This window comes from Hyphomonas sp. UBA4505, from assembly GCF_002388685.1.
Lineage (GTDB): Bacteria > Pseudomonadota > Alphaproteobacteria > Caulobacterales > Hyphomonadaceae > Hyphomonas.
Window position 1 is genome coordinate 1 of the sequence record NZ_DGMZ01000002.1, and the last position, 56,563, is coordinate 56,563.

Sequence of the window (56,563 nt, forward strand, 5' to 3'; positions counted from 1 at the left end):
TCATGGTCGCTGACGGGGAACAGCTTCAGAAGCAACCTTGGCCACAATGTAAAAGGCGCACGATCCATTCAGACCGCGCGCCTTTTTAATCTCGCTTGAAAGCGGCGGCCAAATGCTAACCGACGGTCGCGTCCGCAGGCTTGCGCGTGTCGAACTTTGACCACACGCCATCATCGCCGTGCCAGTCACCGCTGGTCGCACCTTTGGAATATTCGGTTGCACGCTGCTCAAAGAAGTTTGCGTGCTCTACCCCGTTCAGGATTTCCGTCAGCCATGGGATCGGGTGCTTGGTCACACCGAACACCGGCTCAAGCTTCAGCTGGCCGAGACGCCAGTCCGCGATGTAGCGAATGTACTGCTTGATATCGTCGGCGGTCATGCCTTCGACCGGACCCATTTCGAATGCGAGTTCGATAAATTTGTCTTCCAGCGTCACGACGGTGCGACAGCACTCGCGAATCCGCTCGCGCAGCGCGTCATTCATGACGCCGGTCTCAGCACAGAACGTGTGGAACAGCTTGATCATGCCTTCGCAGTGCAGCGACTCATCCCGTACAGACCAGGACACGATCTGGCCCATGCCCTTCATCTTGTTGAAGCGCGGGAAGTTCATCAGCATCGCGAAACTGGCGAACAGCTGAAGGCCTTCCGTGAAGCCGCCAAAGACCGCCATGGAAACAGCAATGTCTTCATTCGTTTCTGTGCCAAACTGGCCGAGATAGTCGTGCTTGGCGGCCATCTCCTCATATTCCATGAAGGCCGAGAATTCCGAGTCGGGCATGCCGATGGTTTCGAGCAGCAAAGCATACGCCGCAATATGGATCGTCTCCATATTGGAGAACGAGGCCAGCATCATCGACACTTCAGTCGGTTTGAACAGGGGCATGTAATGCTCCATATAGTTCGCACCGACTTCGACGTCAGACTGGGTGAAGAAGCGGAAGATCTGGGTCAGCAGATTGCGCTCGGAATCATTGAGCTTCACCGCCCAATCCTTGCAATCCTCGCCGAGGGGCACTTCTTCCGGCATCCAGTGCACCTGCTGCTGGACCTTCCAGAAGTCATACGCCCACGGGTAACGGAAGGGCTTGTACGCCCGGCTCGGGGTCAGCAGTCCGGGCACATTGGAATTTCCGTCAGCCATCAGGGCCTCCTACGTCATTTACTGCGTTTTCTGGGACAATCTACACCATATATAGTGCCTCATTGAGGCCATTGCCGCAAGATGTTTGACTGCGGCAAACCGCACTTGTTCACAGGCTTGCCCACAGTTTTGGCATATTTCCCTCGTAGGGGTGGCGCCATGCGGTTTAGTGCAGAATGATCGGCACCAAACCGATACCCATGCGTTCCATTCCCGCCTTACGAGACAAGATATTCATGCGTTTCTTCAGTGCCATTCTTCTTGCCCTGATTTCGGCTTTCGCGTTTGCCCCACCAGCAAATGCTAAAGTGGTGAGGGATGTAATATATGCAGATGCGCCCGGTCTTGATCCCGGCGACGTACGGGCTGATGTCTACATTCCTGATGATGCGGACAATGCGCCGGTGATTCTCATGATGCATGGCGGCGCTTGGACCTTTGGCAACAAGCTGAGCGCATTGGGCATGTTTCAGGCGCGTTATTTCAACGATCAGGGCTTTGTCTTCATTGCCGTAAATTACCGCCTGTCGCCCGCACATCCCTTCCCCGCCCAACAGCAGGATACGGCCGCCGCGATCGCATACTTCCATGAGCACGCAACAGAGTTCGGGGGCGACCCGAACAGTATCTTCCTGATGGGTCACTCTGCCGGGGCTCATATGGCAGCGCTCACTGCGATCGATCCGGACTATCTGGACGCATTTGATCTGACGCCAGGCGTGATCAAAGGCGTCGTCGCCATGGATAGCGCCGCCTACAATATGGCTCGCACCGGCAGTGATGGCGATATCCCCGAATTCTACCACTCCACCTTTACCAGCGATGACCCAGACGTCTGGACGGCTGCCTCCCCGACCCTACTGGTAGAAGAAACAACCGACATCCCACCTTTCCTCCTGCTCTATGTGAACCGAGCTGTCGCGCCGAGCCGCGCCAAGGAATTGGCGGAAGTGCTGAACAGCGCCGGACACAAGGCCGAAGCGCGGCTCGTCAAGAACCGCGATCACAAGAGCTTGAATGATCGTCTGGGCGCCAAAGGTGACAAGGTCGCGCCGATGATCGCAGACTTTTTCCGTGACCAGTTGGAAGACTGACGCCGCCTAAGGCTCCACGACGTTGAACCAGAAGTCCGGAGTCTCCAGCGCCGAGAACCAGGCGAGCAGTGCGGTGGGGTCACCCTCGATTGACGCCTCCCCGGCAGCGGCGATCTCGCGAAAGCTGCGGGTTTGCAGAATCAGGTCATTGAAGGCATCGCGCGACAGGGTAAGCGTTGCCACGGCATCATCGGACTGGACACCGGGGCGTGGGAAGGCCGTGGCATTCCCTACATCAATGACGAATTCCTCCTCGATGTCCGTAAACTGGAAGTTCAGTTCGAACGGCTCCCTGCTGAGCTTTTCGGGCGCATAGCGAACGGCTAGCGCATTGAATAGTTCAATCGTGGGCACCCCCTCGACGAACTCACGGCTTCGGGTGCGCACCGCTCCGGCATCGGCAAGGCCGTTACGAAGCTCCTGCGCTCCCGTTAGATAGAAATCGCGCCACGCGCCGCTTTCTGCCTGAAAGCCCATCTGCTCATAGCTCGCAGCCAGCCAGTCTCGCGCAACCTGATTCTGAGGATTGGCAAAGACCGCATAGTTCAAAACTTCGGCAGCCCAACGATAGTCGCCTTCCTCGAAGGCTTCCTGCCCAATGACGATGGCCGCCTCTTCGCCGCCAACGGCCTTGATGAACCGACTGGCCTTCGCTTCCAGTGGGTGTGCATTGAACGTCGCCGGCACACCATCCCACCACCCGAAATACCCTTGATAGACGGCTTTCGCATTATGGTTCAGCGTGCCGTAGTAACCACGCGTATCGAAATTCTCTGATTGCACCGCAGGTTCAGCGAGTTCTTCGGCAATTTCGAACTGGGTTTCACCGCGATTTGCCCGGCGAACAGTCTGGTCATGCGTATACCGATAAATATCGCGCTGACCCCGCAGGAAGGTCTCGACATTCTCCTGCCCGAATGTCGGCCAATGGTGCGATGCGAAAACGACGTCCGACCGCCCGCCATATTCAGTCAAAACATAGTCGATCACGCGGCTCCATTCGAGCAGGTCGCGAACCTTTGCGCCTCGCAAGGTGAGTGCATTGTGGAACGTTGCTGTCGCGACTTCGGCCGTGCAGAGCGCGTTGAAGTCCGGTAGATAGAACATGAATTCCGCAGGCGCTTCGGTACCCGCCGCATCGACGAACTCAAACGTAACTCCGTCTACCACGCGAACGGTTCCACGGCCTGGTACCTCCTCTGTCGGCGCGATCAGACCGATCGTGCCTTGGGAAAGCGCTGGCCCCAGCCCCACGCCTACCTGCCCTGTCGGGCCGCTGGGTAACGTATTGCCAAACATCAGCACAGCTCGTCGGCTCATATAGTTCCCGGCCAGCAAATTCTCGGCGACGGCGGATTCCGTAAAGCCAACTGGTGCGAGCACGGGTACACCGCGCGCTTCGATGTCGGCTTCGTCGATCACACCGCGCACACCGCCGAAATGGTCACCATGGGAATGGGTATAGATCACGCCCGTGACGGGGCGATTCCCCAGCGTGTCATTGACCAGTCCCAAAGCAGCCGCAGCTGTCTCCTGACTGAGCAGCGGGTCTACAATGATCCAGCCAGTATCGCCCCGGATGACCGACATGACCGCGAGGTCATACCCGCGAACCTGATAGATCCCATCCATGACTTCAAACAGGCCATGTTCGGAGTTCAGACGCTCCTGCCTCCAAAGCGATGGATTCACTGTGTCGGGGCTGTCCCCGTCAATGAAGTCCCGACGGCTGACCTGCCAAACGACATTACCATCGACGTCGGTGATCGTGTCCTGTTTCAGCTGCGCCAGCAGACCGCGCGTTGCGTCAACAAAATCGGAAGTGTCTTCCAGAGGCAGGCGGTCAGCCACAGCCGCATTTGCTGCGCGGGTCGTATCCGTCGCCTCGCCCTTCGGCGGAGCCTTGGCCATGGATTCAGGAATATTCGTCTGTATGCCCGGAGAACAGGCCACCAGCAGGATGGCTGCAGCCACACCAAATAGAACTCGCATATCTTCCTCCCATAGCGACGCGTTCACGCACCGTTTTCTCGCACTGTGCGACGAGGCCAAAAGGCACGCAAGACAGCCGCGAGGGAAACGGGAATTTAGCGGGAGATACTGATCGACAAGGCGCCAAACCGTTGCGGGCCGTCTTGGCGGACAAACTCTTCAGTTCGGTTCACGAAAGTGAAGGCCACTTGCACGCTGCGGTAATGGACCGCCACGCCCGCCTGAATATCGCCCACTACCGTCCGACGATCTTCAACGCGTGGCCCATCCCGCCACAAATTCCCGTCCAGAAACATGTCACGGGCCACGGCCCGCCCGTCCACGCCCACGAAGAAATAGCCACCAAGCGGATCTTCCGGCGTTCCGGGCACGAACTCTCCTGCCCCTGAGAGGGCTGGACGGATGCGCGGGGGACCGAAGCTCGAATTCAGGTCCCATCCGATTCGCGCCGTCAGGCCTGCAGATCCATATGTGCGCACATTGCCGAGCGCGACTCCGACGTGCGCTCCAAAATCAGTCTCCAGCCCGAGTGGCAAGTTTGGGCCGTCAAACATCTGCATTCGCTGGGCAATGACTTCGACTCCCGGCTCATCCTTCAGCTGGTGATCCCACCCTTTCGCAGTCGCAACTCCAATGATCTCGTGCCACGTGTTTTGCACAAATTCGCCGGCCGCCGATGGTCCGACGACACCAAGATTGACCTGCAGAGTGTCCTGAGTGTTTTCGCTGCTGGCAGCCACGGTCGATGACAGGGCGAGCCACGCTGCATACGGCCGGTCGGTCGGGTCGGGTGTAAACGTCTGAATGTCTTCGGGAGTGAATATGGCATGTGAAATGGCAAAGCCTTGCCGGAGTTCGGTACGATCCAGATCAATCCACGGCAGACGATCGGCGACCCATTCGAGACCAGGATGAACATTGTCTGCGCCGGACACGCGCTCTATGCGAAGTCCGTTGGAATAATTGCGATCCGTGCCACCGCCGAAGAAATCATTCTCCGTCGAGAAAGACACAACCGCAGGTTTGCGCGGAACAGTCGGTTCACCCTCCTGCGCGTACGTCGACGGAGCATACAGAAAAGCTGCGACCAGGGCCGCAGCTTGGATGAGAGGGAATCGAGCCTGCATGGGCGTCGATTAGCAGCTAACGACGCATCGTGAAACTAACACCTGCGAAATCTTCAGTCTCGCTGATGCTGACATTCCGGTCTGAATACTTCACTTCACGGCGAATATAACTGAGCGACAGTTCGCCCCCGCCGCGCTGCACGGATACACCTGCTTGAAGATCACCGACGGTGACCTGGTCCGTGAGCGACATGTCGCCCAGGCTTGGGCGGAACCCGTTGGCATCGGCATCCCATACAAGCGCCTCCCCGTCAGCACCCGCGAAGACGTACCAGCCCTGAGGCTGTCCGTTGCGGTCAAGCAGGTCGAAATCCTGACCAATTCGAACTTCACCGCCAACCCGGCGCGTAAGGACTTCGCCCTCTTCCCGGACCGCAATACGTGGCGCAAGGCCGACATCAAAACTGAGGCCAGTCACCTCCTTCGGCGCGGAAATAGCTATCTCGGCGGCGATATTCTTTTCCAGCTGGCCCGGACGCGAGAGTGCAGCCCGGCTGCGCTCGGCGGCCACTGCGACGAGCGTCTCACTGGTCCCCCAGTCGACGCGCGTATTGTTTGGGACTCCAAACTCGGCATTGGGGTGAGAGCGGTAGTCAATGGGCTGGTCGGCGATCATCTGCGCCGCGACTGTATTCGTCGCTTCAAGCGGTACGCCACTAAACCGGGCCGAGGGTGCGCTAAATACGTGGACGGAAGCTGCATTGGGGACGGAGTTGGGCGCATAATTGGCTGGCGCGGCCATCTGCATACCAAGTGTTGGAGGCGCAACAGGTTCGGAGCGTACTTGCTCATGTGGAGACGTCGATACGCATCCCTGGCACGCCATCGTGATGACTGCGGAAGAAATTGCAAATGCCATCTGCCTTATACCTCTCATGCCTTCATCCCTGAGCACTCGTCTATTCAAGGATTAGACCGTTTGACGATTAACTTAACATAAAGAACTCGTCCGTCTCAAACGCCAATGGGCCGAATTCCATTAATTCTTCTCGTCATAACTCGCCTGTGTAGTGTTTGTTCCAGAACCCGGTAAAATTGTGTTTTTTCGGTGTCATTTGACTGATTTTCGGGTCATCGGCGCCGTTAACCAGCTGTAAAATTTCATGAAATTGTTCGGCTTATTCGATCACAAATGCCTCAATCTCTGCCTTCAGCCAGTTCCATGCAAAAAAGGCCGGGGCCCCACGAGGCACCGGCCTTTTGTTATATGCCTATTTCCAGTCGCAGCCTTATTGGCAGGCAAGACACTCGTCATAATCGGTATTGGGGGTGTCCATTTTCTGGACTTCAGACTTCTCCGACCCGGCAAATGCCGCGCGCTGTACCGATTTGGAGCGGCAATAATAAAGCGATTTGAGCCCGCGCTCCCACGCTGTCCAGTGCAGCATGTGAAGGTCCCATTTGGCGATGTCGCCCGGAAGGAACAGGTTCAGGGACTGCGACTGGCAGATATAAGGCGTGCGGTCGGCCGCCAGTTCGATGATCCAGCGCTGGTCGATTTCGAACGCCGTCTTGAACACAGATTTCTCGTGTTCGTCCAGGCATTCGAGATGCTGGATGGAGCCTTCATGCTCGAGAATTGAGGTCCAGACCTCGTCCGTGTCCATATCCTTGCTGGCCAGAAGACGCTGGAGCTGTTGGTTCTTCACGGTGAAGGAACCTGACAGCGTCTTGTGGGTGTAGACGTTTGCCGGGATTGGCTCAATGCCAGCCGACGTTCCACCACAGATGATCGAGATCGATGCTGTTGGGGCCACGGCCATCTTGTGGCTGAAACGGGCCATCATGCCGACGTCACGGGCATCCTCACAAGGCCCCCGTTCTTTGGCGAGCTTGACAGAAGCCGCATCGGCACCCTGCCGGATGTGCTTGAACATCTTCTCGTTCCAGACTTTCGACATGGCGCTTTCCAGCGGCACATTCATTGTCTGCAGGAAGGAGTGGAAACCCATCAGGCCGAGACCGACCGAACGCTCACGCTTCGCGGAGTAGACAGCGCGGGCCATTTCCGGCGGCGCGCGCTCGATGAAGTCTTCAAGCACATTGTCGAGGAAGCGGAAGATGTCTTCGATGAAGGTCTCATCCTTGGACCATTCGAGATACTTCTCGGCATTGACCGAAGACAGGCAGCACACAGCGGTGCGATCCTGGCCGGCATGGTCGACACCGGTTGGCAAGGTAATTTCGGAGCAGAGATTGGACTGTGTGACCTTCAGGCCAAGCTTGCGCTGGTGAGCAGGCATGGCGTTGTTCACGGTGTCGGTGAACAACAGGTATGGCTCACCAGTCTGCATGCGCAGCTCAAGAATTTTCTGCCACAATTTACGAGCATTGATCGTCCGGATAACTTCCTTCGACTTCGGACTGATCAGGCCGTAATCCTCGTCATTTTTCACCGCTTCCATGAAGTCGTCGGTGATGTTGATACCGTGATGCAGATTCAGGGATTTCCGGTTGAAGTCGCCGGACGCCTTGCGGATTTCGAGAAACTCTTCGATTTCCGGGTGGTGGACATCAATGTAACACGCGGCCGAGCCACGGCGCAGCGAACCTTGGCTGATCGCCAGCGTCAACGAATCCATGACACGAATGAACGGGATGATTCCGGAGGTCTGACCGTTCTGACCAACCTTCTCGCCAATCGAGCGGACATTGCCCCAATAGGTTCCGATGCCGCCGCCATTTGATGCGAGCCAGACATTCTCGGTCCAGGTCTCAACGATATCGTCTAGCGAGTCGCCAACCTGGTTCAGGAAGCAGGAAATGGGGAGGCCGCGTGCCGCGCCACCGTTCGAAAGAACAGGCGTCGCAGGCATGAACCAGAGCTTGGACATATAATCGTACAGGCGCTGAGCGTGCTCGGTGTCATCGGCGAAGGCCAGCGAAACGCGGGCGAACATGTCCTGATAGGACTCACCGGGCAGCAAATAGCGATCCTGGAGCGTCTTCTTGCCGAATTCGGTCAGAAGGGAATCACGCGACGGATCCATCACGATCGGGCTGCCTTCAACAACGCGCAGCAGGCCTTCCACTCCAGCCTTGGGCTTACCCTTGCGGAGCGCAGATTTAGACACAGTTTTTGCCTCGGTTGCAGACATAAGAGCAGCCCTTCAGAATCGATAGATACATATAGGTCCGGAAGCCCCTGAAAGCCAGATATTGCTCTCAACCCCGTTCCTGACACAAGATATAGTGTCTGAAGGTTAATATCGGGTCAACGGGCCTTGTCTCTAAAACGTCAAATTTGCCGTGGAATTCTGGTTAATCAATGATTAACACACCCATCGATGGCCCGCCAGTATTGGCCTTTCAGAGACTGCACAAATCTGCATCACAAATCTCTTTTCAGATTGGTCCGATTTTACCTCTTGGAAGATCAATCGACAGGGATTCAGTTAACGCAGAGTGACGATTCCTCAACCGATTGGTCCGACCTGTTGAGACAATCACTAACGTCCACCGTGCATTATGGTCTCATTGGTCCAATTCTGACCTGCAAGAGGATACTATGCTGAACTGGCTAAAGAATCAGACCCTGGAGAACTGGGCCAACGCGCCCATCGTGAATGACGGCGAAACGGTCATCGACGCCCCCGCCGCCGAGATCTTTGAACGACTGGACCTTGCCTCCCCAAGCAATGCCCTGCGCCAGCGCGGCTTTACCTTCGGTGCCGGCAACCCTGCCTACGACATTTTCGAGGCCAGCGACCCAGACCAGCCCGATGTCACGCTCGTCTTCGAAGTCACCGAATCCCGCCCGCGCAAACGCTATTGCTATCGCACGACTGCGCGGTCGACGGACAAGCACTGTGCGGTGACCGAATCATCTTGCGAGTTCACAATCGTCCCGCAAAAGGATGGTCGGCATCTGTTGCACCTTCAGGAGACCAGCACACTGACCCCGGGGCTCGACCGCAATCAATACATTCTGGAGCGCGCGAAGCTGAACTTCTCTGTGTTCCGGACATTGGCGCGCCTGAGGCTGCACCTCGAGCTGGGCACAGACCTGCGCAACATCAATTGATTGAATTTCATGGGTAAGGCGGAGACAGACGAGCGACCCGGGCGAAAAAACTCGTTGGGGCTGCTTCGTTCCCGACCTGACCCGATTGGCGAGCGACCCGTCCGCCGCCTGCCTCCTGCCGGTTATATGCGCCGAGCGGCCGCTCGGTGCAAGGGCCAGCGTCCACCCCGAAACACTTAACCCCTCCTCCAATACCGTGTTAGCCTTTCGGCACAGGGTTCTTGGAGGGATACTCAATGAAACTTCACCAAATTTGCGCCGCTGCAGGCCTGACGGCGGCTTTGGCCGTCACTTCGGCAATTGCTCAGGAAGAAACGGCTGAAGACAGCAAGCGCTTCACCGCAGAGCGCGTCTTCGACATCGAGTATGCGACCAACCCGCAGATCTCGCCAGACGGCAAGACCATTATCTATGTCCGCCACAGCATGGACCGGATGACCGACCGCGACACGGGTCATCTATGGATTATTGATATTGAGAGTGGTGCCCAGCGTCCCCTGCTCGGTGTGGGCGGCAGTGCAGGCGCGCCAAGCTGGTCGCCCGATGGCTCCCGCGTCCTCTACACGAGCACAGCGAGCGGAAAGCCCGAGTTGAAACTCGTCTATATGGACACCGGCTTGTCCTATTCGCTTGCACAGTTCACGGAGAGCCCATCAGGCGCCACTTGGTCTCCCGATGGCCGCAACATCGCCTTCTCCATGTTCGTACCAGGCGACAAGCCGGGCTTCGCGACGCCGCCGAAACAGCCCGAGGGCGCGAAATGGGCTGATCCGGTAAAGGTGATTGACGATCTGACCTTCCGGTTTGACGGTGCCGGCTATCTTGAAGATGGCGCGGACCAAGTCTTCGTACTGCCTGCAGAGGGCGGAACACCGCGGCAAGTCACGACAGGCGAAGCCGACATGGGCGGGCAAGCCTGGCTCGACAATGATACGCTGCTCGTCACGGGCAATCTCGCCGACGACCGCGACATGGACCCCATTGAGAGCGAGATATATTCGGTCGAACTGTCCAACCTCCAGATCACGCCCCTCACCTCACGCGACGGGCCGGACTTCGCCGCCACGCCCGCACCGGACGGACGCTCAATTGCCTTTCTCGGCTACGATGACGAGCTGAAATCCTACCAGCAGAACCACCTTTATGTGATGGGCCCGGATGGCTCGGGCGTTCGTGAGCTCCTGTCAGGCTTTCCCGGATCGCCTGGCCAGATCGAATGGGCACCGGATGGCAAAAGCCTCTTCATGCTGTTTGAGGACCATGGCGTCCTTACGCTGAACGAGCTGGATCTTCAGGGTCGCCTTACCCAGGTGGTCACGGGGATCGGCGGCACATCCATCGGCCGCCCCTATGCAGGTGGCAGTTTTTCGGTGGCAAAATCGGGTCGGCGCGAACAGATTGCTTATACAGCAGGATTTACAGATCGGCCCGCTGAAGTCGCCACGATCCGGTCGGATGGAAAGAATGGACGCATCCTGACGGAATTGAATTCCGATGTGCTGCCTTATCTCGACATGGCACCCATTGAAGAACTGAAAGTTGCGTCCAGCCATGACGGCCTCGAGATCGAGGCCTGGGTTGCCCTGCCCCCGAATTTCACGGCGGATGGCAGCTTCCCGCTTATCCTCGAAATCCATGGCGGACCGTTCTCCATGTACGGCCCCTTCTTCGCCAGCGAGATTCAGCGCTATGCTGCCGAGGGATATGTCACCGTCTATGTGAACCCACGCGGGTCGACCGGATACGGAGAAGAATTCGCCCAGGCCATCGACCAAGCCTATCCGGGTTATGACTATGATGACCTCATGAGCGTGGTCGACGAACTCGTCGCACGTAAATATGCGGATCCTGATCGTCTGTTTGTAACCGGTGGTTCTGGAGGCGGCATCCTGACGGCGTGGATCGTCACCAAGACGGACCGGTTTGCTGCGGCTGCCTCCATCAAACCGGTGATCAACTGGATGACGATGGCGCTTGCCGGCGACATTGCACAATTTGTCCGGCGTCACTGGATACGTGAAGATCCGTGGTCCAATCCGGACGCCTTCCTGAAGCTTTCTCCAATCTCGTATGTCGATCAAGTCGTCACGCCGACTCTGGTCATGGTTGGCGAAGAAGACTGGCGAACCCCGACCTGGGAAGCAGAGCAGTTCTACACCGCCCTCAAGATGAATGACGTAGACACCGCGCTCATCCGCGTGCCCGGGTCCTCGCACTATATTGCAGGTCGACCGAGCCGCCTGATTGCAAAAACCGACAATATCATGGGGTGGTTCGCCAAATATGATCCGGCCAAAATCGATGAGGATTCGGAGGGAAAATAGTCCCGAACCGGAATACCGTTCACGTTAAATCGTGAACGGTATTCTGGTGCTATAACCCCTTCAAATTGAGAGAAATTTGCGACTTCCCGCCCCGACCGACCGTGCGGGAAGTCCGATGGCACCCCTTTTGCATTGCCTCGCGTGTCTAACGGGACGAAAGCAGGTCAGGGGGCTTGGACATGCTGCACAGTATCAATTTGCTCAGGACATTGTCCTGCTACGCTATTGCGATCTTCCATATACGGGCGTTCGTGCATTCTCATTCGGACACTGTGCACCTGACCTTTTCTGCTGCGCCCGGATTTCACCTGTTCCTTGCGATCAGTGGCTTTATCCTTGTCTACATAACGCGCCCGGATGACACGCCCCTGAACTTCATGATGAAGCGCACCGTGCGAATTGTGCCCCTCTACTGGGCGGCAACGGCATTGACCCTGCTCCTCGCTTTGGCGCGCCCGTGGCTCTTCCACGAGGCTGATACGTCCCTGTCCTCTATCGTGAGCAGCTATCTGTTCCTTCCACACTATGATCTTGGTGGCGATATCCAGCCGATCCTGTTCGTGGGCTGGACGCTTGGCTATATCATGCTGTTCTACTTGCTTTTCTCACTGTCGCTATTCGTGCCGGAGCGCGTGCAAGTTCCCGCTGCCATCCTCATGACCATTGGCGTGATTGCGGGAGCGCAGCTATTGCCCGCAGGTCCCTATCGCGAATTCTACGGAAACCCGATCCTCCTGGAATTCGCCATGGGCTGCATCATGGGGCTCGCTTTGCGACAGAAGGCCGTTCAGGAATTTGTGAAGCGCACGTCGATGTGGCCCATTGGCCTGATCGGCATCGCGGGCTTTGCCATCGCCATGAACACCACTTTGCCATCTTGGGGACGGATGGGTGTCTATGCTGTCTCCAGCGCGCTCGTCGTGTTTGCCTGCGCCGGACAAGATCTGTTCCGCAAACCGCTGAATAATGACTTCCTGTCGATGGGCGGCAAGATCAGCTATGGGATCTTCCTGATCCACCCCTTGCTGATGACAGCATTCGGGGTCACGCTGTTCCGCCTCACCAGCAATGACTGGGTCGCAACCATTCTCTTGTTCGCAACCGTGCTGCCGCTCACTTCGTTTCTTGCCTATCTCAGCTTCCGCTATTTCGAGACGCCGACAAATACATGGCTGCGCAAGGCGTTCCACCTGTCAAAGCTTCCGCCAAAATCGGTGCAGGGCAAGGCGGCGACCATGCGGCCGACTGTCGTATAGGATTGGCTCCTACTCGCTTGTCGCGGTCTCATCCCGACGACGAGTCTTGGCAACGCCGGTAATGATACCGAAGCCAATCAGCACGATGGCACCAGTGCCGATCCAGACCGGCGGCGCACCAAGCAGAAAGGCTGCATAGGCAAGCCCTGATACGAGGACCAGGAAACCGATCAGGTAAATTCCGAAAGACGACATTGCGCGCTCCAGTGCTTCTAAAACATCTGGAGACACAACGTAGCCAATGCAGACCGGTTCCCCGGCCCGCATCAGCAATCTGACTTAGTCGCCCTTCTTGGCCGCACGCTTGCGCTCATGCGGGTCAAGATAGACCTTGCGCAGCCGGATGTTCTCCGGTGTGACCTCAACCAGTTCGTCATCGGCGATATAAGCCAGCGACTTTTCCAGCGTCATCTGCAGTGGCGGCGTCAAACGCACAGCCTCATCAGTACCGGACGCGCGGACGTTGGACAGCTTCTTGCCCTTCAGCACGTTCACTTCGAGATCATTGTCGCGATTGTGCTCGCCAACAATCATCCCGCCATACACCTTGTTGCCCGGATGGATCATCATCGGACCACGATCTTCCAGGTTCCAAAGCGCGAAGGCGACTGCTTCACCCTGCTCCATGGCGATCAGAACGCCCGTATGGCGCCCCTGGATCTTGCCCTTGTGCGGGGCGTATTCGTGGAAGACGCGGTTCATGATCGCGGTGCCGCGCGTGTCGGACAGCAACTCGCCCTGATAACCGATCAGGCCGCGTGTCGGCGCATGGAAAATCATGCGCGTACGACCGACACCCGACGGGCGCATGTCCAGCATGTCGGCCTTGCGCTCGGACAGTTTCTGCACGACCACGCCGGAATGCTCGTCATCCACATCGATGACCACTTCCTCGATTGGCTCAAGCTTCTCGCCGTTCGGGCCTTCCTGCATCACGACTTGCGGACGTGAGACGCCCAGTTCAAAGCCTTCGCGGCGCATCGTTTCGATCAAGACGGCCAGTTGGAGCTCGCCGCGCCCGGAGACGGTGAACGCCTCGGCGTCGGTCGCACGCTCGACCTTGAGGGCGACATTGCCTTCGGCCTCTTTCAGCAGGCGGTCCCAGATCATCCGGCTGGTGACTTTCGTACCTTCGGTACCGGCCAGCGGAGAATCATTGACGCGGAATGTCATGGAGATGGTTGGCGGATCGATCGGTTGCGCTTCGATCGGCTCGCTGACGGAAGGATCACAGAATGTGTCGGCTACGTTTGCCTTCGTCGTACCCGCAAGGGACACAATATCGCCAGCCTGGGCTTCGTCGACCGGCACGCGGTCCAGGCCGCGGAACGCCAGCACTTTGGAGACGCGGGTCTGCTCGACCAGTTCGCCGTCACGGTTCAGCACCTTGATGGACTGGTTCGGTTTGATCGTGCCGGACGAGACGCGGCCCGTCAGGATGCGGCCGAGAAACGGATCGGAAGAAATCGTTGTGGCGAGGAAGCGGAACGGTCCCTCTTCCACTTTTGGTACGGGCACATGATCAACAACCATCTGGAACAGGGAATCCATGTTCTCGGTCTGGTTCTCATATTCGATATTCATCCAGCCCTGCTTGGCCGAGCCGTAGAGGATCGGGAAGTCGAGCTGGTCGTCTGAGGCGTCGAGATTGGCAAAGAGGTCAAACACTTCGTTGATCACTTCATCGGGCCGACGCTCAGGCTTGTCGATCTTGTTCACGGCCACAATCGGGCGAAGGCCGACTTTCAGGGCCTTGGAAACGACGAATTTGGTCTGTGGCATTGGGCCTTCAGCCGCATCGACCAGCACGATGGCGCCATCCACCATCTGAAGGATACGCTCCACTTCACCACCGAAATCGGCGTGTCCGGGCGTGTCGACGATGTTGATGCGATAGTCTTTCCATTCCACCGACGTCGTCTTGGCGAGAATGGTAATGCCCCGCTCTTTCTCCAGATCGTTGGAATCCATCATCCGTTCGGCGGTCTTTTCGTTCTCGCGGAACGTGCCGGATTGTTTCAGCAATTCATCGACGAGCGTGGTCTTGCCGTGGTCAACGTGGGCAATGATCGCGATGTTGCGCATTTTCTCGATAGGCGTGGACATGGAGGGTATGCTTTCGGGAGGGAGGCTGATTTGCCGCGCACATACACGTGCCCGCCGCGATTGGCTATGCTTTGTTGTCAGGCAGGCCCCTGCCGCGGCGAACCTCATTTACAAACCCGCCTTCAGGCGGCAAGTCAGCCGGGCAAAGTGAGGATCGCCATATGACCAATTCCAATGACATGCCGCTTGCTGCCAAGCCGATTGATCGTGCCGCGCATCACCGCAAGGACGATGCCTGGCTGGATGCAGCTTTTGCGCGCGACGATGTGCTGGTCCTGATGCTGCGCAATGGCGATCCATTCGCTGCGACAGATGGCGGCCTTGTCTGGATGGGGCCGGAAATCGAGAAAGTCTCGCCGGGTTCTCCCCGCATTTTCCTCGGTCAGGATACGAGCGGCGCACCCGTCTTCGCGGTCAATCTGCCGCCCAAATTTGATCTTGAAACCTCTCTCATCGCAGGCGTCGGCGAGTTCATTGAGTTTCGCGCGGCGGCCGGGCGCATGAGCGCGCTGGAGGCCAATTGCACCTCGACCGCACGCAGCATCTTCCTTTGGCACGCCTCGCATGGCTTCTGCGCAAAGTGCGGCGCAGGTACCGCGATTGTCGAAGCGGGCTGGAAACGCGAATGCCCCGCGTGCGGCACCGAGCATTTTCCGCGCACGGACCCCGTGGCCATCATGCTCGCGGTCAAGGGCGACAAATGCCTTGTTGGCCGACAAGCAAATTGGCCTGCCGGATTTGTCTCCTCCCTCGCAGGCTTCTGCGAGCCAGGCGAAACAATCGAGCAAGCCGCCGCACGCGAACTGGAAGAGGAAGCCGGCATTGTCTGCGACCCCGCCAGCGCCGAATACATCGCTTGTCAGCCCTGGCCCTTCCCGTCTTCGCTGATGGTCGGCCTGATCCTGGAAGCTCAGACAGACGAAATCACGGTCGACACCGACGAGTTGGAATCGGCTGAGTGGCTTACGCGCGACGATGTCAAACGCATGCTGGCTGGCACGCACGACCGCTTCTTCTGCCCCCCGCCCATGGCCATCGCGCACCATCTGTTGAAAGTGTGGGCCGAACGGGGCTGATCGGGCGGTCTGACCTCAGACTATCCCTTTGCGGAGTTACGCAAAAATGGAGTTGATTTTGTTCGAATCATTCTAGGCTGAATGTTGCCATTTACAGGAGACCCGACATGGCAACAGCAACTCTGAAAAAGCCGGCCAAGAAGGCCGCCACCAAAAAACCCGCGGCCAAGAAAACCGTGGCAAAAACGGCCTCAAAGCCAGCCAAGAAAGTAGCGGCGAAACCCGCTGCGAAAAAAGCTGCGGCAAAGCCGGCAGCCAAGAAGGCTGCCGCTCCGAAAGCGGCCGCATCGGCGAAGAAGCCTGCAGCAAAGGCCACCAAGCCCGCTGCAAAGAAACCTGCTGCAAAGAAGCCGGCCGCAAAGAAGAAGTAAGCTTGCGGACATGCTTGTCGGAAACGGGCGGGCCTCCCGCCCGTTTTTTTGTGCCGATATTGGGGGCCGGACCGAAAACCCCCACGCCCATAGGACGCGGGGGACTCTGACAGGTCAGTGGCAAACGGCATCGAGTGCCCTCTGGCCCGTTCAGACCGGACTGATCTTCGCGGATGGGGTACCCGCTTGATCCTCCGCCAATCATACCGGCCCATTGTGGCGATTCTTTTTGCCCGCCGTTTACGCGGGGAATTTTTCGACTTGTGCAGCACCGGAACGCCTGGCCGGACGAAACAGTTGATTCAACACGCTTTTGCAGGACGCGCCGGAGAAAGATGCACTCCAATTTTCTGAAAACGCCCTTTAACCAATTGGGCCGCTTGCCCTAGTCATTAATGCTGGCCCAGACTGTATCCGCGCGATCGATGAATGCTGGAACGTCCGAATCCCACTTCTTCTGGATGCTCTTGCTGTAATTGAGATAGAGCTTTCCATCGACGATCTTCCAGTATCTCGCATCGCCCTTTGCATGCTTGCCGTCCGCCATCGCCCAAGCGCAATAGCCGCCATATTGAGGCGCATATTTTTCCGGGGCTTCTATGAAGGCGTCACGATTGACCGCAGAAGCGAATTTGAACTTTGCGCCCATATAGTCAGCCGTGAACGCATCATCGCCCTTCACCGGCGCTCCCGATGTGAAATAGGCGACAGGGTCATACCCCTGCAAGGCCGTGTCAGAGAACACGCCCGTATAGATTGGTGGCTCCGCATGCGCGATCGGTGCGACCGCCACAATGGGCAGTCCAGCAAGCCCAGCGGCAAAAATCATCGAACGTAGCTTCATTTCGAAAACTCCGGTTGGGTTCAGGATTGGACTGATGCCAGTTTGGCAGGTGCAGAGGTACGGTCCACCACAGTGCGCGCATGTCCAGGCAGGAGGGCACGGCCTACTCCGGTGAGAATGGAAAGGAGCGTACTCCGATGAAACAAGAGATACGCAATCGACGCCAGCCAAACCGCAACCGCCATGGCGAAAAGGCCGCCTCCATCATTGTTCGGATCAATGCCCAGCGGCGTGAACAGATGGAAACTTACCGCTCCGGTCATGACAGCGGTCGCGATCAATGCGCCCAGTGTCTGCAACCGGCGCAGGGCTGGAACAAGGCCTATGAGCAATAGTGTTGAGGCTACCAACTCAGCTGATCCGATGACGTACTGGCTGAACAGGCCGGTCTGATCGAACAATCCCCCCGCCCCGAAGCCGGCAGCCCACGCATCAAGCTTTCCGAAAATCACCTGCGTTTCGGGCGCATTGGTAAACTTGAACCGCAAACTGTCCAAAAAGACTGCGGCGGCGATCAGCGCATAGGCTACTGGGGCATATTTCTTGACGTGTGACAGCATGTTTTACGTCCTCCCTTGCGCAGGCTTGTCTCACGAAATTCGCTCGCCCTCAAAACAAGGACGTGTGAGCCCCACCCACTTTTGTGTGAGCCGAGGGGCTAAATTTCGTGAATTGCTGTTTCGCACTCGCGAAACGCGTTTATCGTCCCTAAATTAGCGTTCGAAATGCAGGGAGGGGTCAGATGGACCGTATCGACGCAATGCGCCTGTTCGTTCGCGTGGCTGAAGCGGGCAACTTCTCCAAGGCCGCCGCGGCGCTCGGAGTGGGCCAGCCCACCGTGTCCCGCCGCATTCAGGATCTCGAAGCCCAACTAGACGTTACGCTCTTCCAGCGGACAACACGTGCGCTCAGCCTTACCGAAGCTGGCGAACGCTTCTACCGACGCGCAGTCGACCTGATCGCGGATTATGAATCTGCGGAGGCTGAAGCGCGCGGCCTGCAACATGAGCCGGTCGGCCTGCTACGCATATCGTGCTCGAATTCCTTCGCCCGGAGGATCATTGTCCCGGCCATTCCACCCTTCCTGGAGAAATATCCACGCATTCGGTTCGATGTGATTTCGGATGACGCGCTGACCGACCTTGTCGAGGAAGCCATCGACCTGGCATTCCGCTTTGGCCATCTCAGCGATTCCCGGCTGATGACTCGGAAGCTCGCAGATTCTCCACGTACGCTCTGGGCAGCGCCCGAATACCTTGCGCGCAAGGGCACGCCGCAAACCCCGACAGACCTGGAACACCATGATGCCGTCCTGTTCAGGAAAGGGCTCTACTCTGACTGGACTCTGACACGCGGCGACGAGAAGATAACTGTGAGGGTGGACGGCCCATTCGCAGCGTCTGGTGGCGATAATCTCGTCCAGGCCGGACTTGCCGGACTCGGTATCCTCATGGCGCCGAACTGGCTGGTTTCAGGCTGCGTATCAGATGGTCAACTGGTCCGCATCCTTCCCGACTGGGAAATGGAGAGCCTGCCCGTGAATTGCGTCTGGACCGCCGGCCGCCTACGCGGAAAGACAAAGCTCTTTGCCGACCATGTGACCGAAGCTCTGAAAGAGGCGATGTCTCACTGCTAGTCCGGCGCGTGTTCAGTGCTTGGGAACACGCCGAGAATTTTCAGGGATTGCGAGAAAAAGCCCAGCTCTTCCAAGGCCAGCTGAACGTGTCGTTCATCCGGGTGACCGTCAATTTCGGCATAGAAGAGCGTCGCAGTGAACGACCCGCCGACCATATAGCTTTCCAGCTTGGTCATGTTGATGCCATTGGTCGCAAATCCGCCCATCACCTTGTAGAGCGCGGCAGGAATGTTGCGCACCTCGAACATGAACGCCGTTTTGGCGGGGCCATCCTTGGCTTCAACGTCTGAATGGTCCTTCGACATGATTATGAACCGCGTCGTATTGTGGGCGGCGTCTTCGATGTCTTCAGCGAGGATTTCCAGACCGTAGACCTCCGCAGCCAATCGCGGCGCAATTGCCGCCACGGATGGATCGCCGAGTTCGGCCACTTCGCGTGCCGCGCCTGCCGTGTCCGCCGCTGTGACCGAATCAATGCCGTGCGTACGCAGGAAATTGCGGCATTGTCCGAGGCCCATGATATGAGAGCGCGCTTTTTTTATATCTGCCAGGCGCGTGCCCGCCAGCGCCATCAACTGGAACCGAATCGGCAGATAATACTCAGCAACGATCTGAAGCTCGGTGTTCGGCAACAGATAGTGAATGTCCCCCACCCGGCCGGCGATCGTGTTTTCCACGGGAATCATGGCCAAATCGGCATCTCCCCGCTCCACAGCCGCGAAACAGTCCTCAAACGTGCGGCACGGCATCGGCTCAAGGGCAGGATACGCTTCGTTGCAGGCGATATGAGAGTTTGCGCCAGGTTCACCCTGATACGCGATTTTGCCGGTCATGGGTTTGATGTCCCCTTTTTCGTGGAATCATGTGCGTCGGATCGCCGCGACGAAAGGGGGAAGCCCTATAACGCACAGCCTTTATATTGTCTGCACTCCGTTAGCGTGCCAAAAGGCGCGCGCCAAGACGTATGACCAGACAGATTCGAAGGAATGCCTCCATGGGAGAACTCGGTCTCAACAAGATTTTCGGTGCGCTGCTCGCTACAGCCCTCGGAGTCTTCGCCCTGCAGACACTATCCGGCATCGTGTTCAGCGGTGGAAGCGAAGGCGCCCATCATGGCGACGAGCACGCTGAAGCGGCCTCCATGACGGAACAGATGTGCGAGAAATTCGCCTACTGCGTCGAAGTTGCTGACGCAGGTGGCACCGGCGGCGAAGCCGAAGAAGTCTTCGACCTCGGCCTTTTGCTGGCCAGCGCAGATATCGCTCGTGGCGAGCGCACTTTCAAAGGCAAATGCGCCACGTGCCACACGATTGATCAGGGCGGCGCGAACGGCACCGGCCCGAACCTCCATGATGTGGTCGGCGCCGACAAGGCTGCCCATGCCGGATTTGCCTATTCTGCCGTGCTTGAGGGCATGGACGGTGAATGGAACTACGCAAACCTGAATGACTGGCTCTACAACCCGTCTTCCTACGCTCGCGGCACGACCATGTCCTTTGCTGGACTGCGCCGCGATGATGATCGTGTAAACGTGATTGCCTATCTCGCAGCAAATACCACCAACCCACCGGCCTTCCCGGAACCACTCGCTGCTTCTGCTGAAGAAGGCGCCGAGGGCGAAGAGGGTGCGGAAGCTGCCGAAGGCGACGCCGTCGAAGCAACCCTTCCAGCCGATGGCGTGGACGACATGGAAAACCCGACCCTGGCCACCGGCGAAGTCAAAACCATCGATTCAGTTGATGCGACCGGCCGGGATGATGGTGGCACCGGTGAGACCGTAACCGTTCCGGCAGAAGCCGTCGAAGCAGTTGAAGACGCTGCAGGCGAAGCTGAAGAGGCCGTGACTGAAGCCACGGACGATAACTAGGCGCTTACGCTTAGCCAGTCGGGGGTGCGCCCCCGTTTCGACGAAATATCTATGCGCCGGGCCCCTATGGGCTCGGCGTAATAGTTTGCGATCCTTGTAATGGCAGACTCCAGCGGTTCGACCGCCACAGCCATGTGCCACGCATTCGCATGCAGCAAATGGTCGGCATCGGTCATGATGCCGACATGCCCTTTCCAGAAGACGAGATCGCCTCGGCGCAAAGCGTTCGGCGCGCGCCAGTCCGGAATGTCATCTCCGGTCCAGGCAAACTGCATGTCACTGTCGCGCGGCAGTATCACACCCACCGCCTCGAAGGCCTGCTGGGTCAGCCCGGTGCAATCGAGCCCGAGGCTCTCCCGTCCGCCCCACAGATATGGCGTGCCGAGAAAACGCTCTGCCACCACGACCGGGTCATCTTCCAGAAACTTCATCGGAACGACATGGCGCGTGTGCACCCATCCGCCGCGATCCGAATAAAGCCAGTCACCTTCCCGCCCGCTGACCGACAAACGCGCGCCATGGCTCAACAGGAAGCGCGGGGCAGATTTGAGATCAGGTTCGCTGTAACAATGTGTCTTGGATGACGAAACCTTATGCGTTGGCTGTAGTAGCGGCGCAGATAGCGCCTCCATGGTTACCCAACCGCAATACCGGTCACGGCGACACTGCACCAGGCCGAACTCGCCCTGCTCTCTGAGCACGTCCACAATCTCGCCATGCAGGGCCTGCGTAGCGAGGCGACCATCAGGCGCCGGTGTCTCGCGTACAGCCGCCACACCGGCGGTCACCTGATAGGCAAAGGCCTCGCCAACGGGTCGCTGAAGTCTCTTGTCGTAAAATGTTGGCATGCCTGTTCCCGTATTCGGGCGCTTCAGGCGGCGGCGTTGGTCTTCCCGCTGCGCTTGGGCGCCAATTGGCTATCATCCTTGCCAGAAGCTGCGGCAAGAACAAGGCCGGAGAATGTCCGCAGATATGCCATACCGGCTGGTGTGCGCTCGATGAAGATATTGCGCAGATCCGTGTCGTCCTTGATCCGGCGGATGAAATCGAGCCGGGCGAGCGCATCCAATGCCCGCGTGACCGCTGGCTTGGCGATATTCAGGTGCTCGGCCAAGCCGCGTACCGTATGGGGTCCAGGTGTCAGCGCGATCGTCATCAGAATGGCCTGCTGGCGCGCGGTCAAATCGGGCGCGTCCGAACGCACAGACGCCGTTACGGCACGTCGCCACAATTCTAGACCTTCGCGCTCAGACAGTGCCATCTCTCTACCCTTATTGTTCGCCTTATCGGAGAATCTCAGCTGATTTGCGGACTCCGTCTAGGGGGCTTGTCCTGTAAAGCTGGGGACAGGGGCCTTCACATTCCGGCCGAAACGCACGACATTGCAGGCATGGCCCAATCACATAGTCACATTCACGCAAACACCCCGTGCAGCCCCCAGGACGTGGATGCTTTCCTCAATGAGGCGGAAACCCTCGTCATGCGGCGCGGACAGCGGATGACGCGCATTCGCCGCAAGGTATTGCGCCTCCTGCTTGAGAGCACAGCGCCCGCCAAGGCGTATGATTTGCTGGCCAATCTCGACGGCGAAGGCTCTGCCAAGCCCCCTACCATCTATCGCGCGCTCGATTTCCTCCAGGAGACCGGCCTCGCCCACAAGATCGAAAGCCTGAACGCCTATGTCGCTTGCGGCCATGCCAGCCACAATCACTCTGCGGTGTTCCTCATCTGCGACACCTGCCATGGCGCAGAGGAATTGCACGCAACAGCAACGAATGAAGCGCTCGACGCTGAAACAACCGCCGCAGGCTTCCAGATGAGCCGTGCCGTCGTGGAAGTGCGCGGCAAATGCCGGGACTGCGCCGCATGATCACATTGTGGAGGGGGAGCTGCAATCAGTGGGATTGCGACGAGATGGGGCACATGAATGTGCGCGTCTATGTCGAGAAGCAATTGGAAGGCCTCGCCGCCTTTGCGCCGGACCTCGGCATGCCACACGCTTTCAAGGCGTCGTCGCCATCGACGATCATTCCAGTCGATCAGCATATCCGCTTCGTACGCGAAGTTTTGCCCGGCCGGCCGCTCACCATGAATGGTTGCGTGCTGGAAACGGACGAAGACAGCGCCCTGATCTATCAGGAACTACGCCACGCAGACGGATCGCTCGCCGCCGCCATGCGCACGCGCGTGCTACATGTCGACACCACCATGCGCAAACCTTTCCCCTGGAGTTCTCGAACCCGCGCGGCCTTCCCGAATTTCACAGACACCGCGCCCGAGGAATCCGCGCCACGCTCCATCGACATGTCGGCGCCCGGCCTGCCGCTGTCAGACATCACGCTCGACCGGATAAAGAAGGTCGGCGCTCCCCTCGCCGGACGCGGCGCCATTCCGCCCCAACATCTCGACGTGCATGGGCGCATGCAGCCCTATTGGATGATCGGGCGCACCTCGGATTCAGTGCCAAATATTCTCTACAATTGGCGCAAGCGAGTGGCCGACACGGCAGGCGATCTGCGCATGGGTGCTGCAGTATTGGAATACAGGCTCCGCTACCATGCGATGCCCGTCGCCGGTGATTTGTATGAGCTCTACACCTCATTTGGCGGCGCCTCTGGAAAGACGCACAATCTGATTCACTGGATGATGGATCCGGCCAAAGGTACGCCTTGGGCCACCATGCAGGCGACCGCTATCACGCTGGATCTCGATGCGCGCAAGGCCATCCCAGCGCCGCCCGAAATGATAAGTGAGCTGACCGAAATGGCGGCGCCCGGCCTTGAAATCTAGGCTTCCTTGGCGATGATATCTGCCACAGCCGGAATATCCTTCAGGTTTAGTCCGGCGATATTGATGCGTCCCGAATTTGGCATGTAAAGACCACTCTTCTCACGCATCGCCGTGATGCCGTCCTTCGACAGCGGCAGCTGGCTGAACATGCCATTCTGCATCGCCACCGCGCCGAGCCGGTTGGAACCGGTCTTCTCGACCAACGTCTCGGCCAGCGCCTTGCGCAGCGAGGTCATCCGTTCACGCATCTGCGTCAGTTCGGCCTCCCATTCGGCGCGCAGGTCTGCATTGTTCAGGATGGTGGCAACAATCGCTGCGCCATGCGCTGGCGGCATGGAATAGCTCGCTCGCGCCAGCGCTGCGACATGTGTTGACGCCGCCGCGATGCCCTCAGCCGACTCGCCCACGGCAAGGAAACAGCCTGCGCGCTCGCGGTACAGGCCGAAATTCTTTGAGCAGGAATAGGAGACCAGCGCTTCGCCCGCTGCCTCGATGAACGCGCGCACGCCTTTGACGTCTTCGTCCAGCCCCTTCGCAAAGCCATGATAGGCAACGTCCAGCATCGCGATCAGGCCCTTGCTTTTCACTAGCGCTCCGACTTTTTTCCAGTCCTCGATGGTCAGGTCGATGCCGGTTGGGTTGTGGCAAGGTCCCTGGATGATGATGCCATCCCCGCGTTCGGCCTTTTCGATGCCCGCCAGCATGGCAGCAAGATCAAGCTCACCCGTCTCCGGATCAGCATAAGGATACTCGGCAACGTCCAGTCCCATGAAGCGCACGACGTTCGGATGGTTGGGCCAGGTCGGGTTCGACACCCAGACCGTCTTGACGCCCATCCGGCTCATAAGGCCGGTGCCAAGGAACAGTGCGCCACATCCGCCCGGTGCGGTGAACGACAGCGTACGCCCTTCTTGGGTAGCGGCCGCCCCTTCCCCGAACACGAAGCCTTCGATGGCGGCGCAATAGTCGGTATTGCCGCGCGGCCCTTCATATACCTTTGTGGTCTGGGATTTCAGGATCAGCGCCTCGGCTTTGGCCACGGCCGACATCACCGGGGTTTCGCCCTTGTCATTCTTGTAGACGCCGACACCCAGGTCGAATTTTTCATCGCGTGGATCTTCGCGATAAGCCGTCATCAGGCCGAGAAGTGCATCCGCCGGCATGGGTGTCAGGGTCGAGAATTGGGACATATTGGAAATCCGTTTGTTCTGGGAAGTCGCGCCGGACCCTATGCAGTTGTGGATGCCACGGCAACCGCCACGTACGGAACCGATTGTCGCGTCGGGGCTTTACTCCTCAGATACAGAAAGGCCCCTGATGACCCACCACGCCAATACCGCCCTCGAATGGCTCATGCGGGCCGGATATGGGGCGCGAGGCATGGTTTACCTGATCGTAGGCGGGCTCGCTTTTTTTGCAGCCCTGAATGGCGGTGAGGCCGAAGGCACCTCCGGCGCGCTGAACTTCCTGATCCGCCAGCCTTTTGGTGCCGTGCTGCTGGCCATCACGGCCGCCGGCCTTTTCGCCTACACACTCTGGCGACTAGTGGACGGCATCATGGACCTCGAAAATGAAGGCGATGATGCCGAAGGCTACGCCAATCGCGCAGGTCAGATCATGTCAGGCCTGACCCATGCTGCCCTCGGCGTCTCGGCCATCCTCATCCTGATGAAGGGCGCGCAGGCCAGCGGCAACGATTCCTCCGCCGAGAATTGGAGCGCATCCCTGATGCAGCACCCGGGAGGTCGACTGGTCGTTATCACTGCTGGAATCACGACGCTAAGCGTTGCCATCTACCTGTTCGTGAAATCGTGGAAGGCGGCTCACCGCAAAGATATCGTCCGCAAGGAAATGGCGGAGAAGCTCGAGCCCGTCGTCCGCTTCGGTCTTGCCGCACATGGCTTCGTCCTGCTGATTGTTGGTGGTCTGATCCTGACCGCTGGCATAACCGCCAACCCGGAACATGCCGCCGGCCTTGGCGAAGCACTGCGCATTCTGGAGACACAGACGTTCGGACGCATCCTGCTCGCGCTCGCAGGGGCTGGCCTTGCAGGCTTCGCGGTCTATTGCTTCGTGATGGCGCGCTATCGCATCGTGCCCAAACTGTCAGGCGACGCACTCTAGGCGCGCGCCGACTGTCAGTTCATTGTGATTAGTCGACCAGTGTGGCCTCGGTTTTCGACTTCACCTCGTCCAGCGTTACGTCCGGCGCGAGTTCGACGATTTTCAGGCCGCCCTCGACCACGTCCATCACGCAAAGATCGGTGATGATCCGGTCGACCACTTTCAGGCCGGTCAGGGGCAGCGTGCATTCCTTCAGAATCTTGGACTCGCCGCGCTTGTTCGCATGATCGGAGATCACCACGACACGACCGACACCAGCCACAAGGTCCATCGCACCGCCCATGCCCTTGACCAGCTTGCCGGGGATCATCCAGTTCGCCAGGTCGCCATTCTCAGCCACTTCCATCGCGCCCAGGATCGCCATGGCGATCTTGCCACCCCGGATCATGCCGAAGCTGGTAGCGCTGTCGAAGTAGGCTGTCTGGGGAAGCTCGGTAATCGTCTGCTTGCCAGCATTGATCAGGTCCGCGTCTTCTTCGCCCTCATAGGGAAACGGTCCCATGCCCAGCATGCCGTTTTCCGATTGCAGCGTGACGTTGACGCCGTCCGGAATATGGTTCGCCACCAGCGTCGGAATGCCGATGCCGAGGTTCACATACATGCCGTCTTCAAGTTCCTGCGCGGCCCGCGCCGCCATCTGGTTACGATCCCAAGGCATCAGGCACTCTCCTTCTTGCGGACAGTCCGCTGTTCAATCCGCTTTTCGAATTCGCCCTGCACAAGACGGTGCACATAAATGCCCGGCAGATGGATCGCGTCGGGGTCCAGTTCGCCCGGCTCGACGATTTCCTCGACTTCCATGACGCAGATCTTGCCACAGGTCGCGGCGGGCAGGTTGAAGTTGCGCGCAGTCTTGCGGAAGATCGCATTGCCGGTCGTATCGGCCTTCCAGGCTTTCACGATGGCCAGGTCTGCGAAGATCCCCTCTTCCAGGATATAGGTCTCGCCATTGAAGACCTTCTCTTCCTTGCCTTCGGCCACCAGCGTGCCGACGCCCGTCTTGGTGTAGAAGCCCGGAATGCCTGCGCCGCCAGCGCGCATGCGCTCGGCCAGCGTGCCTTGCGGGTTGAATTCCAGCTCCAACTCGCCGGAGAGGTATTGCCGCATGAATTCTGCATTCTCGCCGACATAGGACGAGCACATCTTCTTGACCTGCTTGGTCTGTAGCAACACGCCGAGCCCAAACTCATCAACGCCCGCATTGTTGGAATAGACGGTGAGGTCCTTGGTGCCGGCCTCGCGGATCGCCGCGATGGACAGTTCCGGAATGCCGCAAAGGCCGAATCCGCCTGCGGCAATCGTCATGCCGTCGAACAGCACGCCATCCAGCGCGTCTGCGGCCGTCTTGTATATCTTGCTCGCCATGAAGTGCGGGCCTCCCCTTGGGTAATGCTGCGGTGCAGCAGGGGTTCTAGACCTGCTCGACCGTTTGTTCAATTGCCCCAAATATCGAATGCCCGGATTTGTCGAGCATTTCCATCCGCACAACGTCGCCCGGTGACATGAAGGGGGTCTTGAATTCGCCGGTCGCAATCTTCTCGATCATGCGGATTTCGGCGATGCAGGAATAGCCGAGACCACCCTCGCTGACAGGTTTTCCGGGGCCACCATCGGCGCCCTTGTTGGAGACCGTGCCAGAGCCGATCACCGTGCCTGCTGACAGGGGCCGCGTCTTGGCCGCGTGGGAAACGAGCCGTGCAAGGCTGAACGTGGCGTCTTCGGCGGCCTCGGCGCGGCCGAATGGTTGGCCATTATAGTCCACATGCAGCGGCAGATGGACAAGGCTACCCTGCCACGCCTCGCCCAGCTCGTCCGGCGTGACCGCGACCGGCGAGAACGCGCTTGGCGGCTTGGACTGGAAGAAGCCGAACCCCTTGGCCAGTTCGCCGGGGATCAGGCCACGCAGCGAGACGTCATTGCACAACATGACCAGCTTGATGTGATCAGCGGCCTCCGCCTCGCTCGCACCCATCGGCACATCATCGGTGATAACGGCGATCTCCCCTTCCATGTCACAGCCCCATGCCATGTCACCCAGCGGAATTGCATCGCGCGGGCCCAGAAAGGCATCGGAGCCGCCCTGATACATCAGCGGATCATCATAAAAGCTTTCCGGCACTTCCGCGCCGCGTGCCTTCCGCACCAGTTCGACGTGATTGATATAGGCCGACCCGTCCGCCCACTGATAGGCACGCGGCAGCGGGCTTTCGCAATCATGCTCGTGGAAACGTGCGGTCGGCACGCTGCCCAGTTCCACCTGCTCGGCCAGCTGCTGCAGCTTCGGGGCATAGACATCCCATTTGTCGAGCGCCGCCTGCAGCGTCGGCGCGATGCCTGCCGCATCCGTGTAGCGGGTCAAATCCTTCGAGACGACAACAAGGCGGCCATCGCGGGCACCATTCTTCAGTGTGGCGAGTTTCATTCAGTATCTCCGCTGCGTTTCAGGAAAAAGAGTGTGTTGGACGCGTCCGAATTGGCAAAGCCGATATCCGGCAGGCCGTCGCCGTTCATGTCACCCACCGCGAGATCGTACGTGTCTTCATCGCCCGGCAACAGGGTCCGTTGCGGCAGGCCTTCAATGTTCATCACAACCGCGTTCGGGCCTTCATTGGCGAAGATGGCATCCGGGCGGCCATCGGCGTTGAGATCAATCACGCGCAAGCCCTGTGATACCTCGTCCTCCGGGCCGATCAGCGCGGCGCGGGGAAACCTGTCCCCCTCATTCAGGAACACACGGTTCGCACCTGACAATATGGCCGTAACAAGATCAAGGTCGCCGTCCCCATCCCAGTCTCCCAGCGCCACGGAGCGGGATTCCCATTCTGCGTTGCCGACGAGCACCGGCGCGGCATACCCGTCACCATTGCTCAGGAAAACCGCGAGTGTCGCATCGCCGCGCAGGGCGAGAACCATGTCCACCTCACCGTCATCATTCAGGTCGCCGGTTGTGACCCCAACTGCAGGCAGGTCGGACAATTGAACCGTTCTTGCGTCGGGCCCGAGCGGCCCCAGAGCGATGAAGGAGCCGCCCTTTCGGTCTGCGATGATGAGATCCGCCGCGCCGTCCTTGTTGATGTCCGCCATTGCGCAGTCGCGCGCCGCGCTGGCCTCGCCAATCTCCCCAGCCTCCGTCAAATGCCCTGCCCCGTCATTGCGGAACACGGCGACAGGCAGCCAGTCCCGCGGGACGAGCAGGTCCATGTCACCATCATCGTCGATATCCGCCGGGCAACCGCCATAACCAGTTGTACGCCATTCCCCGATCTCTGCTGCCATCGGGAAGTGGCCTTTGCCATCATTCAACAGCAACACATCGGCAACGGGCCAGTGGCGGCCATTCACCGAGACAATATCGAGATCCCCATCGCCATCGAAATCCGCGAAGCTGATCCCGGCGCTGAAATCATTCTCGCCGCCAAACCAGTTGAACTCTTCAAAATGAGTCAGGCTCTCAGTGTCTGTCAGCGGGATCACCAGCCGGTCAGCATGGGCAGGCAGTAACGCACACGCGGCGAGTAGAACTGATACCACCGACACGGTCCCAGTCTTCAGTGTGGCGAGTTTCATGGTTCAGCTTTCGTCTGCGATTTTCTCGTGCAACCAAGCGGCATGGCGCGGCGCCTTCTTGGTCGCGCTCCATTCCTCGATCATCGGCTGGGCAACGTCTTTCAGCTGCGCCATCTGCTCCGGCGTGCCGATGTCGGCGGCCAGTTCGATGCGGTGGCCATTCGGATCAAAGAAATAGATCGACTTGAAGATGCCGTGATGCGTCGGGCCGAGCACGTCGAGGCCCATGCCTTCGAGGTGGGCCTTGGTCGCCATCAACTCATCCATGGAGCCGACACGGAAGGCGATATGCTGCACCCATTGCGGCGTATTCCGGTCACGGTCCATGTCCGGCTGGGTCGGTAGTTCGAAGAAGGCCAGAACATTGCCGTTCCCGGCATCCAGGAAGACATGCATGTACGGATCATGCGCGCCCGTCGACGGCACCTTGTCCTCGGCAATGGCCAGCTGGAAATCCATGCCCAGCGCATCGCGATAGAACTCCACCGTCTCCTTCGCATCCTTACAGCGATAGGCAACATGGTGAACGCCTTTCAGGGGAGCGGGAGCCGTCATTACGCGTCCTCCTCTACCTTGAGCGCGCCTCGCTCAATCTGGTCACGTTCCATGCTTTCGAACAAGGCCTTGAAATTGCCCTCGCCGAAGCCGTCCTTGTAGTCGCCCTTGCGCTGGATGAACTCGAAGAAGACCGGGCCGATCTGCGCCTGCGCAAAAATCTGCATCAACAGGCGCGGCTCCCCGCCCTCGGTCGTGCCGTCCAGCAACAGGCCGCGGGCCTTCAGGCCCTCAACGTCTTCGCCATGGCCCGGCAGGCGCCCGTCCAGCATCTCGTAATAGGCGGCCGGCGGCGCGGTCATGAAGGGCACGCCGCGTTCTTTCAGGCGGTCATAGCACGCATAGAGATCGTCACAGATCAGCGCGATATGCTGGATGCCTTCGCCATTGTATTCGCGCAGGAATTCCTCGATCTGGCCCTTGCCGCCCTCGCCTTCCTCGTTCAGCGGGATGCGGATCTTGCCGTCCGGCGCCGTCAGCGCCTTGGAGGTCAGGCCGGTATATTCGCCCTTGATGTCAAAATAGCGGATTTCCTGGAAGTTGAAGAGCTTCTCATAGAAATCTGCCCAATATTTCATCCGGCCACCATAAACATTGTGCGTCAGGTGATCGATCAGCTTGAAGCCGGCGCCAACAGGATTCTTGTCCACACCCGGCAGGTATTCAAAGTCGATGTCATAGATATCGAGATCGTCGCCATAGCGGTCGATCAGGTAGATGATGGAATTGCCGATGCCGCGGATGCCTGGAATGTGCAGCTCGCTCGGGCCGGTATTCACGTTCACCGGCTCGGCGCCTTGAGCCAGAAGGTGCTGGTAGGCCTTGCGGGCATCGCGCACGCGAAAGCCCATGCCGCAGGCGGATGGGCCATGCTCACGGGCGAAATACCATGCCGCGGATTTGGGCTCGTAATTGGTGATGAGGTTGATACCGCCCTGGCGCCACAGCTCGACATCCTTGGTCCGGTGGCGGGCAATCTTTGTGAAGCCGATCAGCTCGAACACCGCTTCCAGATGGCCTTTTTCAGGCGCGGAAAATTCGATGAACTCGAAACCGTCGAGGCCGGCGGGATTTTCAAAAAGGTCTGCCATGGTGCGCTCCAGTCGTAATTCCGGGGGGTCAAAACTATTAGTTTCATATGTAACTATTTGACAGGCGGAACGCAACCCTGAATCAGTAATCCATGCCTGATATTGAAAACGTTTCTTTGCTTCGCCTGCGCGAATTCCTGCCCTACCGCCTGTCGGTCCTGTCGAACACGATCTCGACGCGGATCGCGAGCCTGTATGACCGCGAATTCGGTCTCTCGATCTGGCAGTGGCGGGTCATGGCCGTGACCGGCGACCGGCCCGGCATCAGTGCCACCGAAATCGGCCAGCTGACCGCCATGGACAAGGTCGCGGTCAGCCGCGCCATCGCTGCCATGATCCAGATGGGCTATCTGGAGCGCAAGACGTCAGAGACCGATGGTCGGCGCTCCCAGCTCTTCCTGACGCCGGCTGGCCGCGATGTGTACGAACTCATCGTACCGATGGCGCTCGGCGCGGAACAGGAATTGGCCAGCAGCCTGACGGAAGACGAGCAGAAACAGCTCGAACGCCTGATGGGCAAACTCGCCGATGCCGCCTCCCCTGACCGCCCGCTCTGGTAATGCTCAGGCCAACGGCCAGAACATCGGGATGACGATCATGGACGCCGCGAACATGACGAGGTTCAGCGGCACTCCGATCTTCAGGAAGTCCGAGAATTTGTACCCGCCCGCACTGTAGACCAGTGTATTGGTCTGGTAGCCGATGGGGGTCGCAAAGCTCGCACTGGCCGCAAACATCACGGCCACGACAAAAGGGCGTGGATCAATGCCCAGCTGACTTCCCAACCCAATGGCGATGGGCGTCAGCAGGATCGCGGCAGCATTATTGCTCATGATTTCGGTCAGGAAGGATGTGACGAGGTAGAGCACCGCCAACACGGCCAGCGGCCCCATCCGGCCCGTCAGTCCGGCAAGATGCCCGACCAGCAGGCTGGCCGCACCGGTTTTCTCCATTGCCGTGCCAAGTGCCAGCATGCCGAAGATCAGCATCAGGATGTCCCAGCGGATCGCGCGATAGGCTTCCTGATGGTCCAGGCATCCGAGCGCAACGACGGATGTTGCCGCAATCAGCGCGAGCGCCGAAATCGGCAGCACGCCCAGCGCAGCCAGCCCCATCACCGACACCAGCGCGACAATCGCGATGGGTGCCTTGCCCCGTCTCATGGCGCGCTCGGTCGTCTCGGTAAGATTGTTGAGAATGCCATCATCAAACAATTGACGCATGCCCCGTGCCGGACCCTCCAACAGGACCGTGTCGCCCACGTCGAAGCGGATGTCGTCTGTATTGGTGACATTCTCCCCGCGCCGGTGGATCGCCAGCACGTAGACACCATAGAGGCGTGCCAGGCCGAGCCCATTCAGCGACCGGCCGGTCAACCGCGATTGCGGCCCGATCACGCCTTCCATGATGACGGTCTCGCTGGTCTGGATCGGTTCAAAGGCAGGCCGCGCATCGGAGGCCGACGCACCAATGGCGATGCTGCCTGCCTCCTTCAGTGTCAGGACTTCTGAGACCGGTGTACGCAAGACGATCCGGTCTCCGGCCTGGATCGACAGGTCGCGCAAATCCGCCCTCAGCGACAATCCATCCCGGAAGACATCAATTACCTTGAATCCCTTCTCTGCAGAAAACCCGGTTTCGGAAACCGTCTTTCCGATCAGCGGCGACCCCAAAGGGATCAATATCTGCGCCAGAAATCGCCGGTCCTTCGCATTCGGCAACATGTCCACCAGCGATTCCCGCGTCGGCAACAGGAAGGGCGAAGTCAATGCGAGATAGGCAGCCCCGACCAGCGCGAGGATCACCCCGGCGCCTGTGATCTCGAACACGCCGAACGGGGCCAGCCCCGCCTCCTGAGCGACGCCGTCCACAAGGATGTTGGTCGAGGTGCCGATCAGCGTCGTCGTACCGCCAAAGATCGCCGCGAAGGAAAGCGGAATCAGCAGTTTTGACGGCGTCACGCCGATCGTCCGCGCGAGTTGGATCACCACAGGGATCAGCACCACGACGATTGGCGTATTGTTCATGAGGGCGGACAGGATCATCACGCCCAGCATCATGGCCAGCATTGCCACTACTGGCGACGCCCGGCTGGCGAGTCGCGAGACCAGCCGTCCAGCCGCATCAATCACCCCGGTTCGCTCCAGCGCCGCCGATAACACGAACATGGCCGCAATCGTGATCGGCGCGGAATTCGAAAAGACCGAAAGTGCCTCAGGCACCGACAAAATACCCGTGAGCAACAATGCGCCCATCGCCAGCAGCGCGACGACATCCGCCGGCAGGACTTCCCTCACGAAACCGAAAAACACGATCCCCACCAGCAACAGCACGATGGCAATCTCTACCCCCGGCAGGGCCAGAATATCAGCGGGCATGGGGTCAGCTCCAATGGCAACCGCGCATCCTTACATGACCGCGAATTGTTCCACTACTGAGCTTTTCTAAATCCAGCCGATATGGCCAGCCCTATCTGGACCCGCGCCGCCGCACTTTCAGCGACCGTTCCACGAAGGCATCTTCCTCAAGCGTGAACCGCTCGACGAGGCGCGCAAGGAAGGCCGACAGCTGGTCGCGCACTTCATAAGGCGCTTCCATCGGCAGGAAGTGGGTCGTGCCGCGCACCGCCTTCATCATCATGGCGGGATAGGACAGGATCAATCGCGCGCGCACCTTGTCGCTGATCACGGAATCCCGGGTCGGCCTCAAAATGGTCATCGGGATATGGTGTTTCTTTACGCGGCGTAGGGCACCCCAAGGCCGGTTGCGCTGGGCGGCAAAGGTCGCTGCTTCCCATTTCGGCTCACACAGCAGACGCCAGGTCTGCTCATCGCTATCAGCAGAATTGTGGTCGGTGCGTTCAATACCATCCAGCAGGTAATCTGCCAGAAAGGGCTCGCGCCATGATTTGAATGCGCCGCGACCTGTATAGGACTCAAGCGCCTCACGGAACGATCCGAACTCAGCGCGGCGTTTCTTGGCCTGACGGGCCATGGCATTGCGCCGCAGAAGGAATGAAATAGGCGACAGCATATGCTGCCAGAAATAAACCGATTTCGACATGATTACCGGGTCGGCCAGTACGAGGCCTTTGACGAGATCGGGTCGCTTGCCTGCCACCAACAGGGCCACGCACCCGCCCATGGAGTGCCCGCCCAGGATCACGCCCTGTGGCGCTTCTTTCTCCAACCACTCGATCACATCGTCGCGGTGGCGTTTCCAGGATTTCATGCGGCCGGGTTTGGCCTGCAATGTGGAACGACCATGCCCCCGCATGTCGAGCGCCGCCACACGCTGGCGAAGCCCGAGGGGCGCCAGCAATGACTGATAGGTCATTCCATTGAATCCGGTCGCATGCAGCCATACCGCAGAGAAGGGCTTGATTGGGTCACCGAATTCAATGCCGGCCATCTCTCCGCCGGCTTTGGCCTCATACGTAAATCGACGCATCAGCCCCTCGATCCAAAGACGCGCCGCAACAGATCGGTCGTCCGAGCCACAGGATTCTCACGGATCTTCTTCTCCTCTGCAGCCACGTAGTGGAACATGCCATCCAGTCCCAGTGTGACCGCGTGATTGGTCAAGTCATTTTGCAGGCTGGAGGTGACTCCCCCGACGCCATAGCTATTGGCGACCTGCTCAAGTGACGTGAATGCACCCGCCTGTGCAAGCGACGTTTTGACATAGGGTGTGAATGACGCACGCAGCTGGCTCTCGGTCTTCTCGCGCAGGTAGTCTGTCGCCGCTGTGTCGCCGCCATTCAGGATGCGTACAGCATCCTCAATCGTGATCTGGCGGATCGCTCCTATGACCAGCGTCTTTGCCTCCGGCACAGCTGCCTCCGCCGCCCGGTTCATACGCAATTCCAGGTCATCCAGTGGACCGCTCGCCCCGACGCGCGACAGGCCGGATTGGATATCCCGATAGGTTTTCGGAAGCGGAATACGAATTTCCGAATCTCCGAAATAGCCATTGGTCTGGCCCAGTTGCGCTGCCACGATGTTGGTGCCCACTGTGAGCGCTTCGCGGAGACCGGCATCAATTTCGGCCTGGCTGAGCGCACCGCCCTGCCCTGTTTGCTGGCCAATCACCTCGCCCAGAACCCGCCCCAGATCACCAGAGCTGCCCGTGGTCGCGCAGCCCACCGGCACCGTCAGCAGCGCCATAGCTGCGATCATCATTGGTCTCATGGCCGTCTCCTCCAGTTTTCTCCAGATGACCGTACTCGACGCCGTGACTGAATAGAAGCCACACGAGGATGTATTGCTGCAGCGCCAGCTCACCTTACGAACGTGTCATGGAAAATTTGTTGACCACGCATGTAGTCATGTCATACGACTACGCTTGTAGTCCAGAGAGGGGTTCTACACTATGAAGATTTCCGATGCAGAACTCGACGTGATGAGCGTGCTTTGGGCGCGGCCGGGCCTTGCCGCCTCGGATGTCCACGACGCGCTGGGCACCGAAAAGGACTGGACCAGCCGCACCGTCAAGACCTTGCTGGCCCGCCTTGTGGAGAAGGGCGCGCTAAGCACTGAGGAAGATGGCCGACGTTATCTCTACTATCCCCTCGTCGAGGAAGGCACCTACAAGGCCGGGGCCGCTCGCCAGTTCGTCGACCAGGTCTTTTCCGGTCGCGCAGCCCCCCTCGTGGCGCACCTTGCTGATACGCGCGGTCTTACGGCCGATGACATCGCAGAACTTGAAAAGCTTCTAGGGGAGTTGAAGAAATGATTTTCGACCTGAACAGCCTCAACTTCACCTATGGCGTACAGACCGTGATTGCGGTGTCTGTCCTGATCGCGCTCATTCTGTTTGCGCGCAAGCATGTTGCCCGGCAGTTCGGCGCGGGTGTCGCCTATGCGCTCTGGGCAATTCCGCTGGCCCGGCTTGTCCTGCCTCCCCTTTCCATGCCCACGCCGCTGGCCGGGTTCTTTGAGATGTTCCAGTCTCAATCACCTGCGGCGGCTGGGACGGCAGATGCTGCACCTGCATTCGTTCGCTCACCTGAACCCGTAGGATCCGCAGCCAACGCCGTCTGGGCTCCGCCAACAACCGGTCCTGAGGCTTCGAGCCCCCTGTTCGAAGTGGCTCATGGTCCTGCGGCCTTCCCGGAACTGTCCGAGCCTGTTTTGGGCGGACTCCTTCTTGGAACCGTGTTGGCCGTGTGGGCTGGCGGAGCCATCTACATGCTTGCCCGCAGTTCGTTTGCACACCACAGTTTCATGCAGACCCTGCGCCGCGAAGAGATGCCTGCCTCGCCCGAGCTCGCCAGCCTTGCCGACGATGTGGCCCGGCAGATCGGCCTGAAGCGCACTCCGCAGATTTCCACCAGCTTCATTTCATCTGGCCCGCTGGTCTCCGGCCTCTTTCGCCCGACTGTTCTGCTACCGGCCTGGTTCGAGGAAGACTATACCGTGTCCCAGCAACGGGCAGCGTTGGCGCACGAGTTGACGCATATCAAGCGCGGCGACCTCTGGGCCTTGCAGATGTCGGAAATCTTCGTTTCTGCACTCTGGTTCAATCCGCTGGCCTATATTGCACGACGCGCCTTCCGCACCGATCAGGAAGCAGCCTGCGACAGCGATGTGCTGAAATCCGGAGCGTCCTCCCCTCACGCCTATGGTGAGACATTGTTGAAGGCCGTTCAGCTTGCCCTGCCGGAGCGCCTGACCGCCGCGGCCAGCCTGCCCCTGACTCACGCCCTGAAGGAAAGAATGATCCGCATGACCACACCCAGCCCCTCCCGCTCGCGGCGTCTGCTCGGCGCAGGTGTTTCCGGACTTCTCGGCAGCGCGGCCCTCATGTCGTCAGCCTTCGTAGCCACCGCCTGTGCCTCTGCCGAAGCCGATGAAAAGGTCGATATGGCCGAACTCGCGGGCGGAGAACCCGACAACATCAACCCAGTTCCCCAGCATCGCAGTTTGCACTTCAAGGATGGCACATTGTTCATCGATGGCGACAAGGTCGAGGACCGGCAGGTCGTCATCATCGGCGATCCTTTCTCGGTCGATGCGATGACGCCGGAACTTGAGCGGGAAATTGAAATCCTGACATCAAAGATCGAAGCTGAAACGGCCGAAATCGAAACTCTGGTGGCCTCCATGCCGCACATCGAACTCGCCTTCGAAGGCTTTGACGAAGAGCTGAACCGGAAGATGGAGATGGCCTTCAGCTTCACCGACGAAACCATGCCGAAATCCGAAGCCGAGTGGGAAGCCTGGGCAGAGAAGGTCGAGGCACAGGCCGAGGAATGGGAAGCCCATGCCGAAGCGATTGCCGAGCGCGCCGAAGCTCATGCAGACGCCTGGGAAACCCGCTTTGAACCCCAGATGGACGCCCTTGAGGCTCGCATCGAAGCCCATGCCGATGCGCTCGAACGCAAGATCGAGATCGCCTATGGCGAGGAGTTCGAGGATGAAATGGAGCATACCCATATCGTACTGACCGATCTGGTCGAGCAATGCCGCGACGCCAATCTGGCAGAGGGCGAGACCCGGATCCTCGAAAAGAGCAGTAGCCAGGACAAGACCAGGGACGTGAAGATCGCCTGCATCAAGGGCGACAAGGACACGCTGAAAGCCAAGGCGACGATCAAATCCGTGATGAAGAGCGACAAGCTCGACGCCGCCGAAAAGAAGGCCTTCAAGAAGCAGGTCAACGGTTCGTCCAGCCACACGATCACGATTGAAACCGACACGACAGACGAATAACGGGTCCCGCTCGCGCATTGCACGGAATGCATAGGCGGAGTCCCCCGGCGCAGGTCCCATTGCGTCGGGGGCTTTTTTTTGCGAATGAGTCCCGCGCTTTGCGGTAATGGGATCGGCGTCTAGGGTGGCCCCCTGAATCGCGCTCCGGAGGATTTCCATGAAACGCCTGCTCGCCACAATGGCCATTGCCACCTGCCCGCTCGCTGCCTGTGTCACAGCGCCTGAGCCCTGCACGCAGGAATGGGTCGAATACAAGACCGACCGTATCCTCGGCGAGTTCGCTTCCGAAAATCGTGGTCTGATCAACGACCTGCGGCGCATTACTGATAGCGAGGGCGAACTCAACACATTCGCCACGATGCGGCTGATGTCGCGGACAGACGACCTTCAGAACTTTGCTGACAGCTTCCAGAATGTCGTCATCCCTGAACTGGAACTGGCGCTGGTGGAATGTGGGCAGAGCGATCAGTTCGCCCCTGCACTGACGGGCTTCCTGCGCGATGAAGGTGTGGACGAAGAGGCCTTGCAGTGGGTCGCGCCGATCATCGGCCTCATGCAACAAATGCGCGAAGATGATGTAGGCAACCCGCCGCGAGCCATGTAAGAGCGCGGCCATGAAAACGCTGATCGTTGTCCCCGCCCGCTATGGATCCACCCGGTTCCCCGGCAAGCCTCTGGTCGAGATCGCCGGCCGCACCATGGTGAGCCGGGTGGCCGCGATGGCTTCGCGTGCCGCCGCTGAACTGGATGATGCTGCAAGTGTCGTGGCCACCGATGACGAGCGCATCGCCAGCCATTGCCGGGACCTCGGCATTGAGGTCGTCATGACCGATCCGAACGTCCCGTCCGGCACGGATCGTGCCCTCGCCGCCGTCGACGCGATGGGGGTCACGCCAAACGTTGTCGTCAACCTGCAGGGCGACTCGCCCTTTACCCCACCCGCACATGTTGTCGCCGTCGCCGAAGCCGCCGCCAGTTCCGGCGCCGATGCCGCCACGCCCTATGTCCGCCTGACCTGGCAGGCGCTCGACGACTTCCGCGCGCACAAGAAAACCACCCCCTTCTCCGGCACAACGCTGGCGCATGACGCCGCTGGGCGCGCGCTCTGGTTTTCCAAGAATTTGATCCCCGCCATCCGCAAGGAAGACGCGCTGCGCCAGCAAGGCGACATGTCTCCGGTCTGCCGCCATATTGGCCTCTATGCCTATCGCCTCCCCGCGCTGCGCAAATATGTCAGCCTGCCGGAAGGCCATTATGAAAAGCTCGAAGGTCTCGAACAGCTGCGCTTCCTCGAGAACGGCATGAGCGTGCAATGTGTCGAAGTCGAGTCGGACACAATCGCCATTCCCGGCATTGATGCGCCGGAAGACGTGGCCCTCGCCGAGCGCCTGATTGCAACCCATGGCGACCCGCTGAAGGACTGACCGGACCATGGCAAGACTGATCATCGTCCGGCACGGAAACACGTTCGACAAGGGCGACACGGTCACCCGTGTCGGCGGACGCACAGACCTTCCCTTGTCCGCATCCGGACTGGCACAGGCTGACGCGCTCGCTAATCATTTCGCGGACACCCGATTTGTCGCCGCTTTCTGCTCTCCGCTGATGCGTACACGGCAGACCGCACGGGCCATGATCGGCATGCACACCGGCGCGCCTGCGCTTATCGTCCTGCCTTTCCTGACCGAAGTCGATTACGGCCCGGACGAAAACCAGCCGGAAGACAAGGTCGTGGCACGGATTGGCGAAGCAGCGCTCGAAGCCTGGGAGCGTGATGCCACGCCGCCGGAGGGCTGGCGCGTGGATGCGGACGCGCTCCGCGAGGGCTGGCGCAGCCTGCTGGAGCGCGCCGCCGGCCTGAACGCGGAAGACACGGCACTGATCGTCACCTCAAACGGCATCGCACGCTTCCTGCCAGATGTCGTGGATGTTCAGCCAGACGATCTCGACCGCAAGCTGAAGACCGGGGCCTGGGGCGTTGTCGAAATAGACGGCGCCACGTCGTGCATCACCAGCTGGAACCTGCGTCCCTAGGCGACGTCCCGCGCATTGGTCTCATCGACGAATTCGCGTGCGCCGGAGATCGGCAAGGTAAACGCCACCGTCGTGCCCTCCCCTTCGATGGAGGACAGGATCATCCGCCCCCCATGCATTTCGGCAAAGGATTTCGTCAGTGCAAGGCCAAGCCCTGTGCCTTCGTAATTGCGGTCCTTGGTGCCGGAGACTTGCTCGAACGGCGTCGCGAGGCGCGGCAGGTCTTCAGCCGGGATACCAATACCGGTATCGGTCACGCCGACATAGATTTCCGGTCCGCGCTGCTCGACCGCGACCGTGATCTTGCCGCCAGCATCGGTGAACTTGATCGCATTCGATACGAGGTTCAGCACCATTTGGCGGATCGCCCGATGGTCGGCATCGATCTCAGGTATATTGGGCTGGGCATCCAGCACCATCTCGATTTCCTTGTCCTCTGCCTTGCGACGGATCATGCGCACAGCCGCGTCGACCGGGTCCACAGGATCAATGGGCTGCGGGTCGATTGTCATCTTGCCCGCCTCGATCTTCGCCATGTCGAGAATATCGTTGATCATGTCCAGCAAGTGTTGGCCCGAAGTCAGGATGTCCTGCGCATAGCCCTTGTAACGCTCGTCCCCCATCGGGCCGTAAAGTTCATTCGACAGGATTTCGGAAAAACCATTGATCGCATTCAACGGCGTGCGCAACTCATGGCTCATATTCGCCAGGAAGGCTGATTTCGTGTGTGCCGCATGTTCGGCCTTGGCCTTCTCCTCGGAATATTTCCGAGACAGTTCACGCTCGCGCCCTTCAGACCGTTCAAGGTCCAGGGCGGTCTTGTGCATCTTGGCTTTCTGCTTCCTCAGCTCTTCCTCATTGCGGACATTCTCTGTGACATCCACGCCAACCGAGATCAGGCCCCCATCAAGCGTGGGGCGCTCCACCAGTTTGATCCAGCGCTCGGTGTTGAGCTCCAGCAAGGTCGTCTGCGGATCTTCCAAAGAGGGGTGTTCTGAACGCAAGGCCCCAGCCCGTGCAATGTTCACGGTGTGATGCGCCATGCCCGGCCGCAAGGTTTCCTCGAGCTGGAGGTCGGAGGCAAAGGCCCGGTTCCAATAGAGCAGACGCTTGCGATTGTCCCACAGGGCGAAAGGACCATTGAAGCCTTCGATAGCCGTACGCAGTCGGCGTTCGGCCGCCTTGATCCGGTCCTCGGCCTGCTTGCGCTCGGTAATATCCAGCAGTACGCCGCCATAGACATTCGCCCCGGTCTCGGCATGAGGCGTCACACTGCCACGCAATTCCATCCAGCGGGCCGGTTGGAAACTGGTCACGAAACTGGTCTGCACCCAGCCGTCCTTGTAGCCTTTGCGAAAGGCGTCCTGAACCCGCTTCTGATGCTCAGGGTGTACCTGCGGCAGCATTTCATCAATCGTGATCTCGCCATCGCCCAGCATGCCCATCAACTCGGATGCCGCATCGCTGAGATAAACCGCGCTGGAATCGTCTGACCACTCCCAATAGCCTGCACGCACACCCAGCATGACCGGGCTCATGAACCGGTCGGATTCGATCTCCTGCGCGCGTTCAACGAACGTGACTTCAGGCTCTCGCGAGAGCTGGTTCATCAGTCCGAGAATGACCAGCATGGGCGCTGCCAGCAGCAGACCAAAAATCAGGAGCCGTATAAAATCGTCCAGCGTGAACAGCGGCGTGGCCTGACTGGTGCACACCTGCAAAGCACTGCCGCCGACCGGCGCGCACCCTGTCGCGGCGCGGTCGAGCAAGCCGAGGGCACGAAACTTCGTGGCAGGTAACATGCCCGCTGTGCCGGGAAGGATCGTCCCGGCACTGAGATGCTTGTCGGTGACGAAAATGCCGGTACCTGCCCGGCTTGCCGGCAACCATGTGCCCGCCGGGGCAAGCGCCAAGATGATTTCGCCATCCGGGGCCGTGGTAGCCACGACAATGTCACCCTGCCCCGACAGACCGATCCGATGCCCTCCGGCCAGCATGGCTTCTACAACCGGCACAGCCGCCAGCAGACGGCTGCCCTCAGGTGCCAGGCGGGCCTCCTGCAGAGAAACGACCACATCGACACCTGGCGTAGCGGAGGCGACTGCCGAGCGGGACGCGCCTGCATCGGCAATCAGCCGCATCGCCATTTCAGCTGTGCCTGCATGACCGGATAGCCGCGCTGCGATGGTCGAAGAATTGGCTTCAAGCGCACCCAGAAGCGTGGAGTCGGCCGTCTGGCGCTCTTCCCAGGCCTTCAGGCCAAGTGCGCCTGCCAGCAACAGGATAATCGCAATGATCGTCCATTTCAGCCGCCGGTCATCGCGACTGGGGACTCCCGCAGCGACAGTATCCGTTTGCGGAGGGATAACCGACTTGGACAAGGTGCTTCCTGTGCCGATTCCTTAGAAAAACAAGGGCTCAGCTTTGGTTTTCTATCGTAATCCTTGCCCAATTCTTAACAAAGGTACAGATTTCGTTAACCCAGAAAACGGGTTCCGCCGCCTAGCTCAGCGCGCGGGACACGATATCTGCAGAATTCTTTGACAAATCAGCAGCTTGCAGACGGCGGAGGCAGGCTTCTGCCTCTGCCTTCGCCTTCGGCTCCAGAATGCGCCACTGTTCAAACGCAGTCAGCAGACGGGCACCGAGCGCAGGGTTCACCTTGTCGGCCTTAAGTATAATGCCTTCGATGACTTCATATCCAGAGCCGTCCGGCGCGTGAAACCCGGACAGATTCTGCATTGCAAAAGCCGCCGCGACCGAGCGGACGCGATTGGGGTTGCCCATGTCGAAATCCGGATGCGCCGCCAGTTTTGAAACGGTTGCGGCATCACCGGTACCCGCCTGTACGCCAAACCATTTGTCCATGACCAGCGGGTTGGATTTCCACGTCCTCTCGAAATCGGCCAGTGCAGTCTCCCGCGCCGCGCCTTCCAGCCCTGCCAGGCCGCGCAACGCAGCGAGCTTCTCGGTCATGTTGGTGGCGGCGTTATAGAGACCCAGAAGGCGCTCACCCGCTTCGTCGTGGCCTGATGCTGCCAACAGGTTGATCAATGCCGTGCGCAGGGCGCGTTCACCCGCCTGCTCTGCACCCGGATCATAGGGTTCCGGGGAAGACTTGGCGAGAATGTCATCCACAAAATCGGAGAGCTTGCTGTAGAGGGCTGCCTGCAGTTTCTTGCGCGCGGTGTTCAACGCCACAGGGTCAGCCGGCTGCCGTTCTTGGAACAGTTCACCCACATCCGGCAGGCGTGTCAGGAGCGACGCGAAGGCCGGGTCGTCCACCGCGCCGCGAATAGCCACAGCCATCGCTTCGACAAGCGCATCATCCGGCTCTGCCTGCGATCCTTCGGACAGGGCCAGAATTTCTTGCTTGGCGAGGTTCTGCACACTGTCCCATTGATTGAACGGGTCCGTTTCCAGTCGGATCATCGCGAGTTGGTCATCGCGGCTGAGCGCTCGCTTGATGCGTACCGGCGCGGTAAAGTCGCGATTGATCGACACCAGAGGGCGTTCAGATCCTTCCGGCAGGTCGAAGGTCATGGTCAGTTCTTCATCTTCCAGAAGCGTGATCCATTCAGCCATGTTGCCTTCATCGTCGATCAACGCCATTTCCATCGGGATCAGCATCGGCTTCTTGGCTGGTTGGCCGGGTGTTGCTGGCGTCTTCTGTTTCAGCGTGACAGCAATCTCGCGCGTTTCCGGATTCCAGCTTTCTTCCATCGTGATTTCTGGCGTTCCAGCTTGCGAATACCAGAGTCGGAACTGAGCGAAGTCCTGCTCGCTGACTTCTTCGAAACAGGCATAAAAATCCTCGATGGTGACAGCCTGTCCATCATGACGGTCGAAATAGAGGTCCATGCCTTTGCGATAGGTTTCCTCACCGAGCATCCGGCGCAGCATGCCAATTATCTCCGCGCCCTTTTCATAGACCGTGGCCGTGTAGAGATTATCGATGGCCCCATAGGTGGTCGGGCGCACCGGGTGCGCCAATGGGCCGGCATCCTCGGCAAACTGGCGTGCGCGCAAGCGGATGACGTCCTTTATCCGCTGCACTGGGCGCGAGCGCATGTCGGCAGAAAAATTCTGATCACGGAAAACCGTCAGGCCTTCCTTGAGGCACAACTGGAACCAGTCTCGACACGTGATCCGGTTGCCAGTCCAGTTGTGGAAATATTCATGGGCGACGATGCTTTCGATGGCCTCGAAATCTGCGTCGGTCGCGGTGTCTTCGTCAGCCAGCACATAGGCCGAGTTGAAGATGTTCAGACCTTTGTTCTCCATGGCGCCGAAATTGAAGTCGCGCACAGCCACGATATTGAACACGCCGAGATCATACTCCCGGCCATAGGTCTCCTCATCCCATTTCATTGAGCGTTTGAGGCTGTCCATGGCCCAGGCCGCACGATCCGCATCGCCCTTGTCGACATGAATTGCCAGATCGATGGTCTTGCCGCTCATGGTGGTGAACTGATCAGAGTAGACATCATAATCGCCAGCGCAGAGCGCAAAGAGATAGGCCGGCTTCTTGTGCGGATCATCCCATACCGCAAAGTGACGACCATCATCCACATCGCCTGCCTCGCCCGGCGTACCGTTCGACAGCAGGATGGGATAGGTCGCCTTGTCGGCCGTCATGCGCACGGTGAAGCGGCTCATCACATCCGGACGGTCGGGATAAAACGTAATGCGACGGAATCCGATGGCTTCGCACTGGGTGCAGAAACGGTCGCCTGACATATAGAGACCCGACAGCGCAGTGTTCTTTGAGGGCGCGATCTCGACTTCGGTAACCAGCGTAAACGCGTCTGGCACCTCTGCCAGCGTCAGTCCGGTCTCCGTCAGCTGGTAAGCATCATCCGGCACTGCAACGCCATCAATTGCGATCGACTTCAACTCCAGCGCTTCGCCGTCAAGCTCCAGGGGCGCGTTCGCGTCACCTGTCCGGCGGACCTTCAGATCGGCGCGCACCCGCGTCGCATCCGGATGAAGGTCAAACCTCAGATCCACCTGCTCGATTTCGAAGGGATAGGACGAATAATCCGACAATTGAACGGCAATGGGGGCTTCAGTGCGCATGTTTTCTCCGGCAAACAGGATTTCAGTCTTTCAGTTAGGGAGTCTGGCTGGCAACGTCGAGGGCTAGCGCCCATGCGTCTGCAGATATCAACCCGAATGGCGAGGCCTGATGCGCGCACTTCTGTCTCATCCCCTCATCCGCAGTCTGGCGGGTCTTGCCGCAATCGGACTGGCGATCATTATCGCAGTCTATTCCCTTGTCCCGGTCAGTGAGGCCCCTGCTCCTCAATTGTCGGACAAGATCAAGCACGTTGCAGCCTACGCCGCCCTTGCCGCGCCGCTCTCGGTGGCGTTCGGGGTGGGCCCACGCCCGGCTGCTTTGGCGTTCAGCATATCAGCCTTGTTCGGTATCGGGCTTGAGATTGCGCAAATGCTTGGCGAGGCCGGACGCGAGGGGTCCTGCCTTGACGTTGCGGCCAATCTGGGCGGCGCGCTGGTCGGAGTTCTTGTTGTCGGGGTACTTGGTCGACAGGGGCGGCTATTCAGCCGCGACCGTCGCTGAATCTGCCTCAGCCGCGTCATCCAGCTGATAGACAAAGCGCAGGATCGATGCGCAACGCTGGGCGACCTGCTTGAGTTCGGACGGGCAGTCATCCGGTTTTTCCTGACAGAAGTCCGCGATCTGACGTACGGTCTGCAACAAGTCCGGCGTGCAGGCGATCATGCGGGCCTGATGCTCGATACGTTGCGGGTCGCGATCATATTCGCCGCCCGTGACGCGCCAACCGCCCTGGTCATCTTCATCCGTCACAACAACGGGATAGGTCCCGACATCACTGATGCCGAGGCCACCAATACTGGCCCGCCATTTCGCGCGGCGGCGAGCGATATGCCAGTGCTCCAGCAGGGAATCATCGTCATCCGGGCGCAGGACATGCGAATCCCTCGCCAAGCTCTCTTCAGCCGCCAGTTCATGAGACTGGAAACTGCGTCCCAATCCGCACTCATAGGTCACGCGGAGCGGTTCATCCACGTCCTTGACCCAATGCGGCACGACTTTTTCGATCAGCGCCCACGTTCCGACGGGCTTCACGAAGACGCGCTGCGATTTGTGAAATAACGCCTTGGCCATCAGTTGCTCCCGAATTCAGACGTGATTTTTGCCATCTGGGCCTTTCAACGCAGTGAAACCGATCGATGAAATTTGACCTACCGGCACGATTTCCCACCAAAAGTGGATTTTCGCGTTTCCGTTGGGTGACGGGTTTCCGCGCACGTAAACCGCGCTATTTTGCTCATCATTGAAGAAAAAGAGTGGCCCGACCGGCCACAAAGGGGAGCGCAAGCGACATGAACTTCGACTTTTCCGAAGACCAGAAATTTCTCGGCAATGAGGCCCGCAAATTCCTCGAAGCCGAATGCCCCATGACGGCCGTCCGTCTGGTGTTGAATGACGACGATGTCAGCCACAATGAAACTGTCTGGAACAAGGTAGTGGAAATGGGCTGGCTCGGCACGGCCATCCCGGAAGAGCATGGCGGCCTCGGCTTGGGCCTGCTCGAAGTGTGCGTGCTGGCAGAAGAAATGGGCCGCGTCCTCGCTCCGGTTCCGTGGGCCTCTACCGTCTACTTCTTCACCGAAGCGCTGAAGCTGGCTGGCTCGAATGAGCAACAGGCCGAAATCCTCCCGCGTATCGTCAGCGGTGATGTAGTGGGCTGCTACGCCGCCAGCGAAGGCCCTGGAAATCCAGCAGCGGATACGCTGAAAACGACCTTCGACGGCTCCACGCTTTCGGGCACCAAGGTCCCGGTCACCGATGGCGATATCGCAACGCACGCCATTGTGCTGGCCAAGGAAGGCTCCGGCGCGAGCTTGGTCCTGGTCGACCTGACCGGCGAAGGCGTGACCCGCAAGACGCTCCAGACACTGGACCCAACCCGCAGCCATGCCGAGATCGTCTTCGACAAGGCACCGGCCACGCGTCTTGGAAACGCGGGCGACGGCGAAATGCTGAATGACCAGGTCCTGGATCATGCGGCTGTCCTGCTCGCCTTCGAACAGCTGGGCGGCGCCTCCCGCGCCCTCGAAATGGCAACCGACTATGCCAAGGAACGCTACGCCTTTGGACGCCCCATTGGTGGCAATCAGGCGATCAAACACAAGCTCGCTGAAATGTATGTGAAGAACGAGGTTGCTCGCTCGAACTGCTTCTACGGCGCATGGGCCGTCTCGACGGGTGCCGCCGAACTGCCGGAAGCCGCCGCCGCGGCGCGCATTGCAGCATGCGAAGCCTTCTGGTTCGCGTCCAAGGAAAACATCCAGACCCATGGCGGCATGGGCTTTACATGGGAGGTGGACTGCCACCTCTTCTATCGCCGCGCCAAGCTGCTGGCCGTTCAGGCCGGAGCGCCCAAAGTGTGGAAAGAAAAACTCGTCCGCACCCTTGAAAACAAGAATGCCGCCTAAGGAGGAATGACTCATGGACTTCAATGACACCAAAGAAGAAGCCGAATTCCGCGCCGAAGCTCGCGCTTTCCTCGGCAAGCACCTCGAGCCCAAGGGCGACAAGCCGCTGCGCCAGCGCGTGGATGGCAGCGAATTCATGAAACTTGCCAAGCAATGGCAGAAGACAAAATCCGAAGGCGGTTATGCCCAGATCACCTGGCCGAAAGAGATCGGCGGGCGCGGCGGCACGCCGATGCAGCAGGTCATCTGGAACCAGGAAGAAGGCAAGTTCGACGCTCCGACCGGCCCCTTCACCATCGGCCTCGGGATGTGCATCCCGACCGTCATCGCGTTCGGCTCCGACGAGCACAAGAAGCGCTATGTCGGCAAGGCAATGAAGGGCGAGGAAATCTGGTGCCAGCTCTTTTCCGAGCCTTCCGCCGGGTCTGACGTTGCGGGCCTGAAGACCCGCGCCGTCAAGGATGGCGACGAATGGGTCATCAACGGCCAGAAGGTCTGGACCTCCGGCGCACACTATTCCGATTACGGCATCCTGCTGACCCGGACCGACCCGAGCGTGCCGAAGCACAAGGGCCTGACCATGTTCATCGTGGACATGAAACAGGCTGGCGTCGAAGTGCGCCCGATCCACCAGGCATCTGGTGGTCGCGAGTTTAACGAAGTCTACTTCACGGATGTCCGCATCAAGGATTCCGACCGTCTCGGCGAAGTCGGTCAGGGCTGGAAAGTGGCCATCGTCACACTGATGAACGAGCGCCTTGCCGTGGGCGGTTCCCCTGGCCCGGACTGGGCGGAGATCATGGCCTATGCCAAGGAAGCCGGCACCATGTCTGATCAGGCTTTCCGCGAGAAACTGGCCGACTGGTATGTTGCCGCGCAAGGCTACAAGCTGACCAAGTTCCGCACGCAGACGGCCCTGTCACGCGGCCAGACACCGGGACCGGAAAACTCGATCGGCAAGATCATCACCGCCAACCACCTTCAGGACATTTGTAACTCGGCCATCGAGATGCAGGACCATTACGGCATCCTGACGGATTCAGATCGCATGCCAGCCGATGCCATCTTCCAGCAAAGCTTCATGTGGGCCCCCGGCCTGCGCATTGCAGGCGGCACGGATGAGATCCTGAAAAACATCATCGCCGAACGCGTTCTGGGCCTGCCCCAGGATGTCCGCGTGGACAAGGACATTGCGTTCGACCAGATGAAAAGCGGCTAGATCAAGCCTCAGGCTTGTCTGCGTGAGCGTTGATGTACTGGCTGACGAAGGCCGCCACATCGTTCACGCAGGCCCGGCCTGCTTCGCCCAGCGCCTTGGCGCGGTCTGCATTTGACCCGCCATTGGCACTGGCAGAATTTGACACCACGATCTGGTCCAGCACATCTCGCGATCCACCGTCCATGAGCGTCGCGCGCACGCGGCACCGCCCGGTCGTACCGGACAAGGTGAAATCCGTTACCTGCCAGGAAAGCTCATAGGGCGCTGAAGCTCCCGTCTCGGGCGCAATCGCCTTGCCTGCGCCCTGCCCCTGCAACGCGTCCAGCATCGCCATCTGCATCAGGCGTGTCGACGAATCCGTCCATTCCACATTCGGCACCAAACGTAGCGCACCACTGGAGTCTTCCGCCGCAATCGCCCGACCGGCTACGAGGCGTGACGCATCCGGCTCACGAATGAGAACAGACGCATCCAAATCGTAGGTTGTTTCCATCGGCGCAAAGCGATAGAGGCCCTGTGGCACCTTTGGCTCTGGCAAGACAGACACACATGCTGCGAGGCTACAGGCCGCAAGGCCAGTCATAAGAACACGGATCATCTAGCGGCTCTCCTCATATGGGGCCGGGTCACCGACCACGAAGCCCTGGGGGTTTTGTTCCAATTCACGCGCGACCCGGTCGAGGCGGTTGATCAACAGGCGCAAATCCCGGCTGGCAAGACGCGCGTCGACCAGCGCGCCTGTGGCCGGGCCTTCGATGGCGTCTGTCGCCGCAAGTACCGCGAGATTGCTCTGCTCCACCGTCTTGTTCGCACTGGCAGCCACTTCGCGAATTTCGGCGACCAACGCATTGGCCTGCGAGCCGAACTCGGTCATCTGGCTGTCTGCATTCGTCCCGAAAGATTCCAGCGACGCAGAGGCCGCTTCAAAGCGCGCGCTCGCCGCCGACACATCTTTCAGCGTTTGGGTCGCTTGCGCCATCGTGCCATCGGAGGCGGCGAGTTGCCCGCTGAGTGTTTCGATGTTGCGGATCGTGGCTGACAGGGACTCAATGTTCTCATCCGTGAGGATCAGGTTCACCCGCTCAATGGTCCGGTTGGCCTTGCCGAGCACTTCGGCGCCACCGGCAAAAATTTCGTCGAGTTGTGTCCGCTCGGCCTTGATGACGGGCACGGGCTGACCCGGCCGCGCGCGCAGAGGTGCTGCCTTGGGTGAGCCTGCCGTGATCTGAACAAATGTGATGCCCGTAATGCCGGCCAGCTGGATAGAGGCCGTAGAATCCACTTTCACAGGGGTTTCCGCGTCCACACGTATCCGGGCCCGCACTTTGGACTGATCCCCCCGGTCGATCCGCACCCAGGAGACCTCACCCACCTTGATGCCGATATAGCGCACCGAAGCCCCCTGCTCCAGCGAGACCGGTCCCTCGAAGACAATATCATAGGCTTCAAAGTCCTGCCGGAACTGGGACTGGCCCAGCCACAACGTGAATACCGCCACGGCCATCGTGGCGATCAGGACGAATGCTCCGATCAGGGCGTAATTCGCTCGCGTTTCCATCGTCTCCGGGTCCTCTTCTAGTGTCCCGTCGCGGCCCGCCCACGCGGACCTCCGAAATATTCCTGGACCCACGGATGATCGAAGGCCCGTAATTCATCAATTGTGCCGACTGCCAGCACGCGTTTCTCGCCCAACACGGCAATCCGGTCACAAGTTGCCTGCAGCGTATCCACATCATGCGTCACAAGGAAGACCGTCAGGCCCAATGCGCGTTGCAGCTGTCGGATCAGCGCATCGAAATTGGCTGCTGTGATCGGGTCGAGCCCGGCGGTAGGTTCATCCAGAAACAGGAGTTCCGGGTCGAGTGCCAAGGCCCGCGCAAGGGCCGCGCGCTTGCGCATGCCACCTGACAGATCGGACGGGAACTTTGGGCCGGCATCCCCATGCAGGCCCGCCATCAGAATTTTCATGTCCGCCAGTTCGCGGCATAGCTGCGGCGAGAGGTCGGTGTGCTCCTTCATGGGCACCATGACATTCTCGCGCACGGTGAGGTTCGAGAACAGTGCGCCGTCCTGGAACATGACGCCCCAGCTGCGCTCCACGGCGGCGCGCTCGTCCGGGTCGAGTGTCTCCAATCGCTTGCCGAACACTTCAATACTGCCCGCCGAAGGTTCCTTCAGGCCAGTGATCGCGCGCAAAAGCACAGACTTGCCACAACCCGATGGGCCGATGACGCCGATGATCTCGCCGCGACGAATATCAAGATCAAGATGCTCATGTACGACATGAGACCCATAGGCGGTCTTCAGGTCACGCACGCGGATGATGATATCGTCGGTCAAATGCCCATCTCCATGTAGAAGATGGCGAACAGGGCATCGATCACGATTATCGAGAAGATGGCCTGCACAACCGATGTGGTTGTCTTGCTGCCAAGCGACTGGACGCTGCCACCCACATTCAGGCCCTGACGGCAGGCAATAAGCGCCACCACGAACCCAAACACCGGAGCCTTGGACATGCCAACCCAGAACTGGTCCAATGGCACGTTCGACTGAAGACGGTCAAGGAAGAGTGCCGGATTGATGTCCAGTGCCAGCCAGCCAACGATGACGCCGCCTGCAGTGCCTGCAAGCGTGCCTACAAAGGCGAGTACCGGCGTGGCCACAACCATTGCAATGATACGCGGCGCTACCAGCACGTCCATCGGCTTCAGGCCGAGTGTCTGCATGGCGTCGATTTCCTGGCGCATCTTCATCGTGCCGATTTGCGCCGTGAACGAGGAATTGGTCCGCCCCGCCAGAACGATGCCGGTCATGATGACCCCAAGCTCGCGCAGCATGGCAAAACCGATCAGCTCGACCACAAAGATTTCAGAGCCCAGGTCGCGCAGGGTTGTCGCGCCAATGAAGGCCACCACCATACCGACAAAGAAAGAGAGAAACGCGATGATTGGCATCGCATCGAGACCAGCCTCTTCAAGCACAGAGACAATAGAGGTCCAGCGCAACTTCCAGGGCGTCAGGACAAGTCGAAATGTCGTCACCAGCGTCTCACCGAGAAAGGCCAGCGTGTCCTTGGCTTCGCCCAGCATGTTCATGAAACCGCGGCCGGTCCGCTCAAGCATATCGACCAGTCCGCCGTGTGGCGGCCGCTTGGGCTCTTCCACATCGGTCACGGCATGCACCTGGCCGATCAGGTTTTCGGCGTTGGAATGGTTGCCCTCGATTCGGGCAGGCGCTTCTGACAATTGTCGCAGCGTGCGGTCAATGACAAAGGCGCCGGCGGTGTCGAGCTTGCCGAGCGCCGCAGCGTCCAACACGAGCGCGCCCTCATGGGCCTCCAAATCGCGCAAACCGTCGTCCACGGCTTGAACCGTGCGCACGGTCCAGTCCCCCGAGACACGGAGGACGGTCTGTTCGCCGCTGGTTTCCAGCGCGAATTCGGGGATGCTAGGGTTCGCCATTCAATTGCTTTTCTACCTGACCACCCTATCCAAACATGCTTAAGACCTGAAAAGCATGATTGTTCAAATTTCACCTATTGGGACCATACATGGGCCAGCGAACACTTGAAATTACTGATGTTTCTTCACCCCTGAAGACGGCGTTTACCATTTCACGCGGCGCCAAGACCAGCGCGGATACAATTCGGGTCACCATCCGCGAGGGCGAGGCGGTCGGACAGGGTGAATGCGTGCCCTACCCGCGCTATGGCGAAACCCAGACCGGGGTACATGCAGCGATCGAAGCCCGTCGGGCTCAGATCGAAGGCAGTCTCAGCCGGGAGGCCTTGCAGACCGCCATGCCCGCTGGCGCTGCCCGGTGCGCCGTCGACTGCGCCTTGTGGGATCTGGAAGCCAAACTGACCGGCACACCTGTGTGGAAACTGGCGGGCCTTCCCGAACCCAAGCCGATCGAGACTGCGGTTACGGTCAGCCTCGACACGGCGGACGCAATGGCCGAGGCCGCGCGCTCAACGCCCAGCCGTTTGCTGAAGCTGAAACTGGGCGGACCGGAAGACCTTGAACGGATCGAAGCAGTTCATGCGGCCCGTCCCGATGCCCGCTTGATCGTGGATGGCAATGAAGGTCTGCTGCCAGAACAATTCCCTGCCATCGTAAAGCGTGCCGCAGACCTGGGCGTGGTCCTGATCGAACAACCCTTTCCGGCTGGCAAAGACGAGGCCTTGCTAAGGAGGCCCGGCGCAGTATCCGTATGCGCAGACGAAAGCGCCCATACGAGCGCCGAGATCCAGGAACTCGCCCGCCGCTACGATGCGGTCAACGTGAAGCTCGACAAGACCGGCGGGCTTACAGAAGCTATTCGCACGGTCCGCGCCGCACGCGAAAGCGGACTTGGTGTCCTGCTCGGATGCATGGTGGGCGGATCATTGTCGATGGCGCCCGCCGTTCTACTGGCCGGCCTCGCTGACGCGGCAGACCTGGACGGCCCGCTCTGGCTCGCCGAAGACATCGCGCATGGCCTGACCTATTCGGACGGCATGGTCAGCCCTCCAACATCAGCGCTCTGGGGCTAGGCCGCCCCGTCGAGAATATCCCTGAAACCGCTGGGGGCGTGAGGCCCCATGAACAATTGTTCGAAGGCGCCGATGCCTTCGGATGACAAGCCGCTCGGCCCTTCATGCCGTGCGCGGGCGATGGCCTGGATGTGGAGATTTTCAGGCTGTTGCCAAGACATCTTCTCAGGCTCGTAATCCTCGCGGAGAACCGACAACTGGTCACCATGATAGGAGCCATGCTTGCGCTCAGGATGGCCATAGCCGATGCCCTTCATCAGGAAGGTTCCGAACGGCTCGAAACTCACCGTATGCGGATTTCCCTGTCCGTCCTCGAGATGCAGCTTGGCCGACTTCATCCGCCGTGTGCCCGGCGTGTAATTGATGTCCATGTGCGGCTTGTCGAGATGGAGCAATTCGCCCTGTCCGGCGCCATCCATCGCCAGCACGGCGCGGGTGTTCCATGCCTCACCCGCCTCATCATGGTTCACATGATAGAACATTGAGAGGTTGGGGAAATTCGTCGGCGTCCAGATCCAGTAGAATTGCGGCGGCAATGGCGGGATCAGCGGCTGGGTATCCTGCGCGCCGATCGGGCGCACACCCCAGCTGCGGTCACGCGTGCCCGTCCAGCTGTCTGGCGACACAGTGATTTCCTGTCCATCAAGGCGCAACTTGCCGGACCATCGTCCATTCTGCGTCATTCGGGTGACGTCCATCAGCATGCGCGGCCCCTGCCGACGTGTGAAGCGAGGTTCTTCGATCGGAAAGGCCCTGCCCTCGAACTCCACATCCAGCGCGATGCCTTCGGTCTCTTCAACTTTCAATCGGATACGCTTCAGTGGCTCAACCACTTCGACCGAGAAGCCCCCGACATATGTGTTCATCCGCTCCATATTGAGGGGACGGGAGAAGAAAACCGAATGCTGCTTGCCACCGCGCAGGATCGAGACCGCCGCGTCGATAATGTTCAGATGCGGATAAATGCCCATCGCCGCCGCGAAGAAGGTCTCGCCATCGGCGGAATAGCCATTGAAAAAGAACCGGTCATAGAAATTCCGGTCTGAGCCGGAAAAGGCGATGGGCTCTGGCGTCTGGTGAATCGGGTATTCGTCTCCGGCGGTCAGCATGTCATTTCCTTCCTTCGCGTTACCTCTTGGCGGGCAACGTCCCGCAAGTAGGGTGAACGACAGAGACACGCGGTTCAAGACGTGACGCCAAGGGAGGCTCCATTTAGATGACCAAGATGACGGCGGAAGAAGCCAACACATTTCTCAAAGGGGCATTCGAGACCCAGGACAATCGCAGCGAAGTGGTTTCGATGGAAGACGGTCGCGCTGTGATGCGACTTGTTGCCGACTCCTCACACCTTCGCCCTGGTGGCTATATTTCCGGACCCACTCAAATGGCTCTGGTCGACTCCGCAGCCTACATGGCGGTGATGACGAAGACAGGACATGAGCCGATGACGGTGACCAGCAATCTCAGCATCAATTTCCTGCGTCCCTGTATCGGAGACGTCGTGGTCGCCGATGCGCGCATCATGAAGATCGGACAGGCACTGGCGGTCATGGATGTCGATGTGCGGATCGAGGGCGCTGAAAAGCCCTCCAGCCATGCCGTCGTCACCTATGCCATCCCGCGCCAGCCGAGTGGCATGGCATGAACCGGTTGGGCATCTTCGCGGCCCTCACGGGCTTTCTTGCCGTCGCCTTGGGCGCATTTGGCGCCCATGCGCTGGACGGCCAGCTGACCCCTGAAGGGCTCGACTGGTGGCACACCGCCACGCTCTATGCCCTGCCCCACGCGGCCGCGGCGCTCGCCATCTCGCTCCATGCGAAGACGGGCCTTGTGCGCAAAGCCGGCTGGGCGTTCGTATTCGGGACGATTGTGTTCGCCGGCTCGCTCTATGCGATGGCGCTCGGCGCGCCGCGCTGGTTCGGTGCGATCACCCCGATCGGCGGCATATCATATCTGGTGGGATGGGCGTGCTGCGCGTTGGGCGCGCGGAAAGCCTAGCTCGTCGACCGGCTCAGCGAGGCGTACTTGTCGGCCAGACCATCAGCCGTCTCACGCGCATCATCAATCGTATCGGCGAAGGATTTGAGCTCACGGTCAACCGGCGCCACATCCATGTCCATGTCAGGGCGTGAAGTCACTTCACCCATGGCACCCTGGAAATTGCGATAGGCCATCTGCGCGCGAACCAGTGCCCGCTCATAGCTCATCACGTCAGCGCGGCTGGCGGTATCTTCCTTGCCGGACTGCAGCACATCGCGGGCTTCGCGGCTGACATCTGCCAGACCGGTGCGGGCGGCCTGTGCGTCCGTCACGATGCGGGCAAGCACAAGTGAGGGGGCATCAGACTTTGCTCCGATGCGGGACGCATAGTCCCGGCTATCGTCACTATCGGATTTTCCGTTGATCAGCGTGGACGCAAATGCGGCAAGGCCGCCTGTCGCTTCGATCCAGCCATTCTTCACAGCGTCCGCACAATAGTCGGCTGATACTTTGCGCAAGGCAGATTGGGACTGCGTAAGGCTGGTTTCCACCGACGCCTCACCGGGTACCATCGAGACGGTTGCGCACCCCGCCAAAAGGCATAGGGATGCACCCAGAACTATACTACGCATTTGACAGCCACCTACACACCTGATTGGGACCACACCTGTAATAATGTTTACGGACGCAATTGGACCAAGTCCAGTAATGGCTGTGAATTTGACTGAAAATAGGTGAAGACTGCATGAACAGACGCCCAAACCGCCGCATTTTGTTCCCGAGACTGGAATCCAGACGCTCTGGACGGCTGCGAGTCAGTGAAATCCACGAGATTTACTGGGAAGAATCGGGGAATCCGAGCGGGATTCCCGTCATTGCCGTCCATGGAGGCCCCGGAGGCGGCTCTAGCCCAGAAATGAGGCGTTTCTTCGATCCGGGCAAATATCGCATCATTCTGTTCGACCAGCGCGGCTGTGGCCGCTCCACCCCGCACTCGGAATTGCGCGAAAACACGACCTGGGACCTGATCGACGACATGGAGTCGATTCGCGACATGCTCGGGATCGACAAATGGGTCGTCTTTGGCGGCTCGTGGGGGTCGACCCTTTCGCTGGCCTATGGCGTCACACATCCCGACCGCACGCTGGGCCTTGTCCTGCGCGGCATCTTCCTGGTCTCGAAGGCGGAGATCCAGTGGTTCTACCAATCCGGCGCCAGCCGTCTGTTCCCGGATGCTTATGACCGGTACATCAAGCCGATCCCGGAAGACGAGCGCGACGACCTGCTGATGGCCTTCCATCGCCGCCTGACAGGGGAGGACCGGCAGGTTCGCGTGGAAGCCGCGCGCGCATGGTCGCGCTGGGAGGGCGAGACCCTGTCCATCAAGGGTCCGACCACGACCCCTGCCCGCTTCAATGAAGATGATTTCGTCGACGCGTTCGCGCGCATCGAATGCCACTATTTCGTCAATCGTGGTTTCTTCGCGAATGATAGCTGGTTGCTGGACGAGGCCGAGACCAAGCTGAAGGACATTCCAGGCACGATCGTACATGGGCGATACGATGTGGTTACGCCACTGTCGACCGCATGGGCGCTGTCCAAGGCAT

General features: G+C 59.4%; 55 protein-coding genes and 1 other RNA gene (1 of these 56 cut by a window edge). 24 read left to right on the forward strand and 32 right to left on the reverse strand.

Going from position 1 to position 56,563, the window contains the following annotated elements; all coding sequences use genetic code 11:
- Positions 1-115: 115 nt before the first annotated feature.
- Complete coding sequence (locus B3527_RS00690) at positions 116-1,144, reverse strand: ribonucleotide-diphosphate reductase subunit beta (RefSeq protein ID WP_206992344.1); 1,029 nt, start codon at positions 1,142-1,144, stop codon at positions 116-118.
- Between the two features lie 236 nt (positions 1,145-1,380).
- Between B3527_RS00690 and B3527_RS00695 the strand changes: the two genes are divergently transcribed.
- The gene (locus B3527_RS00695) at positions 1,381-2,238 is read left to right on the forward strand and encodes an alpha/beta hydrolase (RefSeq protein ID WP_290481342.1); all 858 of its coding nucleotides are present in this window, start codon (positions 1,381-1,383) and stop codon (positions 2,236-2,238) included.
- A gap of 6 nt (positions 2,239-2,244) precedes the next feature.
- Here B3527_RS00695 and B3527_RS00700 read toward each other — a convergent pair whose 3' ends face one another.
- The 4 genes from B3527_RS00700 to B3527_RS00715 form a co-directional block, all read right to left on the reverse strand.
- On the reverse strand, positions 2,245-4,230 hold the full coding sequence (locus tag B3527_RS00700; RefSeq protein ID WP_290478701.1) for an alkyl/aryl-sulfatase: 1,986 nt from the start codon (positions 4,228-4,230) through the stop codon (positions 2,245-2,247).
- Positions 4,231-4,325: 95 nt separating this feature from the next.
- Positions 4,326-5,357, reverse strand: a complete 1,032-nt coding sequence (locus B3527_RS00705; protein WP_206992341.1) for a lipid A deacylase LpxR family protein — start codon at positions 5,355-5,357, stop codon at positions 4,326-4,328.
- Between the two features lie 16 nt (positions 5,358-5,373).
- Entirely contained in the window at positions 5,374-6,234 is an 861-nt protein-coding gene (locus B3527_RS00710; protein WP_290480830.1) for a lipid A-modifier LpxR family protein, read from the reverse strand.
- 352 nt (positions 6,235-6,586) lie between these two features.
- Positions 6,587-8,455, reverse strand: coding sequence for a ribonucleoside-diphosphate reductase subunit alpha (locus tag B3527_RS00715; RefSeq protein ID WP_051607928.1), 1,869 nt, complete (start codon positions 8,453-8,455; stop codon positions 6,587-6,589).
- A gap of 410 nt (positions 8,456-8,865) precedes the next feature.
- Here B3527_RS00715 and B3527_RS00720 point away from each other — a divergent pair, with 410 nt between their 5' ends.
- Positions 8,866-9,381, forward strand: coding sequence for a hypothetical protein (locus B3527_RS00720; protein WP_206992339.1), 516 nt, complete (start codon positions 8,866-8,868; stop codon positions 9,379-9,381).
- 16 nt (positions 9,382-9,397) lie between these two features.
- On the opposite strand, the gene ffs is transcribed toward B3527_RS00720, so the two are convergent.
- An RNA gene (gene ffs, locus B3527_RS00725) (signal recognition particle sRNA small type) lies at positions 9,398-9,498 on the reverse strand.
- Positions 9,499-9,617: 119 nt separating this feature from the next.
- Here ffs and B3527_RS00730 point away from each other — a divergent pair.
- Together B3527_RS00730 and B3527_RS00735 are read left to right on the forward strand one after the other, a co-directional pair.
- The gene (locus B3527_RS00730; protein ID WP_290478700.1) at positions 9,618-11,705 is read left to right on the forward strand and encodes an alpha/beta hydrolase family protein; all 2,088 of its coding nucleotides are present in this window, start codon (positions 9,618-9,620) and stop codon (positions 11,703-11,705) included.
- A gap of 179 nt (positions 11,706-11,884) precedes the next feature.
- The gene (locus B3527_RS00735; RefSeq protein WP_290478699.1) at positions 11,885-12,961 is read left to right on the forward strand and encodes an acyltransferase family protein; all 1,077 of its coding nucleotides are present in this window, start codon (positions 11,885-11,887) and stop codon (positions 12,959-12,961) included.
- Between the two features lie 9 nt (positions 12,962-12,970).
- On the opposite strand, the gene B3527_RS00740 is transcribed toward B3527_RS00735, so the two are convergent.
- Positions 12,971-13,156, reverse strand: coding sequence for a hypothetical protein (locus B3527_RS00740; RefSeq protein WP_206992336.1), 186 nt, complete (start codon positions 13,154-13,156; stop codon positions 12,971-12,973).
- Between the two features lie 84 nt (positions 13,157-13,240).
- Entirely contained in the window at positions 13,241-15,067 is a 1,827-nt protein-coding gene (typA, locus tag B3527_RS00745) for a translational GTPase TypA (RefSeq protein ID WP_290478698.1), read from the reverse strand.
- 161 nt (positions 15,068-15,228) lie between these two features.
- On the opposite strand from typA, the gene nudC reads away from it, so the two are divergent.
- Complete coding sequence (nudC, locus tag B3527_RS00750) at positions 15,229-16,143, forward strand: NAD(+) diphosphatase (protein ID WP_290478697.1); 915 nt, start codon at positions 15,229-15,231, stop codon at positions 16,141-16,143.
- Positions 16,144-16,250: 107 nt separating this feature from the next.
- Positions 16,251-16,514, forward strand: coding sequence for a hypothetical protein (locus B3527_RS00755; RefSeq protein ID WP_290478696.1), 264 nt, complete (start codon positions 16,251-16,253; stop codon positions 16,512-16,514).
- Positions 16,515-16,899: 385 nt separating this feature from the next.
- Here the strand turns inward: B3527_RS00755 and B3527_RS00760 are convergent, their stop codons facing one another.
- Together B3527_RS00760 and B3527_RS00765 are read right to left on the reverse strand one after the other, a co-directional pair.
- The gene (locus B3527_RS00760) at positions 16,900-17,358 is read right to left on the reverse strand and encodes a YHS domain-containing (seleno)protein (RefSeq protein WP_290478695.1); all 459 of its coding nucleotides are present in this window, start codon (positions 17,356-17,358) and stop codon (positions 16,900-16,902) included.
- Positions 17,359-17,378: 20 nt separating this feature from the next.
- Positions 17,379-17,918 (reverse strand): hypothetical protein, encoded by a 540-nt coding sequence (locus tag B3527_RS00765; protein WP_290478694.1) that lies wholly within the window; start codon positions 17,916-17,918, stop codon positions 17,379-17,381.
- A 182-nt stretch (positions 17,919-18,100) separates the two neighbouring features.
- Between B3527_RS00765 and B3527_RS00770 the strand changes: the two genes are divergently transcribed.
- Complete coding sequence (locus tag B3527_RS00770; RefSeq protein WP_206992332.1) at positions 18,101-18,994, forward strand: LysR family transcriptional regulator; 894 nt, start codon at positions 18,101-18,103, stop codon at positions 18,992-18,994.
- Here B3527_RS00770 and B3527_RS00775 read toward each other — a convergent pair.
- Entirely contained in the window at positions 18,991-19,827 is an 837-nt protein-coding gene (locus B3527_RS00775) for a prephenate dehydratase (protein WP_206992331.1), read from the reverse strand. The two genes, B3527_RS00770 and B3527_RS00775, sit on opposite strands and share 4 nt — an antisense overlap.
- 161 nt (positions 19,828-19,988) lie before the next feature.
- Between B3527_RS00775 and B3527_RS00780 the strand changes: the two genes are divergently transcribed.
- The gene (locus B3527_RS00780) at positions 19,989-20,861 is read left to right on the forward strand and encodes a c-type cytochrome (RefSeq protein ID WP_290480831.1); all 873 of its coding nucleotides are present in this window, start codon (positions 19,989-19,991) and stop codon (positions 20,859-20,861) included.
- Here B3527_RS00780 and B3527_RS00785 read toward each other — a convergent pair.
- Complete coding sequence (locus B3527_RS00785) at positions 20,858-21,709, reverse strand: NlpC/P60 family protein (RefSeq protein WP_290478692.1); 852 nt, start codon at positions 21,707-21,709, stop codon at positions 20,858-20,860. The genes B3527_RS00780 and B3527_RS00785 overlap by 4 nt on opposite strands.
- 23 nt (positions 21,710-21,732) lie before the next feature.
- Complete coding sequence (locus tag B3527_RS00790; protein ID WP_034815997.1) at positions 21,733-22,122, reverse strand: MarR family transcriptional regulator; 390 nt, start codon at positions 22,120-22,122, stop codon at positions 21,733-21,735.
- A 183-nt stretch (positions 22,123-22,305) separates the two neighbouring features.
- On the opposite strand from B3527_RS00790, the gene B3527_RS00795 reads away from it, so the two are divergent.
- Both B3527_RS00795 and B3527_RS00800 read left to right on the forward strand, forming a co-directional pair.
- A complete protein-coding gene (locus tag B3527_RS00795; protein ID WP_290483950.1) occupies positions 22,306-22,731 on the forward strand; it encodes a transcriptional repressor in 426 nt (141 codons plus the stop codon).
- Complete coding sequence (locus tag B3527_RS00800; RefSeq protein WP_290483954.1) at positions 22,728-23,651, forward strand: thioesterase family protein; 924 nt, start codon at positions 22,728-22,730, stop codon at positions 23,649-23,651. Before B3527_RS00795 ends, B3527_RS00800 begins: the two co-directional genes overlap by 4 nt.
- Here the strand turns inward: B3527_RS00800 and B3527_RS00805 are convergent.
- The gene (locus B3527_RS00805; RefSeq protein ID WP_290478689.1) at positions 23,648-24,841 is read right to left on the reverse strand and encodes an aromatic amino acid transaminase; all 1,194 of its coding nucleotides are present in this window, start codon (positions 24,839-24,841) and stop codon (positions 23,648-23,650) included. The two genes, B3527_RS00800 and B3527_RS00805, sit on opposite strands and share 4 nt — an antisense overlap.
- A 127-nt stretch (positions 24,842-24,968) precedes the next feature.
- Between B3527_RS00805 and B3527_RS00810 the strand changes: the two genes are divergently transcribed.
- The gene (locus tag B3527_RS00810) at positions 24,969-25,775 is read left to right on the forward strand and encodes a DUF1206 domain-containing protein (RefSeq protein WP_290478688.1); all 807 of its coding nucleotides are present in this window, start codon (positions 24,969-24,971) and stop codon (positions 25,773-25,775) included.
- A 28-nt stretch (positions 25,776-25,803) separates the two neighbouring features.
- Here the strand turns inward: B3527_RS00810 and B3527_RS00815 are convergent, their stop codons facing one another.
- Genes B3527_RS00815 through hppD form a run of 6 tightly spaced genes read right to left on the reverse strand, consistent with a single transcriptional unit; the run spans position 25,804 to position 30,988 of the window.
- Positions 25,804-26,433, reverse strand: coding sequence for a CoA transferase subunit B (locus B3527_RS00815; RefSeq protein ID WP_034815987.1), 630 nt, complete (start codon positions 26,431-26,433; stop codon positions 25,804-25,806).
- The gene (locus B3527_RS00820) at positions 26,433-27,140 is read right to left on the reverse strand and encodes a CoA transferase subunit A (RefSeq protein WP_034815984.1); all 708 of its coding nucleotides are present in this window, start codon (positions 27,138-27,140) and stop codon (positions 26,433-26,435) included. Before B3527_RS00820 ends, B3527_RS00815 begins: the two co-directional genes overlap by 1 nt.
- Before the next feature lie 46 nt (positions 27,141-27,186).
- Positions 27,187-28,197, reverse strand: a complete 1,011-nt coding sequence (locus tag B3527_RS00825; protein WP_290478687.1) for a fumarylacetoacetate hydrolase family protein — start codon at positions 28,195-28,197, stop codon at positions 27,187-27,189.
- Positions 28,194-29,342, reverse strand: a complete 1,149-nt coding sequence (locus B3527_RS00830; RefSeq protein WP_290478686.1) for an FG-GAP repeat domain-containing protein — start codon at positions 29,340-29,342, stop codon at positions 28,194-28,196. Before B3527_RS00830 ends, B3527_RS00825 begins: the two co-directional genes overlap by 4 nt.
- Before the next feature lie 3 nt (positions 29,343-29,345).
- Positions 29,346-29,897 (reverse strand): VOC family protein, encoded by a 552-nt coding sequence (locus B3527_RS00835; protein ID WP_290478685.1) that lies wholly within the window; start codon positions 29,895-29,897, stop codon positions 29,346-29,348.
- Positions 29,897-30,988, reverse strand: coding sequence for a 4-hydroxyphenylpyruvate dioxygenase (gene hppD / locus B3527_RS00840; RefSeq protein ID WP_290478684.1), 1,092 nt, complete (start codon positions 30,986-30,988; stop codon positions 29,897-29,899). Before hppD ends, B3527_RS00835 begins: the two co-directional genes overlap by 1 nt.
- A 92-nt stretch (positions 30,989-31,080) precedes the next feature.
- Here hppD and B3527_RS00845 point away from each other — a divergent pair, with 92 nt between their 5' ends.
- Positions 31,081-31,548: a MarR family winged helix-turn-helix transcriptional regulator gene (locus B3527_RS00845; RefSeq protein ID WP_290478683.1), complete on the forward strand. Its 468-nt coding sequence runs from the start codon at positions 31,081-31,083 to the stop codon at positions 31,546-31,548.
- A gap of 3 nt (positions 31,549-31,551) precedes the next feature.
- Here B3527_RS00845 and B3527_RS00850 read toward each other — a convergent pair whose 3' ends face one another.
- The 3 genes from B3527_RS00850 to B3527_RS00860 all read right to left on the reverse strand — a co-directional run bounded on the left by B3527_RS00850 (position 31,552) and on the right by B3527_RS00860 (position 35,178).
- A complete protein-coding gene (locus B3527_RS00850; protein ID WP_290478682.1) occupies positions 31,552-33,366 on the reverse strand; it encodes an SLC13 family permease in 1,815 nt (604 codons plus the stop codon).
- A gap of 91 nt (positions 33,367-33,457) precedes the next feature.
- A complete protein-coding gene (locus tag B3527_RS00855; protein WP_290478681.1) occupies positions 33,458-34,438 on the reverse strand; it encodes an alpha/beta fold hydrolase in 981 nt (326 codons plus the stop codon).
- A complete protein-coding gene (locus B3527_RS00860; RefSeq protein ID WP_034815961.1) occupies positions 34,438-35,178 on the reverse strand; it encodes a DUF4197 domain-containing protein in 741 nt (246 codons plus the stop codon). Before B3527_RS00860 ends, B3527_RS00855 begins: the two co-directional genes overlap by 1 nt.
- A gap of 181 nt (positions 35,179-35,359) precedes the next feature.
- On the opposite strand from B3527_RS00860, the gene B3527_RS00865 reads away from it, so the two are divergent.
- The 5 genes from B3527_RS00865 (at position 35,360) to B3527_RS00885 (ending at position 39,735) form a co-directional block, all read left to right on the forward strand.
- A complete protein-coding gene (locus B3527_RS00865) occupies positions 35,360-35,722 on the forward strand; it encodes a BlaI/MecI/CopY family transcriptional regulator (protein ID WP_034815959.1) in 363 nt (120 codons plus the stop codon).
- Positions 35,719-37,701: a M56 family metallopeptidase gene (locus B3527_RS00870; RefSeq protein WP_290478680.1), complete on the forward strand. Its 1,983-nt coding sequence runs from the start codon at positions 35,719-35,721 to the stop codon at positions 37,699-37,701. Before B3527_RS00865 ends, B3527_RS00870 begins: the two co-directional genes overlap by 4 nt.
- Before the next feature lie 157 nt (positions 37,702-37,858).
- Positions 37,859-38,305 carry a hypothetical protein gene (locus B3527_RS00875; protein WP_034815954.1) on the forward strand — a complete coding sequence of 149 codons (447 nt, stop codon included), beginning with the start codon at positions 37,859-37,861 and terminating at the stop codon, positions 38,303-38,305.
- A 10-nt stretch (positions 38,306-38,315) separates the two neighbouring features.
- On the forward strand, positions 38,316-39,125 hold the full coding sequence (gene kdsB, locus B3527_RS00880; protein ID WP_290478679.1) for a 3-deoxy-manno-octulosonate cytidylyltransferase: 810 nt from the start codon (positions 38,316-38,318) through the stop codon (positions 39,123-39,125).
- 7 nt (positions 39,126-39,132) lie between these two features.
- The gene (locus tag B3527_RS00885) at positions 39,133-39,735 is read left to right on the forward strand and encodes a histidine phosphatase family protein (RefSeq protein WP_290478678.1); all 603 of its coding nucleotides are present in this window, start codon (positions 39,133-39,135) and stop codon (positions 39,733-39,735) included.
- Here B3527_RS00885 and B3527_RS00890 read toward each other — a convergent pair.
- Together B3527_RS00890 and pepN are read right to left on the reverse strand one after the other, a co-directional pair.
- Positions 39,732-42,116: an ATP-binding protein gene (locus B3527_RS00890; protein WP_290478677.1), complete on the reverse strand. Its 2,385-nt coding sequence runs from the start codon at positions 42,114-42,116 to the stop codon at positions 39,732-39,734. The two genes, B3527_RS00885 and B3527_RS00890, sit on opposite strands and share 4 nt — an antisense overlap.
- Positions 42,117-42,237: 121 nt before the next feature.
- Positions 42,238-44,814, reverse strand: coding sequence for an aminopeptidase N (gene pepN / locus B3527_RS00895; protein ID WP_290478676.1), 2,577 nt, complete (start codon positions 44,812-44,814; stop codon positions 42,238-42,240).
- Between the two features lie 109 nt (positions 44,815-44,923).
- Between pepN and B3527_RS00900 the strand changes: the two genes are divergently transcribed.
- Positions 44,924-45,316, forward strand: coding sequence for a VanZ family protein (locus tag B3527_RS00900; RefSeq protein ID WP_290478675.1), 393 nt, complete (start codon positions 44,924-44,926; stop codon positions 45,314-45,316).
- Here the strand turns inward: B3527_RS00900 and B3527_RS00905 are convergent.
- Positions 45,293-45,886, reverse strand: coding sequence for a hypothetical protein (locus B3527_RS00905; protein ID WP_206992309.1), 594 nt, complete (start codon positions 45,884-45,886; stop codon positions 45,293-45,295). The genes B3527_RS00900 and B3527_RS00905 overlap by 24 nt on opposite strands.
- A 218-nt stretch (positions 45,887-46,104) precedes the next feature.
- Here B3527_RS00905 and B3527_RS00910 point away from each other — a divergent pair, with 218 nt between their 5' ends.
- Together B3527_RS00910 and B3527_RS00915 are read left to right on the forward strand one after the other, a co-directional pair.
- Positions 46,105-47,220 (forward strand): acyl-CoA dehydrogenase family protein, encoded by a 1,116-nt coding sequence (locus B3527_RS00910; protein ID WP_290478674.1) that lies wholly within the window; start codon positions 46,105-46,107, stop codon positions 47,218-47,220.
- A gap of 13 nt (positions 47,221-47,233) precedes the next feature.
- Positions 47,234-48,439, forward strand: coding sequence for an acyl-CoA dehydrogenase family protein (locus tag B3527_RS00915; protein ID WP_034815938.1), 1,206 nt, complete (start codon positions 47,234-47,236; stop codon positions 48,437-48,439).
- A gap of 1 nt (position 48,440) precedes the next feature.
- On the opposite strand, the gene B3527_RS00920 is transcribed toward B3527_RS00915, so the two are convergent.
- The 4 genes from B3527_RS00920 to B3527_RS00935 are packed head-to-tail and all read right to left on the reverse strand — an operon-like array spanning position 48,441 to position 51,903.
- On the reverse strand, positions 48,441-49,037 hold the full coding sequence (locus B3527_RS00920; RefSeq protein WP_290478673.1) for an ABC-type transport auxiliary lipoprotein family protein: 597 nt from the start codon (positions 49,035-49,037) through the stop codon (positions 48,441-48,443).
- Entirely contained in the window at positions 49,038-49,997 is a 960-nt protein-coding gene (locus tag B3527_RS00925; RefSeq protein WP_206992306.1) for an MlaD family protein, read from the reverse strand. It abuts the gene before it with no gap.
- Positions 49,998-50,014: 17 nt separating this feature from the next.
- The gene (locus B3527_RS00930; RefSeq protein WP_290478672.1) at positions 50,015-50,779 is read right to left on the reverse strand and encodes an ABC transporter ATP-binding protein; all 765 of its coding nucleotides are present in this window, start codon (positions 50,777-50,779) and stop codon (positions 50,015-50,017) included.
- Complete coding sequence (locus tag B3527_RS00935; protein ID WP_290478671.1) at positions 50,776-51,903, reverse strand: ABC transporter permease; 1,128 nt, start codon at positions 51,901-51,903, stop codon at positions 50,776-50,778. The genes B3527_RS00930 and B3527_RS00935 overlap by 4 nt, the downstream gene beginning before the upstream one ends.
- A gap of 89 nt (positions 51,904-51,992) precedes the next feature.
- Between B3527_RS00935 and dgcA the strand changes: the two genes are divergently transcribed.
- The gene (dgcA, locus tag B3527_RS00940; RefSeq protein ID WP_290482134.1) at positions 51,993-52,976 is read left to right on the forward strand and encodes an N-acetyl-D-Glu racemase DgcA; all 984 of its coding nucleotides are present in this window, start codon (positions 51,993-51,995) and stop codon (positions 52,974-52,976) included.
- Here dgcA and B3527_RS00945 read toward each other — a convergent pair.
- Entirely contained in the window at positions 52,973-54,085 is a 1,113-nt protein-coding gene (locus tag B3527_RS00945) for a hypothetical protein (RefSeq protein ID WP_206992302.1), read from the reverse strand. The two genes, dgcA and B3527_RS00945, sit on opposite strands and share 4 nt — an antisense overlap.
- A gap of 107 nt (positions 54,086-54,192) precedes the next feature.
- On the opposite strand from B3527_RS00945, the gene B3527_RS00950 reads away from it, so the two are divergent.
- Positions 54,193-54,621 carry a PaaI family thioesterase gene (locus B3527_RS00950; RefSeq protein ID WP_034815921.1) on the forward strand — a complete coding sequence of 143 codons (429 nt, stop codon included), beginning with the start codon at positions 54,193-54,195 and terminating at the stop codon, positions 54,619-54,621.
- On the forward strand, positions 54,618-54,974 hold the full coding sequence (locus tag B3527_RS00955) for a DUF423 domain-containing protein (RefSeq protein WP_206992301.1): 357 nt from the start codon (positions 54,618-54,620) through the stop codon (positions 54,972-54,974). The genes B3527_RS00950 and B3527_RS00955 overlap by 4 nt, the downstream gene beginning before the upstream one ends.
- Here B3527_RS00955 and B3527_RS00960 read toward each other — a convergent pair.
- A complete protein-coding gene (locus tag B3527_RS00960; protein WP_290478669.1) occupies positions 54,971-55,588 on the reverse strand; it encodes a hypothetical protein in 618 nt (205 codons plus the stop codon). The two genes, B3527_RS00955 and B3527_RS00960, sit on opposite strands and share 4 nt — an antisense overlap.
- Before the next feature lie 113 nt (positions 55,589-55,701).
- Here B3527_RS00960 and pip point away from each other — a divergent pair, with 113 nt between their 5' ends.
- On the forward strand, positions 55,702-56,563 hold the 5' portion of the coding sequence (gene pip / locus B3527_RS00965) for a prolyl aminopeptidase (protein ID WP_034815912.1). The gene runs 128 nt beyond the window's last position; the window shows 862 of its 990 coding nt (coding positions 1-862); the start codon lies at positions 55,702-55,704; its stop codon lies off the right edge, out of view.

Bases quoted from the DNA above. Each gene is read 5' to 3' on its own strand.
- B3527_RS00710 (WP_290480830.1), bottom strand. From the start codon at position 6,234: ATGAGAGGTATAAGGCAGATGGCATTTGCAATTTCTTCCGCAGTCATC.
- B3527_RS00865 (WP_034815959.1), top strand. From the start codon at position 35,360: ATGAAGATTTCCGATGCAGAACTCGACGTGATGAGCGTGCTTTGGGCG.
- B3527_RS00790 (WP_034815997.1), bottom strand. From the start codon at position 22,122: ATGGCACTGTCTGAGCGCGAAGGTCTAGAATTGTGGCGACGTGCCGTA.
- B3527_RS00835 (WP_290478685.1), bottom strand. From the start codon at position 29,897: ATGACGGCTCCCGCTCCCCTGAAAGGCGTTCACCATGTTGCCTATCGC.
- B3527_RS00715 (WP_051607928.1), bottom strand. From the start codon at position 8,455: ATGTCTGCAACCGAGGCAAAAACTGTGTCTAAATCTGCGCTCCGCAAG.
- B3527_RS00810 (WP_290478688.1), top strand. From the start codon at position 24,969: ATGACCCACCACGCCAATACCGCCCTCGAATGGCTCATGCGGGCCGGA.
- B3527_RS00945 (WP_206992302.1), bottom strand. From the start codon at position 54,085: ATGCTGACCGCCGGAGACGAATACCCGATTCACCAGACGCCAGAGCCC.
- B3527_RS00845 (WP_290478683.1), top strand. From the start codon at position 31,081: ATGCCTGATATTGAAAACGTTTCTTTGCTTCGCCTGCGCGAATTCCTG.
- B3527_RS00875 (WP_034815954.1), top strand. From the start codon at position 37,859: ATGAAACGCCTGCTCGCCACAATGGCCATTGCCACCTGCCCGCTCGCT.
- B3527_RS00760 (WP_290478695.1), bottom strand. From the start codon at position 17,358: ATGAAGCTACGTTCGATGATTTTTGCCGCTGGGCTTGCTGGACTGCCC.
- pepN (WP_290478676.1), bottom strand. From the start codon at position 44,814: ATGCGCACTGAAGCCCCCATTGCCGTTCAATTGTCGGATTATTCGTCC.
- B3527_RS00690 (WP_206992344.1), bottom strand. From the start codon at position 1,144: ATGGCTGACGGAAATTCCAATGTGCCCGGACTGCTGACCCCGAGCCGG.
- B3527_RS00850 (WP_290478682.1), bottom strand. From the start codon at position 33,366: ATGCCCGCTGATATTCTGGCCCTGCCGGGGGTAGAGATTGCCATCGTG.
- B3527_RS00765 (WP_290478694.1), bottom strand. From the start codon at position 17,918: ATGCTGTCACACGTCAAGAAATATGCCCCAGTAGCCTATGCGCTGATC.
- kdsB (WP_290478679.1), top strand. From the start codon at position 38,316: ATGAAAACGCTGATCGTTGTCCCCGCCCGCTATGGATCCACCCGGTTC.
- B3527_RS00825 (WP_290478687.1), bottom strand. From the start codon at position 28,197: ATGAAACTCGCCACACTGAAGAATGGTGCCCGCGATGGCCGCCTTGTT.
- B3527_RS00780 (WP_290480831.1), top strand. From the start codon at position 19,989: ATGGGAGAACTCGGTCTCAACAAGATTTTCGGTGCGCTGCTCGCTACA.
- dgcA (WP_290482134.1), top strand. From the start codon at position 51,993: ATGGGCCAGCGAACACTTGAAATTACTGATGTTTCTTCACCCCTGAAG.
- B3527_RS00775 (WP_206992331.1), bottom strand. From the start codon at position 19,827: ATGACCGGCAAAATCGCGTATCAGGGTGAACCTGGCGCAAACTCTCAT.
- B3527_RS00735 (WP_290478699.1), top strand. From the start codon at position 11,885: ATGCTGCACAGTATCAATTTGCTCAGGACATTGTCCTGCTACGCTATT.
- B3527_RS00950 (WP_034815921.1), top strand. From the start codon at position 54,193: ATGACCAAGATGACGGCGGAAGAAGCCAACACATTTCTCAAAGGGGCA.
- B3527_RS00960 (WP_290478669.1), bottom strand. From the start codon at position 55,588: ATGCGTAGTATAGTTCTGGGTGCATCCCTATGCCTTTTGGCGGGGTGC.
- B3527_RS00730 (WP_290478700.1), top strand. From the start codon at position 9,618: ATGAAACTTCACCAAATTTGCGCCGCTGCAGGCCTGACGGCGGCTTTG.
- B3527_RS00900 (WP_290478675.1), top strand. From the start codon at position 44,924: ATGCGCGCACTTCTGTCTCATCCCCTCATCCGCAGTCTGGCGGGTCTT.
- B3527_RS00885 (WP_290478678.1), top strand. From the start codon at position 39,133: ATGGCAAGACTGATCATCGTCCGGCACGGAAACACGTTCGACAAGGGC.
- B3527_RS00955 (WP_206992301.1), top strand. From the start codon at position 54,618: ATGAACCGGTTGGGCATCTTCGCGGCCCTCACGGGCTTTCTTGCCGTC.
- B3527_RS00925 (WP_206992306.1), bottom strand. From the start codon at position 49,997: ATGGAAACGCGAGCGAATTACGCCCTGATCGGAGCATTCGTCCTGATC.
- B3527_RS00820 (WP_034815984.1), bottom strand. From the start codon at position 27,140: ATGGCGAGCAAGATATACAAGACGGCCGCAGACGCGCTGGATGGCGTG.
- B3527_RS00910 (WP_290478674.1), top strand. From the start codon at position 46,105: ATGAACTTCGACTTTTCCGAAGACCAGAAATTTCTCGGCAATGAGGCC.
- hppD (WP_290478684.1), bottom strand. From the start codon at position 30,988: ATGGCAGACCTTTTTGAAAATCCCGCCGGCCTCGACGGTTTCGAGTTC.
- B3527_RS00700 (WP_290478701.1), bottom strand. From the start codon at position 4,230: ATGCGAGTTCTATTTGGTGTGGCTGCAGCCATCCTGCTGGTGGCCTGT.
- B3527_RS00905 (WP_206992309.1), bottom strand. From the start codon at position 45,886: ATGGCCAAGGCGTTATTTCACAAATCGCAGCGCGTCTTCGTGAAGCCC.
- B3527_RS00805 (WP_290478689.1), bottom strand. From the start codon at position 24,841: ATGTCCCAATTCTCGACCCTGACACCCATGCCGGCGGATGCACTTCTC.
- nudC (WP_290478697.1), top strand. From the start codon at position 15,229: ATGACCAATTCCAATGACATGCCGCTTGCTGCCAAGCCGATTGATCGT.
- B3527_RS00800 (WP_290483954.1), top strand. From the start codon at position 22,728: ATGATCACATTGTGGAGGGGGAGCTGCAATCAGTGGGATTGCGACGAG.
- B3527_RS00870 (WP_290478680.1), top strand. From the start codon at position 35,719: ATGATTTTCGACCTGAACAGCCTCAACTTCACCTATGGCGTACAGACC.
- B3527_RS00815 (WP_034815987.1), bottom strand. From the start codon at position 26,433: ATGCCTTGGGATCGTAACCAGATGGCGGCGCGGGCCGCGCAGGAACTT.
- B3527_RS00920 (WP_290478673.1), bottom strand. From the start codon at position 49,037: ATGATCCGTGTTCTTATGACTGGCCTTGCGGCCTGTAGCCTCGCAGCA.
- B3527_RS00720 (WP_206992339.1), top strand. From the start codon at position 8,866: ATGCTGAACTGGCTAAAGAATCAGACCCTGGAGAACTGGGCCAACGCG.
- B3527_RS00785 (WP_290478692.1), bottom strand. From the start codon at position 21,709: ATGCCAACATTTTACGACAAGAGACTTCAGCGACCCGTTGGCGAGGCC.
- B3527_RS00855 (WP_290478681.1), bottom strand. From the start codon at position 34,438: ATGCGTCGATTTACGTATGAGGCCAAAGCCGGCGGAGAGATGGCCGGC.
- B3527_RS00915 (WP_034815938.1), top strand. From the start codon at position 47,234: ATGGACTTCAATGACACCAAAGAAGAAGCCGAATTCCGCGCCGAAGCT.
- B3527_RS00830 (WP_290478686.1), bottom strand. From the start codon at position 29,342: ATGAAACTCGCCACACTGAAGACTGGGACCGTGTCGGTGGTATCAGTT.
- B3527_RS00695 (WP_290481342.1), top strand. From the start codon at position 1,381: ATGCGTTTCTTCAGTGCCATTCTTCTTGCCCTGATTTCGGCTTTCGCG.
- typA (WP_290478698.1), bottom strand. From the start codon at position 15,067: ATGTCCACGCCTATCGAGAAAATGCGCAACATCGCGATCATTGCCCAC.
- B3527_RS00740 (WP_206992336.1), bottom strand. From the start codon at position 13,156: ATGTCGTCTTTCGGAATTTACCTGATCGGTTTCCTGGTCCTCGTATCA.
- B3527_RS00860 (WP_034815961.1), bottom strand. From the start codon at position 35,178: ATGAGACCAATGATGATCGCAGCTATGGCGCTGCTGACGGTGCCGGTG.
- B3527_RS00770 (WP_206992332.1), top strand. From the start codon at position 18,101: ATGGACCGTATCGACGCAATGCGCCTGTTCGTTCGCGTGGCTGAAGCG.
- B3527_RS00705 (WP_206992341.1), bottom strand. From the start codon at position 5,357: ATGCAGGCTCGATTCCCTCTCATCCAAGCTGCGGCCCTGGTCGCAGCT.
- B3527_RS00755 (WP_290478696.1), top strand. From the start codon at position 16,251: ATGGCAACAGCAACTCTGAAAAAGCCGGCCAAGAAGGCCGCCACCAAA.
- B3527_RS00935 (WP_290478671.1), bottom strand. From the start codon at position 51,903: ATGGCGAACCCTAGCATCCCCGAATTCGCGCTGGAAACCAGCGGCGAA.